The 56,166-nt window shown below is 52.4% G+C and carries 62 protein-coding genes, 1 pseudogene and 1 other annotated feature (2 of these 64 cut by a window edge); of the genes and pseudogenes, 44 read left to right on the forward strand and 19 right to left on the reverse strand.

Annotated elements, in window-relative coordinates; translation table 11 throughout:
- Positions 1-847: the 3' end of a phosphoenolpyruvate synthase gene (gene ppsA / locus N879_RS01565; protein WP_021446560.1), read on the forward strand. The gene continues 1,520 nt to the left of window position 1, outside the view; only the last 847 of its 2,367 coding nucleotides appear in the window; the start codon falls outside the window, past its left edge; the stop codon is at positions 845-847.
- Between the two features lie 489 nt (positions 848-1,336).
- Here the strand turns inward: ppsA and N879_RS01570 are convergent, their stop codons facing one another.
- Positions 1,337-1,978 (reverse strand): TetR/AcrR family transcriptional regulator, encoded by a 642-nt coding sequence (locus tag N879_RS01570; RefSeq protein WP_235484220.1) that lies wholly within the window; start codon positions 1,976-1,978, stop codon positions 1,337-1,339.
- Between the two features lie 341 nt (positions 1,979-2,319).
- On the opposite strand from N879_RS01570, the gene N879_RS01575 reads away from it, so the two are divergent.
- A complete protein-coding gene (locus N879_RS01575) occupies positions 2,320-3,630 on the forward strand; it encodes an NAD(P)/FAD-dependent oxidoreductase (RefSeq protein WP_009454122.1) in 1,311 nt (436 codons plus the stop codon).
- Positions 3,631-3,662: 32 nt separating this feature from the next.
- On the opposite strand, the gene smpB is transcribed toward N879_RS01575, so the two are convergent.
- On the reverse strand, positions 3,663-4,127 hold the full coding sequence (gene smpB, locus N879_RS01580) for an SsrA-binding protein SmpB (RefSeq protein ID WP_003799781.1): 465 nt from the start codon (positions 4,125-4,127) through the stop codon (positions 3,663-3,665).
- A 59-nt stretch (positions 4,128-4,186) separates the two neighbouring features.
- On the opposite strand from smpB, the gene N879_RS01585 reads away from it, so the two are divergent.
- The 5 genes from N879_RS01585 (at position 4,187) to mmsB (ending at position 8,344) form a co-directional block, all read left to right on the forward strand.
- Positions 4,187-4,621 (forward strand): type II toxin-antitoxin system RatA family toxin, encoded by a 435-nt coding sequence (locus N879_RS01585; RefSeq protein ID WP_009454121.1) that lies wholly within the window; start codon positions 4,187-4,189, stop codon positions 4,619-4,621.
- A complete protein-coding gene (locus N879_RS01590) occupies positions 4,614-4,967 on the forward strand; it encodes an RnfH family protein (RefSeq protein WP_009454120.1) in 354 nt (117 codons plus the stop codon). The genes N879_RS01585 and N879_RS01590 overlap by 8 nt, the downstream gene beginning before the upstream one ends.
- 149 nt (positions 4,968-5,116) lie before the next feature.
- On the forward strand, positions 5,117-6,265 hold the full coding sequence (locus N879_RS01595) for an acyl-CoA dehydrogenase family protein (RefSeq protein ID WP_021446562.1): 1,149 nt from the start codon (positions 5,117-5,119) through the stop codon (positions 6,263-6,265).
- Positions 6,262-7,389: an enoyl-CoA hydratase/isomerase family protein gene (locus N879_RS01600; RefSeq protein ID WP_009454118.1), complete on the forward strand. Its 1,128-nt coding sequence runs from the start codon at positions 6,262-6,264 to the stop codon at positions 7,387-7,389. Before N879_RS01595 ends, N879_RS01600 begins: the two co-directional genes overlap by 4 nt.
- 58 nt (positions 7,390-7,447) lie before the next feature.
- Complete coding sequence (gene mmsB, locus N879_RS01605; protein ID WP_009454117.1) at positions 7,448-8,344, forward strand: 3-hydroxyisobutyrate dehydrogenase; 897 nt, start codon at positions 7,448-7,450, stop codon at positions 8,342-8,344.
- Here mmsB and ygfZ read toward each other — a convergent pair.
- On the reverse strand, positions 8,319-9,170 hold the full coding sequence (gene ygfZ, locus N879_RS01610) for a CAF17-like 4Fe-4S cluster assembly/insertion protein YgfZ (protein WP_235484221.1): 852 nt from the start codon (positions 9,168-9,170) through the stop codon (positions 8,319-8,321). The two genes, mmsB and ygfZ, sit on opposite strands and share 26 nt — an antisense overlap.
- A 269-nt stretch (positions 9,171-9,439) precedes the next feature.
- Between ygfZ and mltG the strand changes: the two genes are divergently transcribed.
- Positions 9,440-10,447 carry an endolytic transglycosylase MltG gene (gene mltG / locus N879_RS01615; protein WP_009454115.1) on the forward strand — a complete coding sequence of 336 codons (1,008 nt, stop codon included), beginning with the start codon at positions 9,440-9,442 and terminating at the stop codon, positions 10,445-10,447.
- Between the two features lie 88 nt (positions 10,448-10,535).
- On the opposite strand, the gene N879_RS01620 is transcribed toward mltG, so the two are convergent.
- Positions 10,536-11,345, reverse strand: coding sequence for a deoxynucleotide monophosphate kinase (locus N879_RS01620; protein WP_009454114.1), 810 nt, complete (start codon positions 11,343-11,345; stop codon positions 10,536-10,538).
- A gap of 148 nt (positions 11,346-11,493) precedes the next feature.
- Between N879_RS01620 and holB the strand changes: the two genes are divergently transcribed.
- Together holB and N879_RS01630 are read left to right on the forward strand one after the other, a co-directional pair.
- On the forward strand, positions 11,494-12,531 hold the full coding sequence (holB, locus tag N879_RS01625) for a DNA polymerase III subunit delta' (protein ID WP_009454113.1): 1,038 nt from the start codon (positions 11,494-11,496) through the stop codon (positions 12,529-12,531).
- Between the two features lie 17 nt (positions 12,532-12,548).
- The gene (locus N879_RS01630) at positions 12,549-13,319 is read left to right on the forward strand and encodes a TatD family hydrolase (protein WP_009454112.1); all 771 of its coding nucleotides are present in this window, start codon (positions 12,549-12,551) and stop codon (positions 13,317-13,319) included.
- 204 nt (positions 13,320-13,523) lie between these two features.
- Here N879_RS01630 and N879_RS20255 read toward each other — a convergent pair whose 3' ends face one another.
- The gene (locus N879_RS20255) at positions 13,524-13,712 is read right to left on the reverse strand and encodes a hypothetical protein (protein ID WP_021446565.1); all 189 of its coding nucleotides are present in this window, start codon (positions 13,710-13,712) and stop codon (positions 13,524-13,526) included.
- Here N879_RS20255 and N879_RS01635 point away from each other — a divergent pair.
- On the forward strand, positions 13,711-14,565 hold the full coding sequence (locus N879_RS01635; RefSeq protein ID WP_021446566.1) for an ankyrin repeat domain-containing protein: 855 nt from the start codon (positions 13,711-13,713) through the stop codon (positions 14,563-14,565). The two genes, N879_RS20255 and N879_RS01635, sit on opposite strands and share 2 nt — an antisense overlap.
- A 163-nt stretch (positions 14,566-14,728) precedes the next feature.
- Here N879_RS01635 and N879_RS01640 read toward each other — a convergent pair whose 3' ends face one another.
- The 3 genes from N879_RS01640 to N879_RS01650 all read right to left on the reverse strand — a co-directional run bounded on the left by N879_RS01640 (position 14,729) and on the right by N879_RS01650 (position 17,238).
- Positions 14,729-15,568, reverse strand: coding sequence for a DUF2789 family protein (locus tag N879_RS01640; RefSeq protein WP_009454110.1), 840 nt, complete (start codon positions 15,566-15,568; stop codon positions 14,729-14,731).
- A gap of 167 nt (positions 15,569-15,735) precedes the next feature.
- On the reverse strand, positions 15,736-16,527 hold the full coding sequence (locus N879_RS01645) for an RsiV family protein (RefSeq protein WP_009454108.1): 792 nt from the start codon (positions 16,525-16,527) through the stop codon (positions 15,736-15,738).
- A gap of 12 nt (positions 16,528-16,539) precedes the next feature.
- A complete protein-coding gene (locus N879_RS01650; RefSeq protein ID WP_009454096.1) occupies positions 16,540-17,238 on the reverse strand; it encodes a glutathione binding-like protein in 699 nt (232 codons plus the stop codon).
- Positions 17,239-17,360: 122 nt separating this feature from the next.
- Between N879_RS01650 and arsC the strand changes: the two genes are divergently transcribed.
- Complete coding sequence (arsC, locus tag N879_RS01655) at positions 17,361-17,705, forward strand: arsenate reductase (glutaredoxin) (RefSeq protein ID WP_009454095.1); 345 nt, start codon at positions 17,361-17,363, stop codon at positions 17,703-17,705.
- Positions 17,706-17,736: 31 nt separating this feature from the next.
- Here arsC and N879_RS01660 read toward each other — a convergent pair whose 3' ends face one another.
- From N879_RS01660 to N879_RS01670, 3 genes are read right to left on the reverse strand one after another with little or no spacing between them, the layout of a single operon-like run.
- Positions 17,737-18,309 carry a YceI family protein gene (locus tag N879_RS01660; RefSeq protein ID WP_009454094.1) on the reverse strand — a complete coding sequence of 191 codons (573 nt, stop codon included), beginning with the start codon at positions 18,307-18,309 and terminating at the stop codon, positions 17,737-17,739.
- Positions 18,310-18,362: 53 nt separating this feature from the next.
- Positions 18,363-18,926 carry a YceI family protein gene (locus tag N879_RS01665; RefSeq protein ID WP_009454093.1) on the reverse strand — a complete coding sequence of 188 codons (564 nt, stop codon included), beginning with the start codon at positions 18,924-18,926 and terminating at the stop codon, positions 18,363-18,365.
- Positions 18,923-19,492, reverse strand: a complete 570-nt coding sequence (locus N879_RS01670) for a cytochrome b (RefSeq protein WP_009454092.1) — start codon at positions 19,490-19,492, stop codon at positions 18,923-18,925. Before N879_RS01670 ends, N879_RS01665 begins: the two co-directional genes overlap by 4 nt.
- A gap of 214 nt (positions 19,493-19,706) precedes the next feature.
- On the opposite strand from N879_RS01670, the gene N879_RS01675 reads away from it, so the two are divergent.
- The 16 genes from N879_RS01675 (at position 19,707) to N879_RS01755 (ending at position 35,229) form a co-directional block, all read left to right on the forward strand.
- The gene (locus tag N879_RS01675; protein ID WP_009454091.1) at positions 19,707-20,291 is read left to right on the forward strand and encodes a hypothetical protein; all 585 of its coding nucleotides are present in this window, start codon (positions 19,707-19,709) and stop codon (positions 20,289-20,291) included.
- Positions 20,292-20,365: 74 nt separating this feature from the next.
- Complete coding sequence (locus tag N879_RS01680) at positions 20,366-20,878, forward strand: ClbS/DfsB family four-helix bundle protein (protein ID WP_009454089.1); 513 nt, start codon at positions 20,366-20,368, stop codon at positions 20,876-20,878.
- Positions 20,879-20,951: 73 nt separating this feature from the next.
- Positions 20,952-22,073, forward strand: a complete 1,122-nt coding sequence (locus tag N879_RS01685) for a site-specific integrase (protein ID WP_009454087.1) — start codon at positions 20,952-20,954, stop codon at positions 22,071-22,073.
- Between the two features lie 82 nt (positions 22,074-22,155).
- Positions 22,156-22,617, forward strand: coding sequence for a GNAT family N-acetyltransferase (locus tag N879_RS01690; protein ID WP_009454086.1), 462 nt, complete (start codon positions 22,156-22,158; stop codon positions 22,615-22,617).
- 496 nt (positions 22,618-23,113) lie between these two features.
- Positions 23,114-23,776, forward strand: a complete 663-nt coding sequence (locus N879_RS01695; protein WP_009454085.1) for a hypothetical protein — start codon at positions 23,114-23,116, stop codon at positions 23,774-23,776.
- Positions 23,777-23,913: 137 nt separating this feature from the next.
- A complete protein-coding gene (locus N879_RS01700; RefSeq protein WP_009454084.1) occupies positions 23,914-24,675 on the forward strand; it encodes a glucose 1-dehydrogenase in 762 nt (253 codons plus the stop codon).
- Positions 24,676-24,834: 159 nt separating this feature from the next.
- Positions 24,835-25,779 (forward strand): ParA family protein, encoded by a 945-nt coding sequence (locus tag N879_RS01705; RefSeq protein WP_080584942.1) that lies wholly within the window; start codon positions 24,835-24,837, stop codon positions 25,777-25,779.
- Positions 25,780-25,787: 8 nt separating this feature from the next.
- A complete protein-coding gene (locus N879_RS01710) occupies positions 25,788-27,521 on the forward strand; it encodes a ParB family protein (RefSeq protein ID WP_003799846.1) in 1,734 nt (577 codons plus the stop codon).
- On the forward strand, positions 27,518-28,123 hold the full coding sequence (locus tag N879_RS01715; protein ID WP_003799847.1) for an STY4526/YPO1902 family pathogenicity island replication protein: 606 nt from the start codon (positions 27,518-27,520) through the stop codon (positions 28,121-28,123). Before N879_RS01710 ends, N879_RS01715 begins: the two co-directional genes overlap by 4 nt.
- Before the next feature lie 6 nt (positions 28,124-28,129).
- Entirely contained in the window at positions 28,130-28,726 is a 597-nt protein-coding gene (locus N879_RS01720; protein WP_003799848.1) for a hypothetical protein, read from the forward strand.
- A gap of 7 nt (positions 28,727-28,733) precedes the next feature.
- The gene (locus tag N879_RS20715; protein ID WP_235484222.1) at positions 28,734-30,368 is read left to right on the forward strand and encodes a hypothetical protein; all 1,635 of its coding nucleotides are present in this window, start codon (positions 28,734-28,736) and stop codon (positions 30,366-30,368) included.
- A gap of 220 nt (positions 30,369-30,588) precedes the next feature.
- Positions 30,589-30,978: a hypothetical protein gene (locus N879_RS01735; protein WP_009454080.1), complete on the forward strand. Its 390-nt coding sequence runs from the start codon at positions 30,589-30,591 to the stop codon at positions 30,976-30,978.
- A gap of 47 nt (positions 30,979-31,025) precedes the next feature.
- Positions 31,026-32,144 carry a PFL_4669 family integrating conjugative element protein gene (locus tag N879_RS01740; protein WP_003799852.1) on the forward strand — a complete coding sequence of 373 codons (1,119 nt, stop codon included), beginning with the start codon at positions 31,026-31,028 and terminating at the stop codon, positions 32,142-32,144.
- Positions 32,145-32,232: 88 nt separating this feature from the next.
- Complete coding sequence (locus N879_RS01745; RefSeq protein ID WP_022983155.1) at positions 32,233-32,670, forward strand: hypothetical protein; 438 nt, start codon at positions 32,233-32,235, stop codon at positions 32,668-32,670.
- Between the two features lie 66 nt (positions 32,671-32,736).
- Complete coding sequence (locus N879_RS01750) at positions 32,737-33,174, forward strand: single-stranded DNA-binding protein (protein WP_003799856.1); 438 nt, start codon at positions 32,737-32,739, stop codon at positions 33,172-33,174.
- A 51-nt stretch (positions 33,175-33,225) separates the two neighbouring features.
- Positions 33,226-35,229: a DEAD/DEAH box helicase gene (locus N879_RS01755; protein WP_003799859.1), complete on the forward strand. Its 2,004-nt coding sequence runs from the start codon at positions 33,226-33,228 to the stop codon at positions 35,227-35,229.
- A 43-nt stretch (positions 35,230-35,272) separates the two neighbouring features.
- Here the strand turns inward: N879_RS01755 and N879_RS01760 are convergent, their stop codons facing one another.
- Both N879_RS01760 and N879_RS01765 read right to left on the reverse strand, forming a co-directional pair.
- Positions 35,273-35,881: a hypothetical protein gene (locus N879_RS01760; protein ID WP_031232039.1), complete on the reverse strand. Its 609-nt coding sequence runs from the start codon at positions 35,879-35,881 to the stop codon at positions 35,273-35,275.
- Positions 35,871-36,941 (reverse strand): DUF262 domain-containing protein, encoded by a 1,071-nt coding sequence (locus N879_RS01765; RefSeq protein ID WP_051010392.1) that lies wholly within the window; start codon positions 36,939-36,941, stop codon positions 35,871-35,873. The genes N879_RS01760 and N879_RS01765 overlap by 11 nt, the downstream gene beginning before the upstream one ends.
- Before the next feature lie 900 nt (positions 36,942-37,841).
- Between N879_RS01765 and N879_RS01775 the strand changes: the two genes are divergently transcribed.
- From N879_RS01775 to N879_RS20935, 16 genes are all read left to right on the forward strand, one after another.
- Positions 37,842-38,540, forward strand: coding sequence for a DUF3577 domain-containing protein (locus N879_RS01775; protein WP_009454077.1), 699 nt, complete (start codon positions 37,842-37,844; stop codon positions 38,538-38,540).
- A 408-nt stretch (positions 38,541-38,948) separates the two neighbouring features.
- The gene (locus N879_RS01780; RefSeq protein ID WP_003799868.1) at positions 38,949-39,563 is read left to right on the forward strand and encodes a DUF3275 family protein; all 615 of its coding nucleotides are present in this window, start codon (positions 38,949-38,951) and stop codon (positions 39,561-39,563) included.
- Positions 39,564-40,093: 530 nt separating this feature from the next.
- Positions 40,094-40,369 (forward strand): hypothetical protein, encoded by a 276-nt coding sequence (locus tag N879_RS01785; RefSeq protein ID WP_003799870.1) that lies wholly within the window; start codon positions 40,094-40,096, stop codon positions 40,367-40,369.
- A gap of 78 nt (positions 40,370-40,447) precedes the next feature.
- Entirely contained in the window at positions 40,448-40,756 is a 309-nt protein-coding gene (locus N879_RS01790; protein WP_021446568.1) for a hypothetical protein, read from the forward strand.
- A gap of 190 nt (positions 40,757-40,946) precedes the next feature.
- Positions 40,947-41,282: a hypothetical protein gene (locus N879_RS19880; protein WP_082453600.1), complete on the forward strand. Its 336-nt coding sequence runs from the start codon at positions 40,947-40,949 to the stop codon at positions 41,280-41,282.
- Between the two features lie 107 nt (positions 41,283-41,389).
- Positions 41,390-41,695 carry a hypothetical protein gene (locus N879_RS01795; protein ID WP_009454075.1) on the forward strand — a complete coding sequence of 102 codons (306 nt, stop codon included), beginning with the start codon at positions 41,390-41,392 and terminating at the stop codon, positions 41,693-41,695.
- A 1-nt stretch (position 41,696) separates the two neighbouring features.
- A complete protein-coding gene (locus N879_RS01800) occupies positions 41,697-42,812 on the forward strand; it encodes a DUF6094 domain-containing protein (RefSeq protein WP_021446569.1) in 1,116 nt (371 codons plus the stop codon).
- A 280-nt stretch (positions 42,813-43,092) separates the two neighbouring features.
- A complete protein-coding gene (gene radC / locus N879_RS01805) occupies positions 43,093-43,650 on the forward strand; it encodes a RadC family protein (protein WP_009454074.1) in 558 nt (185 codons plus the stop codon).
- 109 nt (positions 43,651-43,759) lie between these two features.
- The gene (locus N879_RS01810; RefSeq protein WP_009454073.1) at positions 43,760-44,101 is read left to right on the forward strand and encodes a hypothetical protein; all 342 of its coding nucleotides are present in this window, start codon (positions 43,760-43,762) and stop codon (positions 44,099-44,101) included.
- 81 nt (positions 44,102-44,182) lie between these two features.
- Positions 44,183-44,809, forward strand: a complete 627-nt coding sequence (locus N879_RS01815) for a hypothetical protein (protein ID WP_009454072.1) — start codon at positions 44,183-44,185, stop codon at positions 44,807-44,809.
- A gap of 112 nt (positions 44,810-44,921) precedes the next feature.
- Positions 44,922-47,219, forward strand: a complete 2,298-nt coding sequence (locus tag N879_RS01820; protein WP_009454071.1) for a DEAD/DEAH box helicase — start codon at positions 44,922-44,924, stop codon at positions 47,217-47,219.
- 159 nt (positions 47,220-47,378) lie between these two features.
- The gene (locus N879_RS01825) at positions 47,379-48,245 is read left to right on the forward strand and encodes a hypothetical protein (RefSeq protein ID WP_009454070.1); all 867 of its coding nucleotides are present in this window, start codon (positions 47,379-47,381) and stop codon (positions 48,243-48,245) included.
- Between the two features lie 75 nt (positions 48,246-48,320).
- On the forward strand, positions 48,321-48,590 hold the full coding sequence (locus N879_RS20535) for a hypothetical protein (RefSeq protein ID WP_003799888.1): 270 nt from the start codon (positions 48,321-48,323) through the stop codon (positions 48,588-48,590).
- Positions 48,591-49,084: 494 nt separating this feature from the next.
- Positions 49,085-49,137 (forward strand) — a sequence feature (sul1 is cis-regulatory element that is thought to sense ions involved in sulfur or methionine metabolism; They are found in Alphaproteobacteria).
- 94 nt (positions 49,138-49,231) lie between these two features.
- Positions 49,232-50,707 carry a SulP family inorganic anion transporter gene (locus N879_RS01835; protein WP_003799890.1) on the forward strand — a complete coding sequence of 492 codons (1,476 nt, stop codon included), beginning with the start codon at positions 49,232-49,234 and terminating at the stop codon, positions 50,705-50,707.
- Positions 50,708-50,725: 18 nt separating this feature from the next.
- On the forward strand, positions 50,726-51,580 hold the full coding sequence (locus N879_RS01840) for a universal stress protein (RefSeq protein ID WP_003799893.1): 855 nt from the start codon (positions 50,726-50,728) through the stop codon (positions 51,578-51,580).
- A gap of 104 nt (positions 51,581-51,684) precedes the next feature.
- Positions 51,685-51,792 (forward strand): hypothetical protein, encoded by a 108-nt coding sequence (locus tag N879_RS20935; RefSeq protein WP_395029970.1) that lies wholly within the window; start codon positions 51,685-51,687, stop codon positions 51,790-51,792.
- Between the two features lie 191 nt (positions 51,793-51,983).
- On the opposite strand, the gene N879_RS01845 is transcribed toward N879_RS20935, so the two are convergent.
- The 6 genes and pseudogenes from N879_RS01845 to N879_RS01860 all read right to left on the reverse strand — a co-directional run.
- Complete coding sequence (locus N879_RS01845) at positions 51,984-53,036, reverse strand: ArsO family NAD(P)H-dependent flavin-containing monooxygenase (protein ID WP_009454069.1); 1,053 nt, start codon at positions 53,034-53,036, stop codon at positions 51,984-51,986.
- Positions 53,037-53,075: 39 nt separating this feature from the next.
- On the reverse strand, positions 53,076-53,828 hold the full coding sequence (gene arsH / locus N879_RS01850) for an arsenical resistance protein ArsH (protein WP_152978300.1): 753 nt from the start codon (positions 53,826-53,828) through the stop codon (positions 53,076-53,078).
- Positions 53,770-54,036, reverse strand: a pseudogene (locus N879_RS19885) (ArsC/Spx/MgsR family protein); the annotation flags it as partial. The gene arsH and the pseudogene N879_RS19885, both read right to left, overlap by 59 nt.
- A 15-nt stretch (positions 54,037-54,051) precedes the next feature.
- Complete coding sequence (locus N879_RS01855; RefSeq protein ID WP_003799898.1) at positions 54,052-55,341, reverse strand: arsenic transporter; 1,290 nt, start codon at positions 55,339-55,341, stop codon at positions 54,052-54,054.
- Positions 55,342-55,428: 87 nt separating this feature from the next.
- Positions 55,429-55,941, reverse strand: coding sequence for an arsenate reductase ArsC (locus N879_RS19890; RefSeq protein ID WP_003799900.1), 513 nt, complete (start codon positions 55,939-55,941; stop codon positions 55,429-55,431).
- A 59-nt stretch (positions 55,942-56,000) separates the two neighbouring features.
- Positions 56,001-56,166 carry the 3' portion of an ArsR/SmtB family transcription factor gene (locus N879_RS01860; protein WP_003799903.1) on the reverse strand. The gene runs 158 nt beyond the window's last position, so 166 of the gene's 324 nt are visible here — the last part of the coding sequence; the start codon falls outside the window, past its right edge; its stop codon occupies positions 56,001-56,003.

Below are 56,166 nucleotides of genomic sequence, written 5' to 3' on the forward strand. Positions count from 1 at the left end.
TCTGGAATTCATCATCAACAACAACATCGCGATTCACCCCAAAGCCGTTCTGGACTATCCCAATGTGGATAGCGACCTGAAAAAGGCGGTGGAATCGGCGGCTCGTGGCTACGCCAGCCCACGTGCTTTCTTCGTGGAAAAACTGGCTGAAGGTATTGCGACTCTGGCCGCTTCCTTCTACCCCAAGCCCGTCATTGTGCGTTTGTCGGACTTCAAGTCCAACGAATACCGCAAACTGGTGGGTGGTTCGCGCTACGAGCCCGAGGAAGAGAACCCAATGCTGGGCTTTCGCGGTGTGGCTCGCTACCTGTCCGAAGACTTCGCAGAATGCTTCAAGATGGAATGCGAAGCCCTGAAGAAAGTGCGCGACGAAATGGGTCTGACCAACGTCGAAATCATGGTGCCATTCGTGCGTACCCTGGGTCAGGCAGAGCGTGTGGTTGAGCTGCTGGCTTCCCACGGTCTGGCTCGTGGCGAAAACGGCCTGCGCCTGATCATGATGTGCGAAGTGCCTTCCAACGCTATTTTGGCCGAGAAGTTCCTGCAGTACTTTGACGGCTTCTCCATCGGCTCCAACGACATGACTCAGCTGACCCTGGGTCTGGATCGTGACTCCGGTATGGAACTGTTGGCTGCTGACTTCGACGAGCGCGACGAAGCCGTGAAGTTCATGTTGAGCCGTGCCATCAAGGCATGTCTGGCACAAAACAAATACGTCGGTATTTGTGGCCAAGGCCCTAGCGACCACCCCGATCTGGCCAAGTGGCTGAGCGAAGAAGGCATTATTTCGCTGTCGCTGAACCCTGACACGGTTGTGGACACCTGGCAGCGTCTGGCCAAGGCCTAAGACCAAGACCTAAGCCACTGCCAGGGAAACGTCTCTGGCAGTAAGCTGGTCAAGCCAGTCAAGATTCAACACCCCGACATGGAGCTTCCATGTCGGGGTGTTGTCGTTTTTGGGGCGCATCTTTTGCCAGCGCTTCTGTTCTTGCTCCTGCGCGTGCTCAGGCGATTTCGTTTTGTGGTTCTTTTAGCCTGATAGTGCGTCTATGTTGGCGTATTGGCAGGCTGGAGTCGGTGTGCGAGCTCGTACAGGTATCGCCGAGTGCTCGTGGTGTAGGGCAGTGAGAAGCACAGGTTCAATCCTGACAACCGGCACCGATCAGGGGCAGGGAGCTGGTGAAAGGTAGTGATGGGGAAAAAGGAGTCGCCGTCACCGCCCTGGATCGGGCGGCATGGATTCAGATTGTCTTGAAGGGTTCGCTGTCAGCTGTAGAGCATAAAGCCGGGAACCGTAAGGAATGACAATCAGCGGTTGCCGCCGATTGATGCAGCCTTAGTTTGCCGTGTCGTTTTGATAAACGTGCAGGAACATATCCAGAATATGTTCGGTTTCGCTTTGAATGTGTTCTTCGCTCCAGGGTTCCATGGCACCCATCAGCAGGAGGACGATTTCGCCTTCGCTCAAGCAGCGGAAGTGTTCCACCATCAATGCCGGGTCCAGCTTGCGCAAGGTGCCGCGCTCGATGTGGTGGGCAAAAAAGCACTGTACGCCGTCCCAGATCTGATCATCCAGCATTTCCATGAAGCGCTTGCCGATGTCACTGTGGCCACCTACAGAGACGACGATACGTAACAATTGGGCGGTTTGCTTGGAGTAAAGATTGCGCAGCATGGGCAGCAAAAAGCGCTTCAGCTCTTCGCGAATATCGCCTTCGCAGTCCAGCTTGGTCAAGACCTGTTCGGTAAAGTCCTGGGCGCCTGTCAGCAGGACAGCCAGCAAGAGGTCTTCTTTGGACGGGAAGTAGTTGTAGAGTGTGCCCTTGGAGCCGCCTGCCAACGCAGCGATTTGGGACATGGATGTGGCCTCAAAACCATTCTCGCGAAAAACCTCGGAAGCCACTTCCAGGATTTTGTCGCGGCGTTCGCGCCCTTTTCGAGTCGCGCGTTGGGATTTTCGGGGAACATCGTCGTGCATAATGGCAGGCAAAAAATAAGTGAATAGGACAAAGTCAGCATCATACCGTATCAATAGCTGCTGTGCTGCTGCTCTATTTCGATCGTTAAGGGCAAGCAAGACCAAACCCCTTGATTTTACGACATGCACTGCTGCTGGACCTATTTGTTTGCGCCAGTCTTTGATCTAAGGCCTATTAAAGCGCAAAAGAGCCACATATTCGGGTGGTAGCGCAGGCCGGCGCTTCTGGGCGCGCCTGGCGGCGTCTACAGATCGCTATAGTCCTTATCTGTTTTGATTTAAAGTATAAGGCGGCGGTTCTGATACTCTCTTTGCTCAAGACAAGTCCCAAGGAGTTCTGGATGTCTACTACGCAGTCGTATCAAGTGGTGATCGTGGGGGGCGGGGCAGGTGGCCTGGAGCTGGCTGCCAAATTAGGACGTCAGTTCGGGCGTCAGCATATCTTTCTGGTCGACAAAGACAGTGACCATATCTGGAAACCGTCCTTGCACGAGGTTGCCGCCGGCACCTTGGATATTCACCGCGAAGGGCTATCGTATTTCATGCTGGCACGAGACTGTGGTTTCACTTTTATTCAAGGTGAAATGACCGGTATAGACCGCGAGCAGCGCAGTATTACGCTGGCTCCTGTCCTGGGGCCCGATCATGAAGAAGTGTTCCCGGAACGCAGCCTGTCCTACGGCACCCTGGTGATGGCCGTGGGTAGCAAATCCAATTTTTTCAATACGCCTGGCACCCATGAACACGCGCTGGCCTTGGACTCGACCCATCAGGCAGAGCGTTTCCGTTTGAAATTGCTCAATGAGCTGATCAGTGTGACACGGCGCGCGCAGCGTGAGCCGGGGGCACCGCTGTACATCAATATTGTCGGGGGCGGGGCAACCGGGGTGGAACTGGCTGCCGAGTTGCTGGAAGCCCGTGCTGATTTAAGCATCTACAGCATTCCGGGCAGCAGTTCGGACCGCGAAGTGCGCATTACCTTGCTGGAAGGCGCCGATCGCATTCTGTCTGCCTTGCCGCCCAAGCTGTCCGCTACCGCTCAAAGCCTGCTGGAGCAGCGTGGCGTAGCGGTACGGACCTCGGTGCGGGTCAGCCGTCTGGCGGCGGACCACATCGAGGATGCGAACGGTGGTCAATATCCCAACGATTTGTGCGTTTGGGCGGCGGGGATTGAAGCCCCTGCCTTTTTGGGCCAGTTGGGTTTGCCCGTGAACCGCATCAATCAGCTGGTGCTGGATTCCTGTCTGTCCACACCCGATCCCTATATCTGGGCCTTGGGCGACTGCGCACAAGTGCCCTGGGACAAGGAAGGTCAGTTCCTGCCTGCACGTGCCCAGGTCGCGCACCAGCAAGCCAGTTACTTGCGCAAACGTCTGGCCGCTCGCATCCAGGGCAAGCCTGTGGATGAAGCACCCTTTGTCTATAAGGATTACGGCTCACTGGTTTCCGTGGGCCACAGCCGTGGGGTAGGGAGCCTGATGGGGGTCTTGTCCGGCAAGAGCTGGTTTGTGGAAGGTTTGCTGGCTCGCATCATGTACATGAGTCTGCACCTGATGCACCACATGGCGATTTTAGGGGTTGCGCGAACGGCAACCTTGGCTTTGGGCCGCTTGCTCAGCAAACGGGCCGCCCCTCGTGTTAAATTACATTGAGATTTGGAACAAAACGGGCTTTTTAGCCCGTTTTATTCATTCGTCTTACGGCGGGTGTCGTGTTTCATCAAGCGTTCTTGTTCGCGCTTCCAGTCTTTGTCGCGGGAAACATCGCGTTTATCGTGCAGTTTTTTACCGCGTCCCAGACCGAAGTCCAGCTTGATACGACCTTTCTTGTAGTGGAGGTTCAGGGGAACCAGGGCGTAACCTCGTTGTTCAACCTTGCCGATCAGCTTGCTGATTTCTTCGGCTTTGAGCAGCAGTTTACGTGTACGAGTGGCATCGGGCCGGATATGAGTGGACGCTGTCGGCAAAGCGCTGACGTGCATTCCTAAAATAAACAGCTCGCCCTCGCGTACGATGACATAGCTTTCTTTGAGCTGAACATGCCCAGCTCGGATCGCCTTGACCTCCCAACCCTCCAAGACCAGACCGGCCTCAAAGCGCTCTTCGATAAAATATTCGTGGGTAGCCTTGCGATTATCAACAATACTCATGAATTAATTGCCAACCATAGATTGTAAAATCAGAACATTCTATCTATTAACCAGACCTGATGCATACAGTAAAACGCTCCGTCCTCCTTCCTTATAGCTGCGAACAGATGTTTGACCTGGTTGCAGAGGTGGAAAAATACCCTGAATTCATGCCGTGGTGTGGTGGCGCCAGTGTCAACCAGCGTGACGAAAAGGGGATGGAAGCCTCGGTTACCATCAGCATTGCGGGTATTCGTCAAACCTTCACCACACGTAACGAACACGATTATCCCAATCGGATTGTCTTGCGCCTGGTCAAAGGGCCTTTCTCGGCCTTGACGGGGGATTGGCAGTTTACTCCTTTGGGCGAGGACGGTTGCAAGATCGTGTTCACCATGGAGTACGAGTTCTCCAGCCGCGCGCTGGAAATGGTGGTCGGTCCCATTTTTAACCGCGTTGCCAACAGCTTTATCGACTCCTTCACCCGCCGTGCCCAAGAGGTCTACGGTGACTGAATTATCCGTCAGCGTGATTGTGGCTACCCAGGCGCAGGTCTGGAAAGCCGCCCTGCATTTGCCTGCGGGCAGTTGTGTGCGTGATGCCCTGTTAAAAGCTGGCATTGCCGAAGGCCTGCGTGAATGCGGCTTGCCGCCGCTGGACGATGAACAGGGCCTGGACGCGCTGCACGTCGGTGTCTACGGCCAGCGCTGCCAGCTGGACCAACTCTTGCAGGATCAGGACAGGGTAGAAGTCTATCGCGAGCTGGTCTTTGACCCCATGGATTCCCGCCGTCGCCGTTATGCGCACAAGCTGGCCGCCCGCGCTGCCGCCAGACCTCGCCGCAAACCCGCCCGCACCTAGTTCTTCTGCGCCTGATCATCAGGCCGCTACTTTCAGCTAGACTGTCGCCTCCTGCCTTGCACTGCCCCCTATGAAACGGCTGATTGTCATCAGCACGACAACTAAAGGGGGCGGCACGCATTATGGTGGGTGAAAATAAGGAGACAGACATGATACTGACTGACGATCAGAACGCTTTTGCGCAAGCGGCTCGCGAGTTCGCACAAGGGGAACTGGCACCGCATGCGGCACGTTGGGATGAGGAGCAGATTTTCCCGATCGAGGCGTTCCGTAAAGCCGGCGAGTTGGGTTTTTGCGGCTTGTATGCCCCGGAATCCATCGGCGGCCTGGGCCTGGGGCGTCTGGAGTCCAGCCTGGTGTTCGAAGAAATGGCGGCAGTTGATCCCTCGACCACCGCATTTCTGACTATCCACAATATGGTTACCTGGATGGTCGGCACCTGGGGTACGGACGAAGTCAAATCCCAATGGGGCGAGCTGCTGAGCAGTGGCCAGAAACTAGGCTCTTACTGTTTGACCGAACCGGGCGCAGGCTCGGATGCCGCCTCGCTGCGGACACGTGCCGAGCGTGATGGCGACGACTATCTGATCAGCGGTAGCAAAGCCTTTATTTCCGGTGCCGGAGACACGGACTTGTTGGTGGTTATGGCTCGTACCGGAGGGGACGGCGCAAAGGGGATTTCCGCTTTTGCCGTACCTGCCGATGCCGCTGGTATTACTTACGGTCGTAAAGAATTGAAGATGGGCTGGAATAGCCAGTCCACACGGGGCATTACCTTTGAGCGCGTACGCGTTCCTGCCTCGGCCATGCTGGGCCAGGAGGGCGAGGGCTTCAAACTGGCCATGAAGGGCCTGGACGGTGGGCGCATCAATATTGCCTGCTGCTCGGTAGGAGCCGCCCAGGGTGCTTATGATGCTGCCCGTCAATATATGCAGGAGCGCCGCCAGTTCGGCAAGCATCTGGACCAGTTCCAGGCTCTGCAATTCAAGTTGTCCGATATTCTGACCAGCGTGGTTGCCGCCCGCCAAATGGTGCGCCTGGCCGCTTCGCACCTGGACGCCGGTAGTAGTCAGGCCAGCACCTACTGCGCCATGGCAAAGCGTATGGCCACGGATCTGGGTTTTCAGGCCTGCGTGGATGCACAACAGCTCTTTGGCGGTTATGGTTACCTGAAGGATTATCCTGTTGAGCGACTGGTGCGCGATACTCGGGTGCACCAGATTCTGGAAGGCACAAACGAGATCATGCGTGTCATCATTGCACGACAAATCATAGATCTTGGAGCTGATATTCGATGACGGATTCTGTTTTGTTTGATCGCCTGCCCGGCCAGAACGGAAAGGCGATTGGTATTGCTACGCTGAACCGCCCTCAAGCCCTGAATGGGCTGAATTTGGAGATGTGCCAGCTGCTGTTCAAGCAGTTTCAGGAATGGGCGCAGGATTCCAGTATTGCCATGATCGTGTTGCATGGCGCCGGAGAAAAGGCCCTGTGTGCCGGGGGCGATCTGCATTCGCTGTATGCCTCCATGCAAAAGAACCAGGGTGGTTCGGCCTGGGATAACGAGTACGCCCGCGAATTCTTCGATGTGGAATACCGCCTGGATTATCTGATCCACACCTTCCCAAAACCTATCCTGTGCTGGGGTGACGGGATTGTAATGGGTGGGGGCGTGGGCTTGTTCAACGGCGCCAGCCATCGTGTGGTGACCGATACCACGCGTTTTGCCATGCCCGAGATCTCCATTGGCCTGTTCCCCGATGTGGGTGGCACCTGGATGCTGTCACATCTGCCTGCGGGTATCGGCCATTTCCTGGCACTGAGCGGCGCGCAAATCAACGCCTCGGATTGCTTGTTCCTGGGCTTGGCCGATGCCTACTTGCCACGGGTGCATTTCGATACCTTGCTCAAGGCCTTGCAAGCCACGACCTGGTCTGATGAACGTGACGCTCGTGATAGCTGCGTGCATCAGGTCCTGCGTGGTCTGGCAGAGGGCGCTCGCCCCGATACCGGCCCGTTGGAGCAAAACTACGCCATGCTGCGTGATGTCTGCGCCAGTCGCGAGTTTGAACGCATTACACAGGCTTTGCAGCAGTGGCAGGACAGTGCCGACCCCTGGCTGTCCCGTGCCGCACAGACCTTCGCCAAAGGTGCTCCAGGTTCGGCTCGTTTGTCCTTTGAACTGCTGGAGCGTGTACACCACCTGTCTTTGGCTGATGTCTTCCGCCTGGAATACATTGTGTCGCTGCAATGTGGCGTACAGGGTGACTTCCAGGAAGGCATACGCGCACTGCTGATTGATAAAGACAAACAGCCACGCTGGAATCCGGCCTCGCTGGAACAGGCTGATGCCCGCTGGGTGGAACGTTTTTTTGTTCCCGCCTGGCCTGCAGAAACGACTCATCCCTTGGCTGACCTGTGATCCAGGCAGACCGCTGCGGCGCCTGACGGCGCCGTTTTCATAATGACGAGGAGACAAAATGAGTAACACAATTGCATTTATCGGGCTGGGCCATATGGGCAAACCCATGGCGCTGAATCTGCTCAAAGCCGGCCATAGCCTGAAGGTCTTTGACCTGAATGCAGATGCCATGAAGGAGCTGCAGGCAGCGGGGGCGCAAGTGGGTGAGTCGGCGGTGCAGATCGCCAAAGACGCGCAGATGGTCTTTACCATGCTGCCTGCTGGCCGCCACGTTCGTCAGGTTTACGAGGGCGAGAACGGCTTGTTGCATGCCGTGGCCCCCGGCACAGTGCTGGTCGATTGCAGCACGATTGATGCTTCAACCAGCCAGGATCTGGCGGCCAAGGCGGCCAAGCTGGGTCTGTTGATGCTGGATGCGCCTGTTTCCGGTGGTACTGGTGGCGCAATGGCCGGCACTTTGACCTTTATGGTCGGGGGCGAGGATCCAGCGCTGGAAAAGGCGCGTCCTTACCTGGAAGCCATGGGCAAGAACATTTTTCATGCTGGTAAAGCCGGTGCGGGCCAGGTTGCCAAGATTTGCAACAATATGCTCTTGGGGATTTTGATGGCAGGTACCGCCGAGGCCCTGGCTCTGGGCGTTGCTCACGGTCTGGACCCGGCAGTGCTATCGTCCATCATGGCGCGCAGCTCCGGCCGTAACTGGGCGACCGAGTTGTACAACCCCTGGCCTGGCGTGATGCCGGATGTACCGGCTTCGCGTGATTATCAGGGTGGGTTTGCAACAGGTTTGATGCTGAAAGACCTGGGTTTGGCGGCCGATGCAGCCGTGAGCCAAAACAGTGCGACACCCTTAGGCGAACTGGCCCGTAACCTGTTCGCCTTGCATGCCGCACAGGGTCAGAATGCAGGGCTGGATTTCTCCAGCATTCTTAATTTGTACCGTCAGAAGAGCTAAGTTCTGGCAGAGCGTAGGGCAGGGGCTGCAATTCCAGCGCCTGTCCTTGCTCCAGTTGAAACTGGCCTTGTTCCAGGTCCGCCAGTACCACTTCCATCAAGACATACAGACGCTGCTGCTCGGCTTGCCAGGCGCGGTTGATAATGCGCGCAGCGGCAACCGGCTCTGCATCTTGAGAGACCAGGAACACATCGGCGGCTTCTTGCACCTGTGGTGCCGTGTCCAGAATGGCGCTGCGGGCGGCCATCATGCGGCGCTTGATCGTGCCTCGATAGTGGCTGCGTGCCACCACTTCCTGGCCGGGATAGCAGCCTTTCTTGAAGTTGATGCCGTCGATCAGGTCCAGGTTCAGAGTCTGGGGAATGAACAGATCCTGCGTGTCGGCGCTGATCCAGGGCAGGCCCGCCAAAATATCCGCCGTTTCCCAACGACCCTCAGAAGCCTGAGCGTTCGTATCCTGCTGGGGAGAAATCCGCCAGTAGCGATTCAAGCCGCCCAGCTCGCCGGGGGCTTGGATTAAGGTGTCGTCACCATCGCGCTGCAAATTCCAGACCGCTTGGGCAGCGGATTGATCCGCTACACCGTAAACCTGCAACTCGGCCAGACTGATCGTCACTTTGCTGCGCAGCACGAACATGCGCAGGCGCTTGATCAGGGCCTCGCTCAGGTCACGGCGCACCAGGGCATAGACGGTCTCGTCCTGTTCGCGCCACAAGACCATGGTCGCCAAACTGCGACCTTTGGCGGTGCAATAGGCCGCGATGCAGGCGCGGTCGGCTGCCAGATGCTCCAAGTCATTGCTGACTTGAGCATGGAGAAAGGACACGGCATCGGCTCCCTGAAACTGGAGGACGCACAAATCAGGCAGGGCGAAAGAGGAGGGGGCTGGCATTCCGGTCATGGCTGAGCGAAAAAAATAAATTTAAACATCAATGATACCGTGTGTGAGGCCGGTTTCAGGGGCATATCCCCGCTGGGATCAGGGCATGAGCTGGATAGCGCAATCCGGTAGCGCGGGCCTGCCCCGGTTTCTGTGTTTGACTGTGACACATATTCAGGAATATGCCGCCTTATTCTGATTACAATAGCGCTCGCATGAAAAAAACTGTCAAGATCTTCTCTGCCCTGCTGGGCCTTCTGGTGGTCGTCGCCTGTGTGATAGCGGGTGGCGCCTGGTATTGGGCCAAGAAGCAGCCCGTGACGATGAGTGCTGAACGCATCGACTATGTGGTGCCTGCAGGCTCTGGCCCCCGTGCGATTGCACGCAGCATGCAGCAGGCCGGGATCGATATCCAGGAAGATGCTTTTGTCTGGATGGCGCGTCTCTCTGGCCTGGATACCTCCTTGCAAGCGGGGGCCTACGAGGCCGTGCGTGGTGATACGCCATGGATGGTGATGGAGCGCATGTCCAGCGGCAATATGCTGCAAACCCGCCTGACCATTCCTGAAGGCTGGACCTATCAACGCATTCGCGAGACGTTGGCGAGCAATCCCCAGGTTCGCCAAACCTTGAGTGATGTCAGTGATACAGACTTGCTGCAGCGTTTTGGCTTGGACGCTGTACATCCTGAAGGTCTGTTCTATCCCGATACCTATGTTTTTGTACCGGGTACGGCAGATGTGGATATCCTGCGGCGCGGGTTTCAGGCTCAGCAGGAACTGCTGGAACAGCTATGGGCGGACCGGGATGCGGATTTGCCCTTGAAGACGCCATACGAGGCCTTGATCATGGCTTCTATCGTGGAGCGTGAGACAGGCCACAGTCAGGATCGAGCGCGTGTGGCCGGGGTGTTCATGAACCGTTTGCGCGTAGGCATGCCATTGCAGACAGACCCGACTGTTATTTACGGCATGGGTTCAGCCTATGACGGCCGTATTCGCAAGCGCGATTTGACGACGGATACCCCCTGGAACACGTACACGCGCAATGGATTGCCTCCCACGCCGATAGCCAGTCCTGGCAAGGCTTCCTTGATGGCGACTTTGCATCCCGAAAAGCATGATTTCTATTATTTTGTATCGCGTGGCGATGGAACCAGCGAGTTCTCGACGAATCTGGCTGCACATAACCGGGCCGTCACCAAATATATTCTGAAACGCTAAAGCATTCAGGCCCTATCAGGAGCCTGAATGCTTTTTGGGGGCGGTTTGGTGACACTTGGACGGCTGAGCGCTATCCAAGGCCAGGGAGTCAAAGCTTCAAGCCATGCCGTTGCGTGAAACCCGTCCACAAATCATGGACCTTGCTGGCCAGTTCTTCCAGGCCTGCGTCATTGCGAATCAGATAGTCCTGGGGGGCGCGTTCTACACCCCATTCGGAAGAGTGCTGGCTGATCACTGGATTGCCAGGGCGTTCGATATGCCAGATTTCCCCACCATGTTCACGGATGAAATTGGCCTCGTTTTCGTAACGAATGTCTTTAATCAGCAGACAACGGGCCTGACTCATATCAGGAAGCTGGTGGCTGGGCAGGAACAGGGGCAAGGTTTGGCGACGCTGCTCGTAATCCGGGTATTCGGCCAGAACCTGATTGCGTAGATGTTCGGCCGCCTGACGCGGACTCAAACCCCAAAAGGCATCCACATGATCCGCCCGCTCATCATCCAGGTGCTCAGGCACCATGCCGTAAATCGCGACCAGAGCCAGCGCCCAGACCGAGTAGTCCTGAATGCTCCTGGCAAGGGGGGAGCCCGGTCCAAACTCCAGCACATGTTGGGCGCGGCGTAGCCAATGATCGGGATCGCGCTGGCGCATCCAGTCCGTTCCCAGTAGCTGGAAACACTGTCTGGGGGAGCGCTGCCACAGGGCAATAGGCACTTCTTTCAGGCTGTCGTCTGTCCAGGCTTGGGCTGGACTTAGGCCAAACAGCACTTCACAGCCCATTTTCACGGGGTCGGCCAGGGCATAAGCGGCCAATAAAGGGTTTTGTGCCAGTAGTAGATTGGCGACGGTATCTTTGCCTGAACGCGCTTTGGCGGCCAGCCCGATCAATAAGCTCACTTCATCATCCTTGGTAGTGGAGCAGGCATTTTACCGGTTCATATTACAATGTGCGCTGAGCTGTTCAAGCGGGGGCGATTGCCTGGTCTTTCCTGCGTGAATCAGGCCTTTTGATGTGCAACCTTGAGGCAATACGGTGTCTGATAGTTTGACTTTTCTACCTTGGCAAATCGCGACCGCCCAAAATTGGCTGGGCAATCAGGAGCGTTTTGCCCATGCCTGGCTGATCCACGGTCTGCCGGGCATCGGCAAGACGCGATTCGCCCGTGCGGCCGCCGCCAGTTTATTGTGCGACCAGCCGGTGCAGGGTCTGGCTTGTGGCCACTGTCAGGCCTGTCAGTGGGTGCGGGGGGGAAATCACCCGGACTTGCGCCTGCTGCGCCCGGATGCGGTTGCGCTGGAAGAGCAGGGGCCAGACACCCAGGAAGGGGACTTGGCCAAAGACTCGGCTGCCCGTAAAAATCCTTCCCGGGAAATCCGGGTGGAGCAATTACGCCAGTTGCAGCACTGGTTCAATACGGCCACTCATAGAGGCGGGTGGCGAGTGGCGGTGCTTTATCCGGCTCAGGCTCTGAATCTGGTATCGGCCAATGCCTTGCTGAAGGTGCTGGAAGAACCTGCGGACCGCACAGTTTTTCTGCTGGTAGCCGATGCGCCAGATCGGCTGTTGCCTACACTGGTATCGCGTTGCCGCCGTTTGCCTTTGCCCGCACCTGATGCTCAGCAATCGGTGCAATGGCTGGAGCAACAAGGGGCGGATCAAGCCTCGGACTGGTTGGCTGCCTGGGGTGGTGCTCCACTAAAAGCGTTAAGCGCCAGCCAGGATATGAATGCACCGTGCCCAGATTGGTTAAGCGTCTGGATGGATGGGGTATTGAAAGCAGGTCGTGAGGCGGATTTGTCCTTGGCCGATACGCTGGAAAAACTGCCCGCCCAAGAGTGGATTGATCATTGGCAACGCTTGTTTGTCGATATTCAGCTGGGTGGCTTTGCTCAACCGGCGCGTTACTATCCTTCCCTGCAAAAGCGCATTGATGCCTTGGCAGCCCAATCCAACACCACAGCGGTGACGGAAGCCCTGAAGTGGCTGGTGCAGCAAAAGCGGCTGGGGAATCATCCGCTCAATGCTAAATTGTTTATTCATCATGCCCTGGACCGTTTGCACCAGGCATGTCGTCGTGTTTAAAAAAGTACCGTCTAATCATGTTTGTTGATTCGCATTGCCATCTTAATTTCCCTGAACTTGCTGAAAATCTGGACGACATCCTGGACAAGATGCGCCAGAACCAGGTGGGCTGTGCGCTGGTGGTCAGCGTGGATATGGACGACTGGCCCGGTTTGATGGAGCTGGTGCGTCCCCACGGCCATTTGTTTGCCTCGGTTGGCGTACATCCGGATTATGAGAAAGTCACCGAGCCTACCGTCCAGGAGCTGATCAAACATGCTCAAGATCCCAAAGTGGTGGCTATTGGCGAAACGGGTCTGGACTATTACCGCTTGCAAGAGCCCCTGGATTGGCAGCGTGAGCGTTTCCGCACCCATATCCGTGCCAGTCGCGAGTCGGGCCTGCCCTTGATCATCCATACTCGCTCGGCCAGTGAAGACACCATTGCCATCATGCGCGAAGAGCAGGCGCAGATTGCCGGGGGCGTGATGCACTGTTTCACTGAAACCTGGGAAGTGGCACAAGCGGCCTTGGATCTGAATTTCTACATTTCCTTCTCCGGGATTGTGACCTTCAAGAACGCTACCCAACTGCAGGATGTGGCGCAACGCGTGCCGCTGGATCGTTTGTTGATCGAAACGGACTCGCCATTTTTGGCTCCTGTGCCATATCGAGGCAAAACCAATGATCCTTCCCTGGTCATTCATGTGGCCGAGAAGATTGCGGAGCTTCGTGGGATCTCGGTGAAGGAAGTGGAAGAGGCTAGTACAGAGAATTTTTTCAAATTATTCAGTAAGGTACAGCTTTAAGTTAATCTGGTTTAGAGATTTTGATGAGGCTTTTGTGACTGTTTGAGCCAAGGTACAGGATTTTGAGCGGAGGTGGCTTAAAGCTGATTTAAAACTTTAAGAAAATAGTTTAACTGGTTGATTTTTAGATTAAAAATGGAAATTTTCGTGATTTTCTTTGCTTTTCGGGCTTAGTGGGGATGCACTGAAAAAGCTAAATTTTCGTTAATAATCAATGGTTTGTTGATGATTCTTAAACTTTTTTATAGATAAATGCTCCCTGCTTGGATAGTAAGGAGCAACGCTTGAAGCGGCATCTATCTGTACTTTCATAACCTGATAAAGCACTTTATGAAAAGGATTTAATAGCATGATTTTTAAAAGAAAAATACCCAATAAAACCATCCTTTCCATGGTGCTTCCTTTGGCCTTTCTGCTGTCAGCCCCTGTGTCGGCGCAGGAACCAGAGCTTGAAAGCCGAAATTGGTATTTGGCGCTGGAAAATGACCGACCCAACATCATCGAGCAGGAGTTCATCAAAGGGGCGAACCCCAACGCAGTCGATTCCAAGGGCAATCCTTCCTTGATGCTGGCGATCCGCAACAAGTCCTGGAAAGTGGTGGACACTTTGCTGGCTAACCGTCAAACCAATGTAAACATCGAGAACGAGGCCCGCGAAACTCCCATGATGTATCTGGCCCTGATGGGGGAGACCGCTCGTTTGCGTGATCTGCAAGCACGAGGGGGGCAGGTGAATCGGGTGGGCTGGTCACCTTTGCACTATGCCGCTTCCAAAGGACATGAAGAGACGGTGCGCTATCTGCTGTCTCAGAAAGCGATTGTGAATGCACCTGCACCAGACGGGACCAGCCCCTTGATGATGGCTGCCTTGTCGGGCAAACGGGCTGTAGTCGATGTGTTATTGGCAGCGGGTGCTGATCCGAGTATGCAAAATGCCCAAGGCCTGAGTCCGGCAGACTGGGCTCGTTCGGCCAATCATGAACAATTGGCCAGTTATCTGGATCAAGCTGTCGCTCGTAAAGCGGCCGCTGCACCAGCCGCAGCGGGGACTTACTCCGGTGGAGCGGTAGAGACTTATGGTGTGCCAGAGCGGGTAGAGCAGCCTGATTTGAATCGGGTGCAAACGGTGACGGTAGAGCCCGAGCCGGCTCCTGCAGCAGACAGCTCCAGTTCGAAACCTGCTTCGTCCAGCAGTACCAGTCGCTATTTTGACCTGGATCGTTTCGACAAGCCTGTACAGCCTTAAGTCTGGGGGCGGGATGTAAAAAGGAGCCTTGAGGGCTCCTTTTTTGTTACGGCAATAATCGGGAATGGTTGTAGTGATACTGACGTCATGCACTGCGTTTGCAGCTGTGCTGACTCAGTATCTCTATAGGCAGGAAACCAAAACCCTTTTTATCTATTGCCGCTTAATTGCCCTTTTCTTGCGCCTTGGCCATATGGGAGGCATGCACAAATGTCTGGAAACCTTGAAGGTAGTTGCTGAGCATTTTCTGGATATTCTCATCTTGCAGTTTGCCTTCCGCATCAAAGGAATTCTGCGCACGAGACACCAGCAACGAGCCGCCGCTGTACAGGGACACGCCCAGCATTTTCAGCGTAGGTAACCAGGCTGCCTGGGAGGAGATCGTGCCAAAGCCCCCCATGGAAGCGCCAATCAGCCCGGTAATACGGCTCGAGAAGATGGCCTTCATGTCCGTGCGGGACAGCCAGTCGATCCCGTTCTTGAATACGCCGGGTACGCCATTGTTGTATTCCGGGGTAACCAGCAAGAGAGCATCGGCGTTCAGGATCTTTTCTTTCAAGGCCAGTACGGCTTCTGGAATGCCTTCCTTGCTCTCAACATCGCCGTCATACAGGGGGATGCCGTGTAGGGTGGCGACTTCAATCGCCATGCCTTGGGGAGCCAGGGCTTGAGCGGCGTGTGCCAAAGCGGTGTTGAAGGAGCTTTGGCGCAGGCTGCCTGATAAAGCCAGAACGCGGCAAGGGCCGGACAGGTTCACCACGCCAGTCGTTTGACGCAGGGCCTCGCTTAACTGGTCAATGATCTGGATCCATTCCGGGGAATCTTGGAGTCGTTTTTCCCGAATGAATTCGGCTTGAGACTCGTTCCAGAAGGGAGCGTCAGCCAGCAGCACGTCATTAGGCAAAGGGCGGTGTTTTTCCAGAAAGCTGGCAATCGCCTCGGGGGTGTTGGGCAGACCCAGTTGAGCAAACAGGTCGTGAAAGCGGAACAAGTTATCAGACATGGTGGTAGGGGAGCTTGGAAGAGGGGATGATCGGACGCTAAGGACGGGCGTGGCTCCAGCATGTATGGCTAAAGGCTCCGGGCTTTGAGTAGCGCACAAAAAAACACTGTTTTTATTAACAGGCAGCCTGATATACGCTGCCTGTCTATTTACGGTGACCCAAACGCTTAATTGGCGGGCAGGTAGTCAGGACGCAGAATGCCACGCAGTTCCGAGTAGGGCAGCAGTAACTCTGGCTGACCGAAGGAATACGGGGCGACCTCGTACGGGTTGTACTTCACCAGCAAGCCCTGATCGGTCAGAGCAATGTTCTGGGCGGGCTGGAAGGGCCACATTCTGTCCCAACCGGCTCGGTCTTCACGTGCTTCACTCAGGCTGGAAACCCAGTTGTTGTGCGCATGGCGTACCAGTTCCTGGAAAGGCTTGATCTTGCCGGGGGCAATAATGCGGTCCAGAGGTAAAGCGGTCTTCAGGCGATTGTCCCAGTTGATGAACTGGGTTGCTGTAATGCCGTGAGCCGCACCTGTCATGTAGATACCCGAGCTTAGCTCTACGACCGTCAGATCCCGGTTCCGGTAGCGCGTACGGGCGGATAAATGTACTTCGTCACGATTATTGGCGGTAGCCCAGTAGTAGTTCTCGAATTCCTTCAAACCGCGATAGCCAGGATGGCGGTCAGAGATAACCGTCATATGAGCCAGGCTTTCATCGACCAGTTTGGTCAGCTCGGCATTGCCGGGGAAAATCAGAGATTTCACTTCCAGGCGCGGGCATTCACCGGTACAGCCTGGTTTGACGTGCTTGTAGTCCAAGGGCTGGGTAAAAACGCCATCTTTTTCAGTCTGATCCTGGGTTTGCGTTGGAATCAGGGAGATATTGCTGGGCGTGCTGGAACACGCAGACAGAGCCATGGCTGTCAGGCCAATAAGCAGCAGCTGATAGGGGCGCTGTAAGGTCATGGGATCGTAGTCCTATCGGATGGTTTTAGAATCTTGGCCAAAGAGGATTTGACGGGCCTTGTCGTCATGGACGGGCGAGCCGGGGTTGATCTGTTCGACCAAGGCATAGGCACGCTCAGTTGCGGGACGCGCGCCAATACGCTCAAACCAACGCTTCAGATGCGGGAAGTCGTCCAGATTCTGGTTTTGACGCTGGTGGGAGACAATCCAGGGGTAGCTGGCCATATCGGCAATGGAGTAGTCCCCAGCAATAAAGTCGCGCTGCTCCAGATGTTTGTTCAGCACGCCGTAGAGACGGCCAGTCTCACGCACATAGCGGTCGATCGCGTACTCGATTTTGACGGGTGCATAGACATTGAAATGGTGGTTCTGGCCTGCCATGGGGCCCAGGCCACCCATTTGCCAGTACAGCCACTGCAAGGTTTCGGTACGCACTCGCAAATCGGTCGACAGGAACTGGCCGGTTTTTTCTGCCAGATATTGCAGGATGGCGCCGGACTCGAACAGGGAGATAGGTTCGCCACCGTCTTGCGGAGCCTGGTCAACAATGGCGGGAATGCGGTTATTGGGGGCGATACGCAGGAATTCAGGTTTGAATTGATCGCCTTGGCCAATATTGATGGGGTGGATGGTGTATGGCAGACCGGACTCTTCCAGAAACATCGTGATTTTATGTCCGTTGGGAGTGGTCCAGTAATACAGGTCGATCATGTGTTCTCCTGGCTAAGTGAAGACGCTGGCCTGTCTGCAGCAAGCTACCCAGATGACGTATCCGGCGGCGCTGGGCTACTATTGTTCGCCTGAATACGGTTTATAGGAAGTCAAAGACTGTCATGAGCAAAATCTATCATAATCCGCGCTGCAGCACTTCGCGTAATGCCCTGGCCATGATGCGTGAAAAAGGTCTGGAACCCGAGATCATCGAGTACCTGAAAACACCTTTGTCACGCAGTGAACTCAAAGCGCTGATTGCGGCAACGGGCTTGACGGTACGCGAGGCCATGCGCAGCAAAGAGGCTGTTTACAGCGAGCTGAACCTGGGCAATCCCGATCTGAGCGACGAGGACTTGCTGGCAGCGATTGAAGCCAATCCTGTTTTGTTGAACCGTCCTATCGTGGTGACAGAAAAAGGGACGCGTCTGGCGCGTCCCCTGGAAGTGGTTCAGGAAATCCTTTAAACAGACTTCCTGAGTAGCGAGTGCTTCGCTATTACTGGGCAATGGCTTCCAGCGCAATGCGGATAGTGACTTCGTCGCCCACGTAAGGCACGTTGGCAGCCATGCCAAACTCGCTACGCTTGATCTCAATCTTGCCGTCCGCGCCCAGAGCGGGTTTGTTCATCATGGGGTGCTTGGGCATGGTCAGGAAGGACTCGATGGTCATGGTCACGGGTTTGGTAATGCCCTTGATGGTCAGATCTCCCTTGGCGGACACAGGCTTGTCACCGTCGAACTGAATGTCCTTGGACACAAAAGTTGCTTCGGGGAACTGCTCGGTGTCGAAGTGATCCTTGCCCTGGATGTGTTCGTTGAACAGGGGAAAGCCGGTGCTGACCGAACGGGTGTCGACTTTCATGTCGATGCTGCCGGTCTTGGCTTCCTGGTCCAGGGTAACGGTGCCTTGTGCCTTGTCAAAGCGCTGGCTTTGCGTGCTCAGGCCCAAGTGCTTGTAGCTGAAGTGTACGAAGGTGTGGCTGGGTTCAACCTGATAGGTCACCGGCGCTGCCTGAGCGGCAAAAGCAAACAGAAAACTGGCGGACAGGGCAATCACTGGCTTGATCATGAGGGTGTAATCCTTGTTATGCAGGGAGAGGGAGGGGGCGCTGATGCGTCTGCTTACTTCGCATCAATCTTGAAGTTGACGGTGATCTCGTTGGCCACGATGTCGTAGCTGGACCAGGAGCCTTCACCGATGGAAAAATCGCCACGCTTGATTTCAAAGGCACCGCTAAAAGTGGCTTTGTCGCCTTCGGGAGCCATGGTCGCCATGACAGTGACGGGTTGCTCACGGCCTTTGATCTGCAGCGTGCCTTGCACTTCATATTGCTGGTCGCTGACAGCGCGGAAACTCTTGGAGTTGAAAACGGCTTGGGGATGCGCGTCAATATCGAACCAGCGCACGTCTTGCAATTCATCGTCGGCTTCTTCTGAGCCGGTATCAACGCTATCCAGGGCGACCTTCAAGACCACCTTGGACTGATCCAGGGCGTCGGGGTTGAAGTTCAGTTCGCCTTCAAATTTACGGAACTGACCATCCAGCTTCACGCCCATCTGGGAATACTGAAAGCCGATTTCGCTATTTTGGGTGTCCAGAGCCTGGTAGTTTTTGGCGTTGGCCGACAGGCTGGCGCCTAGGCCCAGAGAGCCGATCAGCAGGGACACGAAGACAGATTTTTTCATGATTTGGCTTTGCCTAAAGTAAAGGTGATGCGGCCAAGCAAGCCGTCACGGTCTATAAACTGATGCTTCAAGGCCGCCAGAATATGCAGGCTGACCATGGCAATCAGGGCGTAATTCAAAAAGATGTGGACTTGGACCAGCAGCTCGCCCAAAGGTTTATCTTTGGAAACCAGGTCGGGCAGGGGGATCACGCCAAACCACACTGTCTGGAAGCCTTTGGCTGAGCTCATCAACCAGCCCGTCAAAGGGATGCCGATCATCAACAAGTACAAAGCAGCATGGCCACAGTGGGCCAGAACTCGACTGAAGCTTGACATGCCGGCGGGTAGAGCAGGGGGGCGGTTGAACAAACGCCAGAGCAGGCGCAGGATCACCAGTACCAGCAAGGAGATGCCGGCCCACTTATGCCAGGAATAGACTTGCAGTTTCAGAGGGGACAGGGGCAAGGTTTTCATGGTGTAGCCCACGGTCACCAGTGCGGTCAGGGCCAGTGCCATCAGCCAATGCAAGATGCGTGCGACTCGGGTGTAGCGTTGGCGATTCACTGGAACAGGGGTGATGCTCATTGATAATGCCTTTCATTTACGAAGCCAAGAAACTTTAACCTGTTTGTAAGCATCGTAAAAGACCAGATTTTGCAATGCAGTAATGCAATATTGAGGGGTATTGGTCGTGCACTCTTGCAAGATGACTATTTTCTTGCAGCGTGTGACAAGGCTTTCAGGGTGGGGTGGGGGCGGGCTAAACTCCTTTTTTCAGCTCGCAAGCAAGGAAGTCTCTATGTGGAAAACAGCGTTGGTCGTCGTGGTAGCCGGTTTGTTGGCAGGATGCCAGGACTCGAAAAAGGCCAATGAGGAAAATTTCAGCACGGCAATCCAGAGCTATCTGGATACGCGAGACGGCTTGTGTGTAGGAGTGCCTGGACGTGTGTATCCCTATCAGGCCGAGCACGATTCCCCCTTGATTGTGGAAGATCGAGCTCGTCTGGCTGCCTTGGCCAAGGTAGGTTTGTTGCGTCAGGTAGGAAAGGAAGAGGCACCGCGCTACGAGCTGGATGCCAATGCAGACACCTATTTGCGTCGTTCCAGCTCCGAACAGTCGCAGGGCGAGCATGATGCATTTTGTACAGGCCGCCTGGTTCTGGACCGTATCAACTACTTTACCGAACCGGCCAGCGCAGACGGGTTTACCGTCAGTCAGGTGAGCTATGTCTATCATCTGGCCGATGCGGCAGGCTGGATCAAAGATAGCGCGGTTCAGGATAGCTACGAGGATCTGCGCGCGTTGACGGCCCAGGAAGTCGAGGGACAGGCACGAATGATTCTGACCAATAAGGGCTGGGTTCATCAGAACCTTTATCGTTAAGTGATGCCACACGGCTGCATGAAAAAGGTGGGGCAGTACGGTGTGGTTCGGTCTTGAGCAAGAGGAGCAATCATATGGCTGTGCCTCAAAACAAACACGATTTATTAGTGGCCATTTGCAGCAATTATCAAAAGTTGGCTGCAGATCTGGCTACTGTTCCCATTACGCGGGCTCGTGAAAAAGACCTGGAAGGTCATACCAAGGGGACGCAAATGAGTGTGGCTGATCTGGTCGCTTATTTGATCGGATGGAACGAACTGGTTTTGAAGTGGAGCCAGGCCAAGGCCAAAGGTTTGCCGGTAGATTTCCCTGAAACCGGTTTTAAATGGAACGAGCTCGGGCGTCTGGCACAGAAGTTCTATGCCGACTTTGCCAATGTGTCGTACTCGGACTTATTAAATCGCCTGGAGGAGGCGCAAGCTCGTATTGTTGCCTTGGTCGAGCAAAGTACAGATGGTGATCTGTATGGAGCGCCTTGGTACAAGAAGTATTCTCTAGGGCGCATGATTCAGTTCAATACGGCCTCACCTTATGCGAATGCTCGGATCCGACTGCGGAAATGGAAGAAAATACATTCCATTGTCTGATAAGACGAAGTTGCATCAATCCACCGTAAGGTTTTATTATAAAAATGCAATTAACGGAAAAGATAAATAGGCAATGAAAAAACGGTCTACAAGAGAAGAAGGGCAGTTTGACCTGCCCATTTTGGGCTCGCAGGCCGCCGATATCTCGGCGGAAGCCTTGTTTGACACGTGGTTGCAGCATCAACGCCCGCCCATGGCGCCCAGCACGCAGCGGGTTTATCGCACCTTGTGGCGACGCTTCTTGCAGGCGCTGCAAGATCACAAAAAGCAGTACACCCAGATCAAGCCTGTGGATATACGGGACTTTTTGAGCAATCTGGACGAAGTGCGCCGTCCGCAGCGTGAGCGCTATCAACAAGTCATTGCCCGTGCTTATGAAGAGCTCTGCCGCCAGGATGGCCGCTCGGAAAACCCCGCACTGGCCCCCGCCATCAATGATCCTTTCAAGGAAAGCTGGCGTCAGGCGCCTGACAACCAGGCCACCCAGTTTCTTTCTGTCGATCAATGCTCTGCCACCATCAAAGCCTTGAATACCCGCCTGCGTGTCCTGGAGTTGACCAGTGATATGACCATTGCTGCCCGTTGGCGTGAATATCGGGATATGACGATTGTGGCTGTGATGCTGGGCACAGGCTTGCGCCCGGTGGAGTTGGGGCAGTTGCACCCTTGCGCGGTAGGCGTAGCCAAACGCACTGCAGAGTCTTCAGAAACAGACGACTCAGATCACGAGGAGACAGCTCTTTGGCGGGATGGCACTCTTCTGCTCAGGCTTGCTGGCGCGGCAAAACGCGACGTTGTTGTGCCTGTCTGGTGCGAAGGCATTTTGCGTAGCTGGTTGATCTTTAGCGGAGCCGAAGATGCTTCCGCTTGGGTAAAAGATAGCCGGGTCTTTCCTGGTAGCCGTCAGATCAGCGCTGCGCGTCCCCAGGCACAGATGAATCCTGCCACGCTGGCTCGTATCGTCAGCAAATGGGGAATCAAGCAGATGGATCTGTTGATGACGCCACAGCGTTTGCGTAATACCTTTGGTGCAGGTTTGATCGAGCGTGGTTTTTCTCTGCCAGAAATCGAGGAAATCATGGGCTACGCTCCCGGTGCTGCCAGTGCATGGCGCCTGCAAGCTTCCTGGCTGGCTTGGTTGGATGCACAGAGAACGCCTGATAAGCCAGCAATTACAGAGAATACGCAGCCGTAATGAAGGGCTAGTCACGGATTGGTCAGCTTCAGGAGGCATAATTTCAAGTCCATTCCGTCTATTTCTTGATGAGGAGTTTGAATTGACGTCTACCCCTGTTTTTCGTCGTGCTGTAGCAGCTGATCTGGAAGCGATCGTGGCCATGTTGGCCGACGATATTTTGGGCCATGAGCGTGAAGATACCAGTCTGCCCCTGGCGCAGTCCTATCTGGATGCCTTTGCAGCGATAGAAGCGGATCCAAACCAGTATCTGGCCGTTGTAGAGCTGAATGGCGCTGTGGTCGGAACCTTGCAGATCAGCTATATGCCCGGCTTGTCGCATCAAGGTGCCTGGCGTGGGGAAATTGAGTCCGTACGCATCGCCAGCTCGGCGCGTGGCTGCGGATTGGGCCGTTTGATGATTCAGTGGGCGGTCGAGCAATGCCGTCAGCGTCAATGCCGCATTGTGCAGCTGACCTCGGATAGGGCTAGAACGGATGCTCATCGGTTTTATGAGCAACTGGGTTTCACGGCCAGTCACAAGGGTTTCAAGCTAACTCTGTAAGACGGTTTTCTCTTGAGTAATCAGCCCTGACGCGGTGCAAAAAATAACTATAAAAAGCCGCATAGGCTGAATGTTGTGCTCTGTGCTCTGTGCTCTGTGCTCTGTGCTTTTGGAAGCCCTCTGTCGAATATTGGATGTAGCAAGAGCATTATTGATAAACGCTACGCGATTCCATTGATCGAATACAGATCACATTTTTTTGCTGCTAAAGCGGCTCTGTTTGCAGATGAGTCTGGATTAAAAATCTGTAAAGATTTTTTTCTCTGAAAGTGAAGGGGTAAAATTAATACGCTTGCTGATAGATTAAAGTTAGTTCCTTAACTGGCTGATTATATGGAATAAATAATTTTAGTTAGTCGCCATGATTGGTTGACGGGTTTTGTCTGGTTAATATATCTTTGCTGTGGTGTTTATTTGATTTTATTAATAATAAAAAAAATATAAATATCGGGGCCATTAATATTGTATTGGATATCCTTGATAGGGAGATATTGAGATGGCCGTTAAAGCGAAAATAACGAGTATTGCCATACAGCCAGGGCCCACATGCGTATTTCTTGGCTACAAATCCTCTGGTATTACTGCCAAGAGCCTGAACCACCGAGAAATCATAAAATCTTATCCCGAAGGGAAAAAAGACGATTGGGCAGGGCTTTATATCGCCGAAGACCGGGCTACCGCGGAAGGTTATCTGCCGGATTCTCTACCTGGAAACGGTACGGGCGATGCCTATATCAACCTGATCTATATTGAAGCGTCTACCGTTAAAAATTTTGACGGCAAGGGCAGGAAAACCCAGTTCGTTGACATTACTGGCAGCGAAATAGCGGATCCTAATGTTCCACAAAAAGAAAAAGCCAGGCTGGTCAGGAAAGCATTGAGCGACATAGGGGTTCAAATCCCTGAGAGCAAACCGCTGATTGAAACGCTGGGATTACAGGGGTATCTCTATCGGGGGCCGCATACGAGCACGGAACTGGAAATCATCGTTCCCTTCAACTTTATCAACGCCAAGCTGGCTATCTCTTTAGCCAATTTGCAGTCTTTTAAATTCAAGGGTCATTTGCCGGTCGGTAATCCCGTACTGAATCCGGCGCTTGGTATCACAAACCCCGATACTCCCATGAATACGAGACAGGCTTTGTCCCTGGCGCCTTGAGACAGACAGGTCGGAATTGCTCCGACCTTTATACGCAATACCTTCGGATGGGGGCCGGAGCCGATGCGCATCGGTTTTACGTCCAACCTGGTTTTTCGCCTTATCATGCCTTCAAACAGTACGTTGGAGATAGGCTAATGGGTTTGGCGTCAGATTATCCAGTTATTTTGATTACCGGCGGGAGTCGTGGCATAGGAGCGGCAACGGCGCTCCTGGCTGCACAACAGGGCTATAACGTTGTCCTTAGCTATGTTGCGCGCGAATCAGATGCCTTGGCGGTGGGCAGTGCAATAGAGGTGGCAGGTCGGCAAGCTCTTGCTGTCAAGGCAGATTGCGCAGACCCTGAGCAGATAAGCCGGCTCTTTGAGCAGATCGACCAAAGGTTTGGGCGGATAGACGTCCTGGTGAATAACGCAGGCGTGTTGTTTCAGCAGTCTCGTCTGGAAGATCTCAGCTTCGAGCGTATACAACACACTTTTGCGGTCAACACGATTGGTCCCATGCTTTGTGCGCAACAGGCGGCCAAACGCATGGCTTATCGCTATGGTGGGAAAGGCGGTTCTGTCATCAATGTTTCCTCGATAGCGGCCAAGCTTGGCAGTCCAAACGAATACGTGGATTACGCCGCTTCGAAAGGAGCTCTGGAGACTTTCACAACAGGTTTTGCTAAAGAGGTGGCCCGAGAAGGGATTCGTGTTAATTGTGTTCGGCCTGGGCATATTTATACCGAGATGCATGCCAGTGGCGGCGAGCCAGACCGTGTAGACCGATTAAAGGACAGCATCCCGATGGGCCGTGGTGGCCAAGCAGAGGAAGTGGCGCGTGCAATTTTATGGCTAGCCAGCTCTGAGGCGTCCTTTATCACGGGAACATTCCTGGATGCGAGCGGTGGCAAGTAGCCATTGTGGGTAACGAGGTTTGGGGCCTTGAAATACGATGTTCTGGATGATTATAGGCATCGCATAATGTCGCTTTATGTTAAGTCCACCTGTTTATTAGTATTTTTTATACAGTAATTTAAGCAGAAAACTCGTTGCTTTTTCAACGAGGTTTTTAAAATGCTTACGTTCACAACTGTTGCCACTAAAGGTGGTGTTGGCAAAACTACATTAACTGCCAATTTAGGTGGATTGCTTGCTGATTTCGGATATCGCGTTCTTTTAATTGATGCGGATATTCAGCCATCTCTGACTCGCTATTACAAACTGGCTCATCAAGCCCCTTATGGCTTAACGCAAATGGTGATGTCAGGAGCACTCACCACGGACTGCATTAGTCACGTCGAATTTCCACCTGCCGAATTCGAGGGCGACCGTTCAAGTTTGAACGTGCAGGGCGGTTTCTTGCATATCGTGTGCTCCGACACTCAGCGTGACGACAGCCCCCTTCAAATCTGGTTGTCCAATCAGCTTGATCGCCTGGTACGTATTCGGATGGCCCTGAGTAACCCGGATATCCGTGCTCAGTACGACGTCTGCATCATCGATACCCAAGGGGCAGTAGGCCACCTACAAGACGCCGCCGTCAATGCAGCGGATGTGCTTCTCGCTCCTGTAGCCCCCGATGTTCTGTCGGCCCGTGAGTTTGTTGACGGTACGATCAAACTTGTGGCCCGCCACGAATCTGCCTCCAACCTGGGCTACAAAGTGCCCGCCATTCAGTGCGTGATTAACCGTAGCGAGAACACGGTCGATAGCCGCACTATGTCCAGCCTAATCCGCAATCAGTTCATTGAAATGAGCGGGCGTGTCACTGTGCTGGCCACCCAGATTCCACAAGCGGTCGCGTACAAAAAAGCCGCTACTGCTCAAGTCCCTGCTCACTGGATTGATCCGGTCAGGGCGGGCGATCACATGCACAGTTTGCTGTGGGAATTAATCCCCAACCTGAGCAATAAATTCACTCCCAATCACCGCAATGAGTTAGCTCCCGCGCTGGGGGCATTGCATGTCCCTATCTCCACGTCAGACGAGCCAGACAGCCCGCTCACGACTAACTCGTAGAGTGCGCCATGTCTAAAACTCCGGAATTGCTGACCGCCAGTCAGCGTGCCGCGCAGTTGCGCATGAACGCTGAGTTGAGCTCAACATTAAGAGAGACCAGTCCCGTGTCCTCAAAAAAATCGAACTATGAAGACATCGCTAAACGTTCCCTGATGGGCACGCCGCCACCGCTGAACGCCATGGGTGCGATGACGCCCATGGATGTGGTCGATGGCAGTATTTCAAATCTGGCAGTTACTGATATTGATCGGTACGAATTTGACCCGCGTACCGAAATAAACCCACTCTATGACGAGATTAAGGCGTCGATTCGGGCCAACGGCATCCTGAACCATATCAGCGTTACCAGACGTCCCGGTCAGCCGCGTTACATGGTCTACGGCGGCGGGAATACACGGCTGCGTATTGCAAAAGAGCTGTACGAAGAGGGCGACCAACGCTTTGCGCGCCTGACAGTCATCGTCAAAGTCTGGAAAGGGGATGCGCCGACCATTGCGGCGCACCTGGCGGAAAACGAGCAGCGTGGCGAGATTTCGTTTTGGGAGAAAGCCCAGGGCGTGCTGTCGTTTAAGGAGCATTTCGAGAAAGAATCGGGCAAATCGCTTTCAACCACGGAACTGAACCGGGAGTTGCGCCAGGCCAGCGGCCTGAATTTCGGCATGAGCATGCTGCAAAACTTCCTTTTTGCGGTTGAGTATCTGGCCCCGATCGGTCGTTGGTTGCAAGCACGCGATGTGAATCAAACCATTAAGCCGCAGATCTCGCAGTGGCTGAAGCTGGCTGACAAATTTGGCCAGCAAGCAGTCGCTGAAACTGCGCTACAGACAATCCTGCACAAGTACGCCGCTGTGATGAGTCAACAATCTGTCACGGCAGATCAGAGTGCTCAGCAGGTTTTAGACGTCTCGCAGTTGCTTGATGAGGTCAACGCAGCCATCGCTGACACCTTGGGTGTAGCCCCTGAGAAACTGCTGGCCATGGCCCAGGCTCTAGAGGCGAACCCGCGCCTGGAGGTTGAGACCCTGAGGCTTATCGAAGCCACTCCTACGGCGCTAGTGGGTCCCAATCCGGTAGCAATTCAAGCACCGATTCAGCCTCCACTCGGTCGAATGTTGGCCAGTGTGCCTACGCCTAAGAGTAAGCCCGACAGTTCGGGCGGTGCCTTTTTGCCTGCTTCCCCATCGGTCTCCCAGAACGTGGTCTTGAGCGGAGAGGGGGAAGGGTTCGATCCACAGCCGATATTTACGGTGTTAGGCGAGTTTCAGAGCCTGATCGACATGTCGGATGTGCTTTTTAAAAGCGATCAGCCACACCACATCTTTGGCTTTTATCTGGACTTTCCTTCACAAGGTATTGGGTATGTCGATGGTATTGAGCTGGAACCAGAATTGGTTACTTACCGCAGATCCCTGTGGAAAATCCTGGTCAGTCTCACCGGTCAGCTTGATCGTCGATTTACGCAGCTCATCCCACACGAAGCCGACGGCTTCACCATTGCTTGGAAACAGCTTTGGGAGCAGGGCGAGGAGCAGTTTCAGGCAGGAGCACAGGAGTTGCTGCGCGAGGCATTTGACCATGTCTCGCTCCAAAGCGTGAGCCTGGTATTGCGGCATGAGCAATTGGGGCCGTTGGTCACACGTCTGCTCTCAGAAATGGAACGGGTTCGGACCCGTTACCCAGAGCGTCAACTGGACGGATTTGTGCCCTTGTTCATGCCGGATGTGACGGAGGAGATTTCATGAATAAGATTCCCATTCAATGTCCTGTTCTACGGCGCATGTTGCTGGCCCACATTATTGAGCAAATCGATGGCGGGCACATGGACTCTCTACTGCGTGCGGGCTATTCACCCGAGTTTCTCGATGATTTGCGTTACCGAACCACTCGGGACATCACGAATCTGGCCAACTCTCCGCAGGAAATGTGGTTCTCACTGTCTGAACAAGTCATCAGTAAGGGACTACATCTGCTCGATATGCGGCGGGAGCACGCCAAGTTACGCGAATACTTTGTGATTCATGGCGCTTCGCGTCGGATGGTGTGTGCGTATTTCAAGCTGTCCCACGAGGAGTATCGGGACTTGCGCGCACAGCTCAGGCCGGGAGGGGAGCCTGGCGGCCGTACGGCCCTGCCTCCAGTCGCTGTACGTGATGCCATCCATCGAGCCTGGTTCGATATTCAGCAATCGATGTCTGAGCAACCCTGCCGAGACCGAATCTACGCCTTACACCAACAGTTTCCTGAGCTGCGAATCAGTGTCCTCCAGCAAACCATTGTCGAGTTTGCTGAAGATGATGAGCTTGGTTTGGAAATAAAACCGACGACACCACCACTGCAAGGATAAAGCCACATGGACGAAATTATGACTATGCCAAGTACTTCTACAACTGCGTTGCATCCGGCGACTGTCCCTGCGTCAGAGCGTGGTTATTGTGGTCAGGCTCAGGGCGAGTGGACCTTACCGTCTTCTCATGTCGGTGGCTCTCAGAACAGTAATGACGCACCAAGGGAAGACTTTCTAGCGCAGGCGGCGCTGTTAAATTTGATGGGGCAAACGCCAATCAGCTTTCATCGTCTGTATGTCGACATTACGGGCAATGTCATCACGGGCTTATGGCTTTCGTCTGTGTTGGAACGGGTTGCTCAAGCTAAGCCCGAGGAATTCCAGGAGGATGATTATGTGTTTCGCCTATCGGCGACTCAATGTCATCAGGTCACCGGGATCACTGCCTCTCAGCAGCGGACATGCCGACGCGACTTGATTGCACTGGGCATGTTAAGTGAACAGTCGGGACCGGGCCGTGTACCGGAATACCGCTTGCATCTGAATGTTGTCGCAGATGCCATTCTCCAAGCGTCCGCTTCATTGGCCAACTCGCTCGAGGAGGTTCATCAACAACAAGGTTCATCGTCGCCACAACCCGTTATTTCCAAGCGATACGGATGAGATGGCTATGGGTGCCGCATTAAACACCGATACAACAACGGCGTCTCTAATTGATGAGGCTATGCAGTTGCTCACCAGCCAAGGGTTTGTGCAGTACTACCCAAACCTGGCTGAAACGCTGGGCAATTTCAAAGCTGCTTTGTTTTTGGGGCATGCGCTCTACTGGGCTCGGCATACTGCCGTTCACTATAAAAATCGTGATGGCTGGTTTTTTCTGACGGCAAAACAGTGTACGCAAGCAACGGGATTGACCACCCGAGAGCAGGAGAGCGCTCGTCTCTTGCTCGTTCAACATTCGTTGATCCAGGAAAAGTTGGCTGGTAGACCGGCCAAGCTCCACTATCGTATCAACCTTGATCGTCTCGCTTCTTGCCTGGGGATCTCAGTTGTTGATCAGAAAGCAAACTGGGCGCAACTCGCACCATTGCTGAAACGCTACGTGAGCTTCTATCGGCCATTGGCGGATATTGCGGGCAATGTGGCCTCTGGCTTGTACCTATCGTATCTGCTGATTCAGCAACGGCATGTTCTTACTTACAGCCGAAGCATCGAAGGTGAATTTACGCTGTCTCAACAGGCGATTCGTAACGCCCTATGCTTGACCAGTAAAACACAACGCAATGCCCGTGATCGCCTGAAACAAATGGGTTTACTCCAGGAGGCAGGTAATCGCATACGCATTAACTTGTTGGCCTTATGCCCTTTGTTGCACGGTCAAGAGCAGTACCCCCTCAAGTCTGAGTCTATCGATCAGGCCCCCATTGCTGATGCACCGAAACTGACATCGGCATCCAAGCCTGTCCCCGTGAATGGGCAGAAGCCTGCGCCATCACGATCAAGCAAATTATTTGGAGCAGGGACACAGTCACAACGGCCGTTGTTTGATTTAGATAGTGCTGGCGCAGCACGGGCGAACGCAACCGTCCAGCACGCGCTGCGTGACCCTGCCAGTATGAATCCTGGACGTCTCTTTGCTCAGACCTCAGTGAGTCCTGGTGCAGCTTGTGGACAACTCACAAAAACAAGCGATCTCACAACTGGCCCAGTTGCCCAAACCGCGAAACTTGATGCCCAAACCGCAAAACTAATTTGCCCAAAACGCGAAACTAAGCTGCCCAAACCGCGAAACAACAATACAACAATATCTCTTCAAACAACTACAAGACCCGCCATCACCACGGCGTCTGCAGGGGATAAGTCCAAGGCACTGTCCGAGATAGCGGGTTGTCGTCGTGATGATTTGAATTTTCAAAACGACGAGGTTGATGTCACTTTCCCCAGCGTGCTTGGCAAGCAATGGCATGAGGCCGTGCGCAAAGTACTGTCCATTGCCAAGCCAGAGCATCGTCAGAGTTTGCTTGATGAGTTGGAAGGCCAGTTGCGCAACCCAGGCAAGCACATCGCAAATCCTCCTGGCTACTTGCATTCGCTGCGTGTCGGCTTGGAATCCGGTCGTGTGCAACTGGCATATGCGCAAAGCATTGCGAGCCAGCGTGAACAAAATCGACATGCTCAAGATGCCGTCCAAGAGCACATCAAGGCTCTCAATACAAACCTGACGACAATTCTGCCTCCAATGACGAAAGAGGAGGCCTTTGCGCAGTTGCGTCAGCAAGTGCAGGCCATGAGGAAGATGCCATGACGACCTGGTTTACCCGTGCGTCATTCGGTAACGCGTATTGCGTTAATCCCCAACGGTTGGGAGGTAGCGCATTTTGCGTCAATGCCCAACGGTTGAGAGGTAGCCCGTTTTGGGTCACCTCCCACCGGGTGGGGAGTAGCCCGTTTTGGGCCACCGCCCAACGGTTGGGAAGTAGCCCGATTTGGGCTACTCAAGAGAACAGACTTAGGAGACCGTATTAATGACTAACGAACAATTGTTTATCCATCTTCTGCATAGGCTACAGAAATATAGCGATGCCCTGGTTCTTCATGTACTGCTACAAGACCACGGAGATGAACGTCGAGTCCGGACGTCCGCTACCAAGATGGCTTTGGACTCATTGCGAGGTCAGATCAACCGTCGTCAAGTTCAACGTGCCTTAGAGCGATTGGAATCCATGGGGCTGATTAACGTGATGCCTCAGCCCAATTACCGCACCTTGGTCACAGTCAACAGTGACGCCTTGTTGGAATTCCTCAATCAAGACCCTTTGAGCGGCATGTTGCCTGGGTTCCGTGCCAATACGTTCCCGTTTCTGGATGCTGTCAACGCAACACCGCTGGCAGATTTCAAGGGGTCGACGGTCTGATGATGTCCATCACCACCCATTCATTTTTCTCTTCTCAGTGACTACCTATGCCTACTTCGACTGATAAGCAGCCACGACTCAAATCCAGCGACAAGCCCGCTGCCATTCCCGCACCCAAGTCTCTTATTGGGTTCTCTACAGAGGAGAACTCCCCCTTCACCGATGGGTATTCGATCACCGGCGAAGAAGCCTTGCTGGCCGCGTATATGGCAGGGCCGATGCGTGAGGATGATCCTCTTTATGAGCGGTATATCGAACTGGAAGATCGCAAAGATCAATTGGCTCGTATGCAGGCCAAGTTCCACACACGCAAGGGGTCTGATCCTGACGTCAAACCAGCCGAGTTCTTTGCCATGGATGATTTGGGCTCTCTGGTCGATTCAGAAGACGATCTGATGACCTTGCATACCAAAGAAGCGTTCAGGCTGTTTATGGGGCGTGCTCGTGAGCCTGGATCGGATGTGGCGCCTATTGTGGGTGGTCGCCGTGTCGCCAGTTCGTTGCGCAGCTTATGGCTGTTGACGGGCAATGACAATCCCTATGCCGATTGGTCTTTGCTGCGTCATGAGCAATCCATGGAAGAAGTGAATGAGCGGCTGCAAGAGGAGATCAAGGCTGCTGAGACTTTGCTGTCTAGCCAGCAGCAACGAGGGTTGAGTTATTCCGTGCTGAAGTCTGCCCAACCGCAGTCTTTGCAACTGGGGTTCCGATCCCCCTACGGATACAGCATAAGCCGCTTGATTGTTGATTACGACTACTTCATCCGTTTGCAAAAGACGCTGGGTCGCAAGACGCTCTTAAGCGATCAGCAGATGCGCCGCTCAATCACGGAAATGACCCGCTTTATTCGTCGCGTGTTCAATGAGGTCGCCAGGTTCTCACGTTGGCTCATGCAGCCAGACATCAATGCGCTGTCCCGGCTGGACTTTATTACGGAACATGCTTCAGAAGAGGGCAAGCAGCGGGTGGAGTTCGTGCGTGAAGTATTCGGCATGGTGCCTGCCGATGTGTTTACCGCCAAGCTGCAACCACGTCATTCTCGACGCCGGTACACATTGACTGAGAAGGAAAGGAGCCTGTTGCAGTCGGTCGGTGTGCAACTGGCTGAAGCTGAAGCACAGCGCGAAGCCGGCGAGTTTCAGGATGCCGATTCAGGCTTGGTGTGAAGAAAGGGTTTTGTGAGGAAAGGGCGAAAGGATGACGAAGCGAACTCGAAGTCTACGTGTCAATGTGGTTGAGTGGGCAAGGAGGACCTTGGAGAACGAAACGTGTCAGAGCGTGATTGACACAAAGCCCTTTACGGGTAGGGGCACCGCCCAGTCGCTGCGCCACCATCTCATGCAAGTTGACCAGGTTGAAGCAGACATGGTCGCGCTCTGTTCTGCCACAAAGAAAGTGGCTGGCTATTCCATGTATCTGGCCGAGCACCGTCGTAAAGCGGATGGCTATATGGCTCTGCGTTGGCGAGAGATTGGCACAAGAAAGCATCTGTCATGGGAAGAGGCGCACGCAAGATATTCGGTCTTACCGACTGTGCTGCGGCAGTGGTACGAACACGCTAATGCCCAGGCACAAGAATTCAATTCGCAACACCTCAAATTGCGCGGACTCGTACGTGAACTGAAGTTACTGAGCCAGCAACGCAACGTGCCCACTTTTGCCAGGCCAATTCCGAGCCGAAGTGGGACGTGATCCAGTTAATGCAGGGCAATCCGACCATATGGTCAAGTCGTTTGTTTTTCACCGAAAGGAGTTGATATGCAGAACTTGTTTATTGGTAAGGGCAACCTGGGCGACTCACCCACCTTGAAACGTATCCCTCGTAAGAACAATTCAGGGGAAGAGTTTAGTGTGTGCAGTATGCGTGTGTACTTTGGGCGTTATGGGGTGGACCAGGCCACCGGCGAAGTTGGGCAGATTGGGGGCTTCTGGCGCGAGGTCGAGATCTACGGCAGCAAGGCCGAGGCGTGCGCACAGTTCTTGCGCAAGGGAGCTCGCGTACTGGTAATTGGAGAGGAGCGGGATTTCTTTGCCAAAGATGAGACCACGAATGCCGAGGTACAAGTCATCAAGATTGTCGCTGAGGATGTAGCCCTGCAGCTCACTCGCATTGAGTCGATCACCTACAAACAAGCAAACCGGCCTGCGGCAGCTCGTGATCAAGATGAGCCGTCGGAGGAGGATGTGCCTGCTTGATCAACAAGATAGGGGCAATGTTCATGGATATGGAGGGTTTATGAAAGTGAGGTGCTGCCGTTGAATATTGCCCCAATCGCGCTTAAGGCTCCTGAGTTACTGATTCAAGCTGTTTTTGACGGTCGTAGGCTTGGGCTACAGTTATTCAATATTTCAGGAATGGCTGCCCGGTTGTCTAAAGCTGGGGCATGGTGGTGTCCTGGACGACGGATGTGGGTACTGGAGCAGGGTAGTGCAGACCATGCCCTGGCGTGGTTGCAGGCGCTCTATCAGCGTGAGCATGTTGACTTTGAGGGAGCTTCTGCACTTTTAAGAGCGTCTATAAGGGCACCAGAGCCTGATTACTTTACCCAACTGTTCGATGTTCAAATTTTTGAGTTGGCCAGAGGCGAGCTCAACCATGGCCAACATGCAGTTAGCTTCTCCTATGATGGGTTGTGCGTACGTGCAATGCGGGCGCTACAGGGACGATTTCATAAGCCTGCCGGTGCCTGGCAAGTACGCGGTGGTGTTGCACGCATCCAGCACGTGCTTCGTGACCTGGCAGGCGTTGCACCTAACTTCTCATTCGTACATGAGCAGCCTGTCGTACTCGAAGAGCTGGTATCCGCAAGTGCGGACGAATCGCCCATTCAAGTGCCTGCTGCGGTTCCTGAGTGTGGGGAGAGCGGCCCTACCCAAGATCTGGATGGAACGGGGTTTTTGTCTGCCGATCTGGAGCAAAGCAACGCGGTCAACATCGATGAAGCGGTGCTGGCTGCGATCGCTGTGGGCGCGGGCTTACGAGACTATCAGATCGAAGGGGTTCGTCACCTAGCAGGTCAGACAGGAGCGTGCTTGGGCGACGATATGGGCCTGGGCAAGACCCGCCAGACTGTTGTTGGTACTCGTCTAGCGGCAGGGCAGGGTAGAGTGCTTATTGTCTGTCCCGCCTCTTTGCGTATCAACTGGGAACGCGAAATCCACGCCGTGTACCCCGATGCTATCGTCGGCTTTGCCGGGGATGATCGGATTTCGACCTTGTACGGTTGTCAGTGGGTCATTGCAAACTATGAGCGGTTAGGCGGCCTGGTGAGAGAGGTTGGGCTTGAGTTTGGGGCGATGGCTATTGATGAAGCGCATTACCTTAAGGAGCATAAATCCGGACGTACGCGCAATGCCTTTGTTATGGCTACGCGCATTCCGAAGCGATACGTTGTGACTGGCACGCCGCTTCTAAATCGAGAAATTGAGTTGCACACGCTCTTGCGACTTACCGGCCACCCACTTGGCCGTATGGAACTGAAGGCGTTCCGCAAAGAGTTCACCGGCTCCCGTGATCGTCGAGCCGCATTAGCCCGTGCCTTGGGCGGGTGGATGCTACGCAGGCGAAAGGACGTGCTTGACCTAGGCGCCAAGACCCATTCAGTCCGTTACATCTCGCCCAGCGAAGGCTTGGCGGCTTACAAAGAGATTTACGATGACATGAGCCTAATGGCCATGCCAAAGATCACCAAGCTACGCCAATGCCTGGAAACGCTCAAGACACCCTTCCTGATCGAAACAGTGGAAGGTCTGCAGGCTGAAGACAAGATCATCATCTTTTGCGAGTACATGAGCACGGTCGATGCCATGCATGATGCTTTTACGGCCGCTGGTATCAAGGCTGTGCGTCTGGTCGGAGCTGACTCTGCAATCAAGCGGCAAAAGGCCATCGACACATTCCAGGATGACCCCGAGGTCCGGGTGTTTATCGGCACTACGATGGCAGCTGGAGTCGGTATTACTCTAACCGCTGCTAACTACGTGGCCTTTGCATCGATGCCCTGGACCCCCGCGCTCATGCGCCAAGCCGAGGATAGGGCGTACCGGCTGGGCCAGCAGCGCGATGTGATGGTTATCGTGCCGCTCATACCCGACACGATCGATGAGGCCGTGTGGAAGATTTTGGAGGGTAAACGTGAGACCGAGATCGACGTGGTTGAGGCTGTCACGAAGACGCAGGCCAATGAGGCGACCGCAATTACTAACGCGGCCCTTGGGTGTTGGTTGAAAACTGAAACCACGACTTTATAGTAATTATAAATATATACAATTTTTTTAAGAAGCATGGCCAGATTTAGACAATTTGTTTGGCAATAACCTTCATGAATGCAGGCCAAGTCTTGTATCTTTGAATCCCGGATGAGGTGTAATCAAAAGCTATTTCAGCTACGGAAATTTTTCCTGCAGGATTCGACATTAAATGTTGTCTTACTGTAACAGCTGAGTTTTTTGACTGATGCGCGATATAGTTTCTTAAGTATCTCATTTCATCCAAAGGCCATGGAGTGACTCCAAGGTAGTTTGTGATTTCAGTTAAGTTCGATAATCTCAATCTGGTGGCAGCATCAATAGCTTTGTTTGAATGGCTCCATTCGGGCTCACGATTGTTATTATTGTTCCTAAAAGTAGATAGAAGTTTATAGAGCGCTTGCTCTCTCGTTTTCGGAGGATTGGGTAATCCAGAGACAACTGTTCCGTTAATTCCCTGAAATTGTCCAGTGGCACTGTCTAAGATAAGCCTCCTGATAAAATGCTCCCATTCAATCTGAAGTTGCATAAGATTTTTTTCCAGGAGTGATTTTTCTCGCTTTGTCAGTGCTGACTTGGCAGACAAATCGTCAATTTCACCTTCAATATGAGAAAGCCTTTGCTCTAATCGGGCATAATGTCGATTAAGAAACATAATTGCTAAATTCTTTAACTAAATATTCAAATCTTGGTTTTCTAGAGGACACGCGATGTGTAGTGCTTTTGCTTGCACTAATAAATTCAGCATGTCGAACATCAGCGTCTTCATCATTATTGCCTGACTCAAGTTCTTGAGATAGCTCTGCCAGTACATCAATAGCATTTTTCCAATTGACTCCTTTCCCCTTATGCTCTTTTACGTCCGCTGTCACTCGGTTATCTGGGAAACCATATACTAGATAAGCTACAGCTGCAAATAGGACAAGAAAATTAGGGCCATCAAAAAATGGAGTATCTGCAAAATCCTCTTCTAGCTTGTCAATTATCACTTCCAGAACATCATCTACCTTTTTTCTAATTGGTAAAAAATATGACTCTGGCTCTGTTTTTTTGTTTTTATAAAATTTAGTTATTGTTGCTTCTCCTCCATCACCAAATCCAAGATCTAATGTCATGAAAAATTCGGCCATAAGGGAGACGTTTTTCATTCTAACGCTCTCTCTTACTGATACAATTTTCAATTCATTCCAAAGATATTTCCAATCTCGAGCTGCGTCATAAATTGCCCATTTCACAGGTTCAATATATTCGGCATGTCGAAGCTCTGATGGGGTAACTTTGACACTGTAAGAGTTTAGTCTGGCAAAGATTTCCAATACCATGGCATTGTCTGAGTTTATTAATTGGACGCATGGTATTTTGTATGATAAGAATGCCTCTTGGTCTGAAAGTTCCAAATCAGAGTACGTCAAACCTTTAAATTTAGGTGACTTACTCGTAAGTTTAAGCTTGCCAGACGCGAACTCAATTATTGCTCTAAGACGCTGTTGACCATCCACAACTTCCCTTGTCATGGTTTGGGTTGACGCATTTATTTTCGTCCGAAAGAAAACTTGAGGTATAGGCAAGTCATTCATAATTGAATCAATTAAGAATACTTTGGCATTAACAGACCAGACTGAGCCGCGTTGAAACTCCGGCGATAAATTCAATTGTTTCTTTGAATTCCATTCAATAAAGTCTGATATTGTATAGGTTTGGGGTATGCTAGACATATATGCGTCCGTAATATTAAGTTAGATACTTGAAATAAATTTTTAATTATTTTTTTGATCTGTGCCGAAATGGCTAATTATGCACAATTTTTTGGTTTACTGGTAGATCATTAAGCGTGGCGGAGGTCTCGAGATTGCCCGTTTTTTGCTGGGCACGGCCATAATTGCAATTTGTACTAGATTGGGTTATGTAGTAGGGAATATGTCGATTAGTTACTTGCTCCGGCGGATCAGCGTATGTTCAAACTTAGCAAATGCGCTTATCACAGACAGCATAAAGCTTGCCATCAGCTAGTCTTCGCCGGTGAGAGTCGTGTGTTCTTTGATGAGCTCGTTATGCACGCCGCGATGGGTGTCCTAGCCTGATGCTTGATCTGCAAACACTTTATCGACCAAGGCGTGTTCAGGCTGACGAGCAGGGCTTTGTTCAAAGCTGCTGACGCGGATACTATTCGACTGCCTTTTAAAATGTCTCCTGAAAAAAATGACAGATAGAGACTTGATATCTGGGTCCTCAATCTTCAAGAGATTACAAATGTAACTCAAATTGGACGTTTTCAGCCGAATTTGGCTGACGGCCAGTTGAGATATAGTCATTCTGGCATTGCATTTTGACTTCTTAGTATTTCTCCATGTCTAACTCTTAGGAGCATCCAACGATTTGAGAAATAGTATTGACAAAAAAAGAAGGTGTTGATAGTTTATCGCTGTGCATGGCCGTAAGGCTCCTGACAGCGGCGTCTCAACTCTTGAAAGACGCACGTACTGATCCTTTAGGGCAGTACCAGAGTACATCTTCTTCTTTGCTACCCGGACAGGGAACCCGCTTTCCCTGTCCAGGCCATTCGGCTCTTGGGTGGGTGCGTGTTCCTCCAGTCCATTTTTCTGGAGTTCACCATCATGACAACCGCTTCCGCTCAAACTTCCAACCACTTCAATCTTCACGTTAACGGTCTCGGTTATCTGAACCGTGTACGCTGGGTTGAAACCAAAGGTTCTGGCCGCAAGGCACAATCCTTTCTTGCTTGCTCGATTTCCGCCGTGCGTGGAAATACGGATGAACCTGACTACACCTACTTTGACCTTCGGGTCTCTGGGAGCGAAGCCATCGAAATGGTGGAAAAGCTCATGGGTGATGTTGAGGCGAAACGTAAGGTTTTCGTATCGTTTCGTGTGGGTGATATCTACACACATGTTTACATGCGCAACCTTCGAGATGAGAAGGGACGTACAACTGGCGAGCAAGAGCCTGCCGCACTTATCAAGGGACGTCTGTTGTTGATCAACAGTGTCACTGTTGATGGCGTTAATATTTTCCGACGTGAATTGCAAGAAGAGTCCAGCATGGATAACATTCCTTTTCAGGAGGATGCTCCTTTGCAGAACTCCTCGACCGATAATGAATCTTCTCAGGATGTGCCTGAGCAAGACCAGTCTGAAAATAAAGCACCACAGGATAACGCTCAAGGTACAGCAACGCCAAAGTTCAACAGCACTCCGGTGCCCGTGAACCAAGGCGCTGCGGCATATCAAGCAGGATATGGAGCAAGTAGTGCGCTTCAATACGCTGCAAGCTATGCCCATCAGAGCGTCGCTTAACTTTTAATGCCTCATCAAAACCCTCGTTACTGCTCCCACTGGGGGCTGTGCGAGGGTATTCTTCTTGATGCTGCAAAAATTAGCGACTAAACTAATTCAGTTTTGCGAGTGTTTTCAGGTGTCACTTGAATAACCTGGTCGCCTTCGGGCACGACACGTCAACCCCTGAAACGTGAACGCTCTGTATAGAGTTGGGGTACATCTCACACGAGTACGTCCGTTGAATTGCACGTTCAAACTGGAACCTCACGTGCTCTAAAGTACTATCCGATCGCAAGTTGGATGGCCACCATTCAAGCCCCCCTGTACCCGTCCGGCGTAAGCTGAACGGGTACTTTCATTTCACACCCTACCGGGAGATCTCTTCCGGCTGGATGTGGTCTCCCTGTCTTTCTAAAGGAGATCACGATGATCCGTATAGATGGAGCGCAACTGCGCGTAAAGCGGATTCGACAAAGTCGAAATGGTGCTTTCTGCGTTGCAGACCTCTCAACTGCTTTTGGTGAGTTCAAGGTCAAAGACCCGCTCCTGGATCAGTTTGAAGAAGGTGAGTACCAGGCAACTGTGTGGATTAGTGAAATCTATCTGTCGCAATACATCGCATTTGGCAAAGGTGTGACAGAGATTCGTGCGCGTTTGCACGATTTACAAGTTGAGAGCCAGGCCGAATTATCAACTGCTCATGAGCAAGCTGAGCCTGACCCCATTGACGAGCAAAGTCCTGTAAGGGTTGCACCACCTAAAAAGCCAGTTCCCCCTCCATCTACCGCAAAAGACTTCAGCCACTTTAATAAGGGTGGGAAGCCTCAGTCAGGGTCTTTGGATTCTGTGCCACTGGAGTCTACGCAGGGAGAGCACGATGGATTGCTTGACGCAGAAATGCGCCATGCCATTGCCAATCGCGATCCCATCAAACTTGATGCGACTGTAGAACGTGCGCTGCTACGACGGCAAGCAGCTGAACTTGGCCAACGTCATGGCTACCGTTTTGATGCGAAACAACAAATCTGGTTTGCCCAGTAAACCTTCATTTCTAAACCGCCCAAAGGTGGCGGTTTGACTTATGTTCTTGATGCGATCGAGACCATGAGCCAGACCGCACAGTGCATTGGTGCATCGTTGAATCTGGGAGGCGGCGTCCCCATGCGCCCGCAGCTTTTGCGCTAAGCCGGAGCTGGTGATAGCAAAATCAGCCACGTAACTTGCGCGCCGTTTCATTTGTCACCAGGACCTCCATTTCGGTGACGCACACCTTGGATCCACCAAGGGGAGTGAGGGGGTATGAATTTTAATTTGTTATGTAAGCCCGGAACCTAGATGGGTTCCCTTGCGAGCCAGGACAATCAGGCCCGGCCTGCAAGGGAAATCATCTAAGCAAACCAACGATGGTTTCAATCAGGTGCGTTCAACCCTGTAAACGTGCCAAGGCAGGAAGTGCTGCCTGGGTAACTCGCTTTATTCATTCACGCAGATTTAACCTGCGCTTCTTACTAACCCCGTGGGGACACCGTGTCCCCTGGGGCTTGGTCGTCCCCATTTTTTGGAAGACGATCATGGCTCAACTGCATTTTTTCCCTATCACGACGGCTCAGCGCAAGAGTCTGCATTCCCTCTTTAATGACTGGCTTTCCCAGGCCAATGAAGAGGGATTTGAGCAGTTTCTGGCTGTTCGACATGAGTTGGCACCCGCACAGGTGTGCTCGTTCGTACGTCTGGTCCAAGGTTGCTCTGTTCGACAAGATTTGGCCCAACGCTTGCCAGGTGATCTCAAGCAGCGTCTGCAAGCACTTCATTGGCTGCGATTCGGCGCTACAGCGGTAGCCGCTTGATTCTTTAACTGACCCTTGGGGGCTTTGACCCTCGTGGGTTGATAGCCCTCTTGATTTTTTAAGGGGTACTATATGTCAATGAGTCCATCTGACTTGTTCCTGCTGCGGCAGGGCCTGGTTGATGCCGGTATGAAGCAAGAGGTTGCCGAAAAGGTGGCCATCGCAATGGAGGGTGCTATGGCACTCACACTTGATCAAGTGCTGGAGAAGTGGTCAGCCAAGGTTGAACACGACATTGCCGCGCTTCGCACTGAACTGAAGCACGATATTGAAGTGACCAGAAAAGACATTGAGGTGACCAAGCGGGATATGACCATCCGTCTTGGCTTGATGCTGGCTGGTTTTGCCGGTCTGATCCTAAGCGGCATGAAAATGTTCATGCTCTAGCGTTTAGCACGCGATTGTTTCCGCACACCTCGGTGTGCCTTGATGAGGAGTGCGCTCCTCTTAACTAGCGAATGTCTGCCAGGCCTTTCATCGGTCTGGTGACATTCGCTTTTCTTTTGTCTTTCCATTTTCACCCCTGCGGGCACAGACTCGCATGGGTATGGCCTGCGCATTTTTAGTGAGGCCGACTATGACTGAACAGACTCATCCTGTGTGCAGAGATTCCTTCGATCTCTCTCCTCTTGCCAATGTGCTGCCGCGCTTTGAGCTCGGTGTGGTTGTGGCTACGCCAGGTGTTACCAAGCTGGATCAAGAAGGCACGATCAACGCTTGTGAGTACCTAGCTCGTCACGCTGTTGGTGATTGGGGGGATCTGTGCCACGAAGATTGGCGATTTAACCAGCGGTCCCTAGCGTGTGGAGGGCGACTGATGTCGTCGTATCGCGTCAATGACCAACTCAAGATCTGGATTGTTACAGAATGGGATCGATCCAGCACCATGCTGACATTGCCATCGGAGTACTGATCCTCTAACCCGTGCAAACCCATCCTGATGGGTTTGCATTATCTCTATCACTTTCCCGGCGGGACGATCCGTCTGGGTCTCTCGTCGCGTATTTTTCGGAGACCCACATGATCGTTGTTCGCTATTTCACCTTACCGCTGTACACCACTGATAGAAGCCGTACCGATGATCGACTGATTTGGACCGGGCCGGAACCTATTCCAGCCATTGGCGACACTGTGATGGTCAGGTTCAACAGCATTGGCCAATGCAAAGTTGTGTGCTTTGCCTCACAAGGTCCATACCTTGGGCTGCTTGTTTACCCCCTTCAACCACCCAGTTGGTGGATTTCTCAAAATGGTGAGCCATCGCCCGAAACTGCAGGTCTGGTGTTCGGTCGTGAAATCTCACTCATTGATGCTCAGGAGGTGTGAAATGGCGCTTTTGTTCACCCGCTTGGCTCGCAACTTCGTCAAAGCCGGATACTACCCGACCGATGATGAGACTTTGCAGCGGATTCAACACTTCCTCATGCCAGCATCAAGACCTATGCGCTTGCTTGACCCATGTTGCGGGGAAGGGGCGGCACTGGCTGACATTCGTCTTGGCCTTCAGGAGCGTGCTGGTGAAGATTCAGTAAGCATTGAGGCTCTGGGTGTTGAGTTTGATAAGGAACGGGCCTGGCACGCGAAAACCCTCTTAGATAGGGTTATTCACGCGGACCTCCATGACGTCGTGGTTAAGGCTCGCAGTATTGGCCTACTGTTTCTGAATCCTCCTTACGGGTTTGGAATCAGTGATGCGGCGAACATGGCCAACGCCGACTCTGATAAAGCCGAACGTCTGGAGCGTACGTTCTTAAAGAAAACGGCGTCATTCCTGGTTGAGGGCGGGGTACTTATCTACATCATTCCGTACTACGCCTTAGATGCTGAGATTCGGACATTTTTGGCCCGTAATTTCGACAATTTACGGTTCTTTATGGCCCCCGAGCAGCAATTCAAACAATGTGTCATTTTCGGGACCAAAATCCGAAGCACACATCCACGTAAAAGCGTTCTTGACTGGCTTGCGCAGGCTCAGGCCGGAGAGTTCGTAGATCAAGTATTGCCAGAGGTCTGGGATGATGAACCCTACCAGGTGCCAGCAGCTGATACGGAGCTTGACTTTCATGCGGTTCGAATCGATGCCGCTCAATTGAAAGACGAGCTCAATACATGGAAGGCGAGTCTATTGTGGCAAGGCTTTGATGTTCATTTCTCTCAGGTGCGGACCAGTCACAGAAGACCGCTTCGTACGATGACTCAATGGCACCTGGCGCTTGCGTTGGCGGCCGGCCAGGTGACTGGCTGCATTGAATCGAAAGACGGCCGGATTTTTCTGATAAAGGGGGATACCTTTAAGAAGAAAGAACGTATCCAGAACCTGGAGGTGGATGAGAAAGGGAATGTCTCAGAGACCATCACGATGCTGGATAAGTTTGTGCCTACGATCAATGCAATTGAATTTACTGCCGATCATCGGCTTGGTCAGATAGTTAAGATCAGCTGATGCTTTACCCCTCAGTGCCAATGGTTGGCGCTATTCACCCTTCATTAGAAGGGTTCCTCAAGGGGCCTGGTCCAGGTCATTTGGGGAAACCTTCTCATCAAACCTAAAGGGGTTTCTTTAGGTGCGTTCAACCCTGTAAACGCATCAAGGTGGTCTTTTATTGCCTGGGTAGTTTTTCTTATCTGCTGCAGTCATGCATAGCATGTCAGCAGCCTCGTCTTATCCCTTGGGGACATCCGTCCTCAAGGGGCCGGATGTCTCCAGCTTTTTGGAGATACCCATGTCTTCTTTCAATACGTCGATTTTACCCATCGCGCCGTCTGTATACGCTCAGGCAGCGCCTGAACCCGCGCAACTGCATATTGCTGATGCGCATGGGCACTATGTGTTGGCGACTCCAGGGCAGATATTGGAGGCCGCACGTGAGGCGATTGTGTCTTTAGTGCCTTCGGGAACTCCCATGTCAACGCCGAGCATTGCGGAACGCTATGCCGTCGCTCGCTTGGCTGGCCTAGAACACGAGGTTTTTGCTGTCTTCTTTTTAGACAACCAGCTTCGCCTGATCCAGTATCGGGAGTTGTTCCAAGGCACCCTGAATCAAACGGCTGTCTATCCTCGTGAGGTCGTTAAAGAGGTGCTCAAAAACAATGCTGGCGCGGTCATTTTGGCTCACAACCATCCAAGCGGAAAGTTAGAGCCTAGCCAGGTAGACCGCCAACTTACTGAGCGGCTGAAAAAAGCATTGGAGCTGATCGATGTAAGGGTTCTGGACCATTTGATCGTCGGGCCTTCAGCCGACACAACTAGCTATTCGTTCGCTGAGCACGGCGACCTGTAACTTGAGTCATTTCTTGTTTGTTTAGCCCGCATCTGGGCGTTTTTAACCTGTACCCATGGGGTCGCTGCGGCCCTTATGGGGCGTTGCGACTCATTTTTTGGAGTTTGTCATGAGTCGTCATTACTTTGAAACCACCTATAAAGATCATCCCGTTACCGTGCTGTTAGGTTGGGATAGGGCTTTGGGGCATTATTTTTTGGTCATCGAAAAGCGGGTGGATTTTGTGGATCCGGATGTGACCGGGTTCGATGATCAGTATCTGTATAGCAATCTCTATGAGTCCAACCCATTTGGTTTGAGCCTGGAGCATTTTAAAGCGGTGTTGCACCGGCTCAAAATCACTGTGCCAGCAAATATGTTCACTGAGGTCGAACGCGACTCCTGGAACAACGTGGGGAATCGAGACATCACCCATCAAGCTGACGGCTCATTTGCCGTGCGCTCGGCTTGAACATCTCTCTAAACGACGCGGCCTGGCCTCTTTCTCCTCTTTGCGAGGAAGGGGTCAGTCGCATAACTATGGAGCTCGGTGATGTACCAAGTAGAGGAGTTTCCGGAAGTCTGGGCTGATGCCTGCATCCGAGAGTCGGATGGTCGCTTCTTATTCATTTCACTGTATGGACGCGATGGATCGCTGATGCAATTCATGGCTGCGATGCAGTTGGGCAATAAGGAAGGCGGTATACAACGCTTTCACTTGCGCGATGATGATGGCAAACGCCATTTAGTGGAGGTCGGCGGTGTGGATCGCTTAGGCAAACACACTGGTAGGTTACCTAAGCAAAACCTGTTTGGTCCTTTGGGGCAACTGTGGGTATTTGACAAGAATCTACAGGAGCCAGACCGTGCGAATCGAATCGGTTGGGCTCTTCACTACTCAGCAGTGAGCGACCTGGGCAGCCTTAACGAGGCTCAGGAGCATGATCTTGATGATCGTGCCTGGCAACTGATTAAAAGCTTGTCGCCGGTGGCTCTTTTAGACCATTGGCGTGCAGAGGTTTTGGCGTGGTGCCGTGATAAGCAAGCTGTGCAGATAATGGGCAGCGATCTGTATCCCACGCTTGGCCCTGTCAAGGCAGTTCGGGTGAGCCTAAGTGAGCATTTTCTTGATTTCATCTCTGATGGGGTCAGGGTAGGGCGCCTACGTTTGCAGTTGTAGTTTTTCTAAGCTGATTGGCTGATTTCCGGATCCAGCCTTTTCTACATTTTTTTCTAACCCATGCGGGGAGCAGCCCCGCTGGCTCCCCGTATCCCTTTTGTGGAGAGCCAGTATGGGCGCTATACATCCCCAGCTAGGTACCCCAGAGCAAGATGCCGATGAGCTGCATATGCCTCTGGCCAATTTTATTGATCAGTTTGGTGAGGGCTTGTTGGAGCAAGTCCGTCGCCAGAACCCGCCTATTTACGATCCGGACCTGGACACTCAAACTCCCGTTTGGCGTGCGCGGCAACACGTTCTGGACAATCTGACTCGTCAGCCATTTGAAGCCCAGGCCCATGCTGTACACGCCGTTGTGAAGCTGTTGTTGGATCACAATGAACCGGCAGCGGTACTCAATGCGGATATGGGCACGGGCAAAACCATGATGGCCATATGTGTCGCGGCTTTAATGCAGAGTACGCATCCACGTACCCTGATCGTTTCGCCGCCTCACCTGGTCTATAAGTGGCGACGTGAGATTCTGGCCACCGTCCCTGAAGCCAAGGTTTGGATTCTGAATGGGCCGGATACGTTACGCAAACTGTTGGCGTTACGAAATGCCCTCAGTTTGAAAACCAGCAAGCCAGAGTTCTTTGTGCTTGGGCGTGTGCGTATGCGCATGGGGTTTCACTGGAAACCGGCATTTTTGACTCGCCAGGTATTGCAAGATGGTCAACGGTTTAGGTTTGCTTGCTGCCCTGATTGCATGGAACCCATCGAACGTGAGAATGCGGATGGTGAAATGATGCCGCTCTCCGTTGAGGCGGCCGCACTCATGCTTGCTGATAGACGCTGCAAATGCAGCCACTGCGATAGCACGCTTTGGACGTTGATTCGTGCAGGTAAGCGTATCGACTCCATGCACGATCTGGTGTTGGGTGCTTTGAAGCAAATGCCGACGATCGGAGATAAAACCGCTCGCAAGTTGCTCTCGATTTTTGGAGAGGATCTGCTTGGGGGAATGCTCGACGATAACGTCTATGAGTTTCTCAACCTCATGGATGAGTCTGGCGAGCTTGTTTTCTCCGATCGGCAGGCCATGCGTATGGAGCGATCCCTCGCGTCCTTTGAGTTCAGTATAGGGGAGGGGGGCTATCAAGCCACTGAGTTCATCAAACGCTACTTGCCTCGTGGGTATTTCGGTCTTTTAGTTGTAGATGAAGGCCATGAATACAAAAATGAGGGCTCAGCCCAAGGCCAGGCCATGGGCGTGCTGGCCAGCCAATGCCAAAAAACACTGCTGCTCACTGGGACACTGATGGGAGGCTATGCCGATGACTTGTTTCATCTTTTGTGGAGAATAAATCCGACACAGATGATTCAAGACGGCTTCAAACCTGCTCGTAATGGGTCAATGGGAAGCGCGGCTATGGCGTTTATGCGTGAGCATGGCGTGCTCAAAGACGTGTACAAGGAAAGCACTGGCCCATCGCATCGCACTGCTAAAGGTAAGCAGATGACAGTACGGACCAGTAAAGCTCCTGGCTTTGGTCCGGTTGGCATTATGCGGTATGTAGTGCCGATCACCGTTCTCTTGAAGTTGCGCGACATTGGCCAGAACGTCTTGCCTGACTATGACGAGCACTTCATTAACGTACCAATGAGCCAGGCGCAGGATGAGGCCTATCAGCGCATGGCAAAGCACCTGGTGTATGAGCTCAAGAAGGCGTTGGCCCAAAAGGACAATAGCTTGCTTGGGGTTGTGATGAATACGCTACTGGCTTGGCCAGAGTGCTGCTTTCGCCCAGAAACCGTCCGGCACCCTCGAAGTAAGGCAGTCTTGTTTTCGCAAGGGCCTGTTTTTCAGGAGTCTGAGCTTACCCCCAAAGAGCAACAGCTCTTGGACCTGTGCAAACAGGAGAAGGCCCAAGGAAGAAAGGTGCTGGTGTATTCGATTTACTCGGGTACACGTGACACCACCGCTCGGCTCAAAAGCCACCTTGAGATGAACGGCTTCAAAGTTGCTGTGTTGCGTGCTTCTGTTGACGCAGCTCGACGCGAAGACTGGGTTGCTGACCAGGTGGAGCGGGGTATTGACGTCCTTGTCACCAATCCAGAGCTGGTCAAGACTGGCCTGGATCTGCTGGAGTTTCCTACGATTGTGTTCATGCAGTCTGGCTTTAACGTCTACACGTTAATGCAGGCCGCCAGGCGGTCATGGCGGATTGGCCAGAAGCATCCAGTCAAGGTCGTGTTCTTGGGCTACTCAGGTTCCAGCCAAGTGGAGTGTTTAAGGCTGATGGCCAAGAAGATCGCTGTTACACAGTCAACGTCAGGGGATATGCCTGATTGTGGCTTGGATGTTCTGAATGATGCCGGTGACAGCATTGAAGTTCAGTTGGCCAAGCAGTTGCTAGCTAACTCGTAGCCTACCTACCATCATGATTAATAGCCCCTCTTTTTGAGGGGCTATTCTTCTGCAAGGCTGTGTGAATGCTGTAAGGGTCAAAGAGTTTAGAGGTCTCTTTTTCTAAAAGCAGTTTGAGTGCTGGTACTCGATTAATGTGTGGATATTTGGAGGGGAAAGGTGTTGATTAAACAAGAGCCTGTGCCAATGGAAACAGTGCTGCCATCATTTGGAGACTGGAAACGCAACGGTGAGATCGTTAAGCCACAGATCCTTGTGTTGGAGATCAAAGATAAAGATGGCTTAACGGATGACGCTTTAGGGTTTGTTCTTGTTGAACGACACGAGTCCTATAGACACTATTCGGACGGTCCACTTGAGGCCGCTGGTATTTGTCTTTCATTTAAGCGCATAGCAGGTAAATACACCTACGGGAGTCATGGGCAGGGTTACTTCTTGGGAGGTTTCACACCGTCTATCAATACTGTTTCGCTTACGTCATCGATTGTGTGGTCGGAGGGAGCGGTGTTTCTTGATTTGCCTGGGCTTGCAGGGCAGCGGATAGGCACATATCTGATGAATGAGATAGTTCAGTGGGCGCAGCAGTGGCCAGATGCCTCGGTCGCTAGTATTAAGCTGTATGCTGGCCAAGCACAGTCTGACAACAAGGAACGGCGTAATCGGTTCTATGAACAATTTGGAATAGTCTTTGATTACGACGACGAACAACGCCGTTCAGGTCAGTCTCGCCCTGTGCTGGTTAGGGACCTGATAACGGTTGAGACATGGAAGAAAAATATTGTTGAACACAATATGCACGATTATTTGGGTTCGATCGTAGATTTGAATGAACGCATCTTATCTGACCTGAATGCTCGTGATCGCGCATGCGCTAATCTCATTGCTGAGCAGAGACGAGCTGAGGCTCGACCTTTCCGCTGGGCATTGGGACAGCTGTATTCCAAATATTCGCAAACAATTTTCGTTGTGCTTGTTTTTATAGTGATTATGGGCGTTAGCTGGGTCAAAATAACACAGGGTAGTTGATTTGTTGGTCCCATTTCTACATGGCTTAGTTGCGGTGGATAGCAGCATCCAAGAGAACCAGCCGGTTTCTAAGTCATGATCCTCCCACGAGTCGCCAGTCATGCTGAACTCAATCTGTTTTCTGATATGGAAGATGTTGATGCCTTCCTCGCGCAGACGCTGAAGCAGTGGCTACACATCCACAGCGCTAAGCGCTATCGTTACTTTGATGTGCTAAATGGCCAGTTCGAAGAAATGGGCGGAATGCATCTTATAGCTGTGACCGTAACCCTTGGCCGTCACGATCAGAGTGGTCCCGCTTATGCCCAGCTTGTGTGCCTCGTCAACCCGCTAGTCGCCCAATGACCGGCAGCCACGTTTACGGTCTTGCTAGTTGAAAAGGTCAGTTGAAAGTCTTGCGTGACGGTGTCTTTTGCATCAGAGCGGTTGCAAGGCAGTAATAGTGGCCAAACCTAGTAAGATCATGAGACCAATGTGCTCATCATATGGGCCGAAATGGCCGCACCTGTTCATAGCACACGCTCTTGCTGGATCGGGGGGGGACGTCCGCCGAGAACGTCGAGCAGCTCGTCAGTCATCCCGGAAAGCTATTAATGACCAGCGATTTTCACTCGGAAGCCAGGGCAGGTTGCAGCCCAAAGTAGGCGAGCACCGCACCCATTCGGTAGCAGCGGAGCATATTTGCCAGTCAGATTCCGGGGGGGGGCGGTAAGAAGGCATTGAAGGCTGCACCCAATTCCCAGCGCAGCCGAATGGAAATCGGCAAAAAACTCTGCTAAAATGCGAAGCTACGGTGTCTGCAATAGATACTGGTCATCGTCAACGACGATAATTAATAAGGTGGACCCAGCTCGCTGGGTGGCTCGGCCGGGCGCCTATCCCTCGGACAATTCCAAGCAAATAAAAACTCGCTCCGGGACCCTCTTGCGCATTCAGTTCGCGGTGCGAAGCTTCGTTTTGCTGCATCTTAATTAGCACAATCCTCAATGTTTGTATCTTCCCTTCGTCGCGATTGGTTTTCCAATCCGCGCGCGGATATCCTTGCAGGTATCCTTGTTGCACTTGCACTCATCCCCGAAGCCATCGGCTTTTCCATCATCGCCGGAATAGATCCCCGTGTGGGACTCTACGCTTCCTTTTCAATTGCAGTCATCATTTCATTTGTCGGTGGCCGCCCCGGCATGATTTCTGCGGCGACTGCGGCCATTGCTGTTTTGATCATACCGCTGGTGCGAGATTATGGCGTTGATTACCTTTTTGCTGCAACGATTCTTATGGGCCTGTTGCAAGTTCTGGCCGGCTTCTTGAGACTTGATCTTCTGATGCAATACGTATCTCGGTCCGTGGTCACCGGTTTCGTAAATGCACTGGCCATCTTAATCTTCATGGCGCAACTGCCTCAACTCACGAATGTGACGTGGATCACCTACGCTATGGTGGCTGGTGGGCTTGCAATTATCTACCTGTTGCCCCGGCTTACGACGGCAATACCTTCACCGCTTATCGCCATTGTTGTACTCACTATCCTTGCAATTTATGGCAATCTTGACGTACGTACGGTGGGGGATATGGGTGAATTACCGTCTACGATCCCGTCCTTTTTCATTCCGAACGTGCCGCTTACCTTCGAGACGCTGAAGATTATTTTCCCCTTTTCGCTGACCATGGCCGCAGTTGGACTACTCGAATCTATGATGACGGCGCAGATTGTCGATGATCTGACCGATTCGCCCAGCGATAAGCGTCGGGAATGTAAAGGCCAGGGCATTGCCAACTTCGTGACTGGCTTTTTTGGGGGAATGGGTGGTTGCGCCATGATTGGGCAGTCGGTCATTAACGTCAAGTCTGGCGGACTCACACGCCTTTCTACCTTTGTGTCGGGCATCTTCCTGCTTTTTTTGATCGTTGTGCTGGGGCCACTTGTGGCTCGTATTCCGATGCCAGCCCTAGTGGCTGTAATGATCATGGTTTCCATCGGAACCTTCAGTTGGGGCTCCATTAAGAACCTGCGTTCTCACCCTTGGCAGTCATCGGTGGTCATGGTGGTGACGGTCATTGTCGTAGTATGGACGCATGACCTAGCAAAAGGCGTTTTGGCAGGAGTTATCCTGAGCGGGCTATTCTTCGCTGGTAAGGTTAAGCGGCTCTTTACGGTGCAGTCCGAACTATCAATGGATGGTAGGACGCGAACTTACTTTTATTCTGGCCAAGTGTTTTTCGCATCGGCTGAACGCTTTGTTGAAGCGATCGACTTCAAAGAGGTTGTCGATAAAGTCGTAATCGACGTTTCTGACGCTCATTTTTGGGACATTTCAGCTGTTGGCGTATTGGATGATGTTGTCATGAAGCTAAGACGCGAAGGGGCGGCTGTAGAGATAGTCGGGCTTAACAAAGAAAGCGCCGCTATGGTTGGACGCTTTGCAATATACGATCAAGTCCCTACAAACACGTCGAGACACTGACTTTTGGAGAGAAAGAAAATGATAAAAATACTTGCTTGCATCGACACATCATCGTATGCGGATAGTGTATGTGACCTAACCGCGTGGGCAGCTCAACGTCTTCTCTCTTCAGTCGAATTGCTGCATGTTGTTCAACGGAAAAGTGCTGTACAAGAGCGATATGATCGAACTGGAGCTATCGGGCTGGGCGTTAAAACCGACCTTTTGGAAGAACTGACCCGTATAGAAGAAGCGCAGGGGAAGCTGGCTATTGAGGCTGGTCGCGTGCTTTTGGATGCTGCTGCAGATCGGTTGCGTGCTGCAGGCATCCATGATCTGACGCAGGCGCATCGTCACGGAGGTATTGTTGAGACAATTCTTGAACGTGAAAAAGAGTGCGATCTGCTTGTCATGGGCAACCGTGGTGCGTCAGCGGAGTTTGCTATTGCACACTTGGGATCAAAAATAGAAAGGGTGGTGCGTGCAAGCAAGAAGCCGATTCTTATTGCCCCAAGCGCTATCGGCAATATTAAAGATGTGATTCTTGCCTATGATGGTGGCCCGTCAGCCAAAAGGGCGCTTGAACTCATGGCGTCATCACCATTATTTGCAAATCTGAAACTTCATGCGGTTTTTGTGGGTGAGGATAATGAGCAGCATCGAGCCATGCTTGTGAATGCGCAACAGCAAATTAGCGAGTACGGACGTTCGTTAAGCACGAATATCTTAAACGGGTCCCCAGAGCAGGTGATCGCTGAGCTCATGAATACCACCCATGACGCGATGTTGATGATGGGGGCATATGGTCACTCGCCATTACGTAATCTTATTGTAGGTAGCACGACAACTTCACTGATTAGGATGGTTGACGAGCCAATGCTTCTCATACGCTAAGCCGCCTAGTGGTCCTCCGAATAGCGTGGTGAGGTCAGATGTAGAATTTTCTGATTGGAGAGTTCAGCGGCATTACATGACCTAGATTAGCAGACAGCCAGATCATTGAAGCTATCAAACGTTTGGAGGCAGGCTTCGCCGTTCCCGAGTTATGTTGGGAGCTGGGCGTGAATATTGCTATGCACTGCAAGTGGCGCTCAAAAATATGGTGAGGCCGTCTCGCCTTCTCGAGAAGACTCAATGTGCGGAGCAAGGGTGAGGCACTTTGCTCCGACTTGATGTGTCGTGACCACTAGACTGACGGTGGTCATAGATTTTTACCCGGCCATTTTGAGTTTTGCGTGTGCCTTTTTAGCCTAGGCTTCTCTTGTTGGTGGTTCGTGGTCGCCAGTGACAGGTAAGACTATTCACGCAAAAACTGATCAATTTCTTTTGCTGTACTTCGGGCCGTACGCATGACTCCGATCAATGTGGCGGAGGCAGGCCCCGTCCATTCGCCATACCCAACGAGCCATAGTCCGTGCATATTTTTTGCCTGCGTGCCGCTAACTGCGACTTTTGAGTCTTGGACCAGCCCAAGTGACTCCAAAGGCTGCAATGCAGGTCTGAATCCAGTGCACCAGATGACGGCATCAAAGCTTGCAATTGTCCCATCGGGCCATTCAGCACCCTTCGTTGTCAGGCGCGCAAATGGGCCAACCGCGTTTAGCACTCCTCGTTGGCGTGCTTCCAGAACTGGCGGAACCATGACGATATCGCCAAAGCCACCAGGTAGATCTGTGATGTCCAAGCCTTCTTGCGAGGCTTTCCAACGAGCAGTGGCCCGCTCAAATAAAACTCGACCATCTACCTCATCAGGCAAAAACTCGGGTGGAGTCAGTGTGGCCCAGGTCGTTGACTGTGCTGTTAGCGATACCTCAGCTAAGATTTGGGCTCCTGAGTTTCCGCCACCGACAATAAGGACTTTTTTATCCTTGAACGGTTCTGGGGAAATGTAGTTGGCAGAGTGTATTTGCATTCCAGTGTAGGAGTCGATGCCCTCAATATTTGGAATGAATGGGTTGCGCCAGTTACCTGTAGCGCAAACTACTGCACGGGCCTGCCATTTTTCCGTACCAGCATTAACTTGGAAGCCGTTCGGTGTTGGTTCAATACGAGTGACTAAGACAGGTCGTTCAATGTTGAGTTTGTAACGAACCTCATACTGGCGCAAGTAGTCAATAACATGGTCTCGGCTTGGGTACTCGTCGCCCGGGTTAGGCATTGGCCATCCCGCAATAGAGCTCCAGGAAGCGGGGGAAAACAGCCTGAGTGAGTTCCATCCGTATTGCCAAGCGCCACCGCCTTTAGCCTCTGCATCCAGCAACAGGACAGAGCGATTGGTTCTACGAAGGAAGTAGGCGACTGATAACGCTGATTGGCCAGCACCGATAATAATGACGTCGTAAAAGGCCATGAAATTCCTCCTTCTGAGAGGGCCGAGTGATTGTATGGTTTAGATGCTGCGCTGGTTAACCCGTTTTGAAAGCTCCTCAGCGCTTTCTCGGCGTTCGCTATAACGATCGGTCAGGTAGTCCTTGCTATCTCTGGTTAATAGGGTGAACTTCACCAGCTCCTCCATTACGTCGACGACTCGCTCGTAATATGAAGAAGGTTTCATGCGGTTGTTATCGTCAAACTCCATAAATGCTTTGGCTACAGATGACTGATTGGGGATGGTAAGCATACGCATCCATCGGCCCAGAACTCGCATTTGATTCACAGCGTTAAAAGACTGTGAGCCACCGCACACTTGCATAACAGCTAAAGTTTTACCCTGGGTGGGTCTAACGGCACCAATAGAAAGTGGAATCCAGTCAATTTGTGATTTCAGAATGCTGGACATTGCACCGTGCCGTTCAGGGGAAGTCCAGACCATGCCTTCCGCCCATTGAACCAATTCTCGGAGCTCTTGAACTTTTGGATGATCCTCAGGAGCGCCGTCCGGCTGTGGGAGTCCTTGGGGATCAAAAATCCTGGTTTCAGCACCCATTTTTTGAAGCAGTCGTGCTGCTTCAAAGGTTAGGAGACGGCTGTAAGATCGTTCACGAACTGATCCGTACAGAAGCAAAAGACGGGGTGGGTGCGCAGCGCCAACGGCGGGGAAAAGACGATGTCGATCCGGTTTTGTAAAAGCGCTTTCATCTAGATTAGGTGTTGTGTTGCTTAGCAATTCTTCGTCCTTTTGCGTCAATAATGGCCTTCCCATCTTCTTTTGAAAATGCCGCTTTTCGGGGATGGGGTAGGATCTCCAATACAACGTCTGATGGGCGGCATAGTCGTGTGCCTAAGGGGGTCACCACGATAGGTCGGTTGCTCAGAATTGGGTGCTGGAGCATAAAATCTATTAACTGTTCATCAGTCCAAGTCGGTTTTTCCAGTTGGAGCTCTGCATAGGGCGTTCCCTTCTGGCGCAATTATTTAACCGACGATTACAAAGCGACGGTTAAACGTACAGCCAAAGCGGCTAAGGTGATTAATAGCACTGGTAGCGTCAGAACAGCACCGACTCGGAAGTAGTAGCCCCAACCGATTGTGGTTCCCTTTTGAGAAAGGACATGCAGCCAGAGCAGGGTAGCCAAGCTACCGATTGGAGTAAATTTGGGCCCTAAGTCGCTTCCAATAACATTGGCATAGATCATGGCCTCTCTGGCAGTCTCATTAGCAGTAGAGGCATCAATAGAAAGCGCTCCAACCAGGACAGTGGGCATGTTATTCATGATCGAGGAAAGTAGGGCCGAAAGCATGCCTGTTCCGATTGCGGCCCCCCATACGCCACCCTCAGCAAACTTGTTCAAGAGCAGGGCGATATAGTCGGTTAGACCGGCATTACGCAAGCCGTAAACGACCAAGTACATACCAAGTGAAAATACGACTATCTGCCAGGGTGCGCCCCGTAGAACTTTGCGGGTATTAATCACTGGGCCTTTAGCGGCGACAAGCAGTAACAGAGTGGCGCCTACTGCTGCTACGGCGCTGACTGGAACTCCTAGAGGTTCAAGGGCAAAGAAGCCAATCAGTAGCAGCACTAAAACAAACCAGCCTGCTCGGAAAGTTGTCACGTCTTTAATCGCAGCTGATGGCTGTTTGAGATGGTTGAGGTTATAGGAAGCAGGAATATCGCGTCGGAAAAACAGGAGAAGAACGCAAAGGCTGGCTAGAACTGAAACGATGTTAACTGGCATCATGACTGACGCATATTCGCTAAAGCCAATATTGAAGTAGTCAGCAGAGACTATGTTTACTAAGTTCGAGACGATAAGGGGCAAGCTAGCTGTATCTGCGATAAAGCCTGCGGCCATGACAAATGCGAGTGTTGCTGCTGCTGAAAACCCAAGAGCGACAAGAATAGCCATCACAATAGGGGTCAGGATCAGGGCCGCTCCATCATTAGCAAACAGAGCTGATACAGCGGCCCCTAACAGCACAATAAAAGCAAAGAGTTTTCGACCATTTCCATCACCCCAGCGCGCGAAATGAAGCGCAGCCCATTCAAAAAAGCCGGCTTCATCAAGTAGTAGACTAATGATGATGACAGCAATAAAAGTGGCTGTTGCATTCCAGACGATATTCCAGACGATGGGTATATCGCTGAGCTGAATCACACCGAACAGTAACGCGATCGCTGCTCCCATGGAGGCACTCCATCCTATGCCCAGACCTCTAGGCTGCCATATGACAAGAGTGAGCGTAAATATGAATATTAGGACAGCGCTTAGCATTGCTGGTGTTCCAGGGGGATGACAGGGGCAAACCTCGTCCGGGTCAGTCGTTGACTTAAAAGAAGACGAAGCAGTTTGAATAGGGGGTTACGTCGAACGGGTGGCTAGCTCTCTAGCACTGGCTTGGAGCAAACTGCCTTCAAGCTTTTCTATTGGGAGGTTCACCAGCAGCTCTAAACGGCGACGAATGAGTTGCATTGTTTGTCGAAACGCCTCTAGTTTTTCTTCTTGACTCATATCTCCCTCGGATGGATCTGCATATCCCCAATGTGCTGTTGCCGGATGACCTGGCCAAATCGGGCAAACCTCTCCTGCAGCGTTGTCGCAGACCGTAATAATTAAGTCCATGTGTGGTGCACCAGGGGCTGCAAATTCGTCCCAGCTTTTGCTGCGTAGGCCCACTGTCGAGATTCCTGCGTGTTCAAGAGTCTGTAGGCCCAACGGGTGGGGCTGTTGATTTTGATTTGGGTTGCTACCGGCTGAATACGCTTTAAAACGCCCATTTCCCATATCATTTAACAAAGCCTCAGCCAAAATGCTTCGTGCTGAATTATGGGTACAGAGGAAGAGAACATTCAAGGGGCGAGTAGTGTTTGGCATAGGGCCTCAGCGTCAGTGAGCGTTAGGGAAGGGAGAGATCGGCATTGACTAGTTAAGTATTAACAGTCTTTAAATAGGCTTAATTTAGGTGTGCAGGCTACTCCTTGGCAGCAGTTCTCCGTGAGATAGTCCAGCAAGTCATTCATGGCCAGGAATGCGGCCCGATACACAACATTGCGGCCTTGGCGCTCCTGGCTAACTAGCTCTGCATGCGCGAGTTCTTTC

This window comes from Alcaligenes sp. EGD-AK7 (genome assembly GCF_000465875.3).
Lineage (GTDB): Bacteria > Pseudomonadota > Gammaproteobacteria > Burkholderiales > Burkholderiaceae_B > Alcaligenes > Alcaligenes phenolicus.

Coding starts and splice junctions, on each gene's coding strand:
- N879_RS20255 (WP_021446565.1), bottom strand. CDS start 13,712: ATGGAAAGGATGGTTTTATTGGGTATTTTTCTTTTAAAAATCATGCTA.
- N879_RS20535 (WP_003799888.1), top strand. CDS start 48,321: ATGATCCTCCCACGAGTCGCCAGTCATGCTGAACTCAATCTGTTTTCT.
- N879_RS19890 (WP_003799900.1), bottom strand. CDS start 55,941: ATGCCAAACACTACTCGCCCCTTGAATGTTCTCTTCCTCTGTACCCAT.
- radC (WP_009454074.1), top strand. CDS start 43,093: ATGTCTTCTTTCAATACGTCGATTTTACCCATCGCGCCGTCTGTATAC.
- N879_RS01715 (WP_003799847.1), top strand. CDS start 27,518: ATGAATAAGATTCCCATTCAATGTCCTGTTCTACGGCGCATGTTGCTG.
- N879_RS01750 (WP_003799856.1), top strand. CDS start 32,737: ATGCAGAACTTGTTTATTGGTAAGGGCAACCTGGGCGACTCACCCACC.
- N879_RS01635 (WP_021446566.1), top strand. CDS start 13,711: ATGGTGCTTCCTTTGGCCTTTCTGCTGTCAGCCCCTGTGTCGGCGCAG.
- N879_RS01650 (WP_009454096.1), bottom strand. CDS start 17,238: ATGATCGACCTGTATTACTGGACCACTCCCAACGGACATAAAATCACG.
- N879_RS01855 (WP_003799898.1), bottom strand. CDS start 55,341: ATGCTAAGCGCTGTCCTAATATTCATATTTACGCTCACTCTTGTCATA.
- N879_RS20715 (WP_235484222.1), top strand. CDS start 28,734: ATGGGTGCCGCATTAAACACCGATACAACAACGGCGTCTCTAATTGAT.
- N879_RS01800 (WP_021446569.1), top strand. CDS start 41,697: ATGGCGCTTTTGTTCACCCGCTTGGCTCGCAACTTCGTCAAAGCCGGA.
- N879_RS01675 (WP_009454091.1), top strand. CDS start 19,707: ATGTGGAAAACAGCGTTGGTCGTCGTGGTAGCCGGTTTGTTGGCAGGA.
- N879_RS01775 (WP_009454077.1), top strand. CDS start 37,842: ATGACAACCGCTTCCGCTCAAACTTCCAACCACTTCAATCTTCACGTT.
- N879_RS01585 (WP_009454121.1), top strand. CDS start 4,187: ATGCATACAGTAAAACGCTCCGTCCTCCTTCCTTATAGCTGCGAACAG.
- N879_RS01640 (WP_009454110.1), bottom strand. CDS start 15,568: ATGTCTGATAACTTGTTCCGCTTTCACGACCTGTTTGCTCAACTGGGT.
- N879_RS01575 (WP_009454122.1), top strand. CDS start 2,320: ATGTCTACTACGCAGTCGTATCAAGTGGTGATCGTGGGGGGCGGGGCA.
- N879_RS01820 (WP_009454071.1), top strand. CDS start 44,922: ATGGGCGCTATACATCCCCAGCTAGGTACCCCAGAGCAAGATGCCGAT.
- N879_RS01785 (WP_003799870.1), top strand. CDS start 40,094: ATGGCTCAACTGCATTTTTTCCCTATCACGACGGCTCAGCGCAAGAGT.
- N879_RS01600 (WP_009454118.1), top strand. CDS start 6,262: ATGACGGATTCTGTTTTGTTTGATCGCCTGCCCGGCCAGAACGGAAAG.
- N879_RS01710 (WP_003799846.1), top strand. CDS start 25,788: ATGTCTAAAACTCCGGAATTGCTGACCGCCAGTCAGCGTGCCGCGCAG.
- N879_RS01720 (WP_003799848.1), top strand. CDS start 28,130: ATGGACGAAATTATGACTATGCCAAGTACTTCTACAACTGCGTTGCAT.
- mmsB (WP_009454117.1), top strand. CDS start 7,448: ATGAGTAACACAATTGCATTTATCGGGCTGGGCCATATGGGCAAACCC.
- N879_RS01595 (WP_021446562.1), top strand. CDS start 5,117: ATGATACTGACTGACGATCAGAACGCTTTTGCGCAAGCGGCTCGCGAG.
- mltG (WP_009454115.1), top strand. CDS start 9,440: ATGAAAAAAACTGTCAAGATCTTCTCTGCCCTGCTGGGCCTTCTGGTG.
- N879_RS01845 (WP_009454069.1), bottom strand. CDS start 53,036: ATGGCCTTTTACGACGTCATTATTATCGGTGCTGGCCAATCAGCGTTA.
- N879_RS01740 (WP_003799852.1), top strand. CDS start 31,026: ATGCCTACTTCGACTGATAAGCAGCCACGACTCAAATCCAGCGACAAG.
- N879_RS01665 (WP_009454093.1), bottom strand. CDS start 18,926: ATGAAAAAATCTGTCTTCGTGTCCCTGCTGATCGGCTCTCTGGGCCTA.
- N879_RS01630 (WP_009454112.1), top strand. CDS start 12,549: ATGTTTGTTGATTCGCATTGCCATCTTAATTTCCCTGAACTTGCTGAA.
- N879_RS01705 (WP_080584942.1), top strand. CDS start 24,835: ATGCTTACGTTCACAACTGTTGCCACTAAAGGTGGTGTTGGCAAAACT.
- smpB (WP_003799781.1), bottom strand. CDS start 4,127: ATGAGTATTGTTGATAATCGCAAGGCTACCCACGAATATTTTATCGAA.
- N879_RS01835 (WP_003799890.1), top strand. CDS start 49,232: ATGTTTGTATCTTCCCTTCGTCGCGATTGGTTTTCCAATCCGCGCGCG.
- N879_RS01790 (WP_021446568.1), top strand. CDS start 40,448: ATGAGTCCATCTGACTTGTTCCTGCTGCGGCAGGGCCTGGTTGATGCC.
- N879_RS01760 (WP_031232039.1), bottom strand. CDS start 35,881: ATGTTTCTTAATCGACATTATGCCCGATTAGAGCAAAGGCTTTCTCAT.
- N879_RS01660 (WP_009454094.1), bottom strand. CDS start 18,309: ATGATCAAGCCAGTGATTGCCCTGTCCGCCAGTTTTCTGTTTGCTTTT.
- N879_RS01815 (WP_009454072.1), top strand. CDS start 44,183: ATGTACCAAGTAGAGGAGTTTCCGGAAGTCTGGGCTGATGCCTGCATC.
- N879_RS01795 (WP_009454075.1), top strand. CDS start 41,390: ATGATCGTTGTTCGCTATTTCACCTTACCGCTGTACACCACTGATAGA.
- N879_RS01695 (WP_009454085.1), top strand. CDS start 23,114: ATGGCCGTTAAAGCGAAAATAACGAGTATTGCCATACAGCCAGGGCCC.
- N879_RS19880 (WP_082453600.1), top strand. CDS start 40,947: ATGACTGAACAGACTCATCCTGTGTGCAGAGATTCCTTCGATCTCTCT.
- N879_RS01645 (WP_009454108.1), bottom strand. CDS start 16,527: ATGACCTTACAGCGCCCCTATCAGCTGCTGCTTATTGGCCTGACAGCC.
- N879_RS01670 (WP_009454092.1), bottom strand. CDS start 19,492: ATGAGCATCACCCCTGTTCCAGTGAATCGCCAACGCTACACCCGAGTC.
- arsC (WP_009454095.1), top strand. CDS start 17,361: ATGAGCAAAATCTATCATAATCCGCGCTGCAGCACTTCGCGTAATGCC.
- N879_RS01685 (WP_009454087.1), top strand. CDS start 20,952: ATGAAAAAACGGTCTACAAGAGAAGAAGGGCAGTTTGACCTGCCCATT.
- N879_RS01570 (WP_235484220.1), bottom strand. CDS start 1,978: ATGCACGACGATGTTCCCCGAAAATCCCAACGCGCGACTCGAAAAGGG.
- N879_RS01680 (WP_009454089.1), top strand. CDS start 20,366: ATGGCTGTGCCTCAAAACAAACACGATTTATTAGTGGCCATTTGCAGC.
- arsH (WP_152978300.1), bottom strand. CDS start 53,828: ATGGGAAGGCCATTATTGACGCAAAAGGACGAAGAATTGCTAAGCAAC.
- N879_RS01700 (WP_009454084.1), top strand. CDS start 23,914: ATGGGTTTGGCGTCAGATTATCCAGTTATTTTGATTACCGGCGGGAGT.
- N879_RS01735 (WP_009454080.1), top strand. CDS start 30,589: ATGACTAACGAACAATTGTTTATCCATCTTCTGCATAGGCTACAGAAA.
- N879_RS01780 (WP_003799868.1), top strand. CDS start 38,949: ATGATCCGTATAGATGGAGCGCAACTGCGCGTAAAGCGGATTCGACAA.
- N879_RS01765 (WP_051010392.1), bottom strand. CDS start 36,941: ATGTCTAGCATACCCCAAACCTATACAATATCAGACTTTATTGAATGG.
- N879_RS01810 (WP_009454073.1), top strand. CDS start 43,760: ATGAGTCGTCATTACTTTGAAACCACCTATAAAGATCATCCCGTTACC.
- N879_RS01840 (WP_003799893.1), top strand. CDS start 50,726: ATGATAAAAATACTTGCTTGCATCGACACATCATCGTATGCGGATAGT.